This window comes from Proteiniclasticum sp. (assembly GCF_032054185.1).
GTDB lineage: Bacteria > Bacillota > Clostridia > Clostridiales > Clostridiaceae > Proteiniclasticum.
Window position 1 is genome coordinate 1 of sequence record NZ_DAMBTF010000016.1, and the last position, 56,085, is coordinate 56,085.

Annotated in this window: 55 protein-coding genes and 7 tRNA genes; 14 read left to right on the top strand and 48 right to left on the bottom strand. The window is 40.9% G+C overall.

Annotated elements, in window-relative coordinates:
- Positions 1 to 131: 131 nt before the first annotated feature.
- The 16 genes from RTX25_RS09725 to RTX25_RS09800 all read right to left on the bottom strand — a co-directional run bounded on the left by RTX25_RS09725 (position 132) and on the right by RTX25_RS09800 (position 16,105).
- A complete protein-coding gene (locus tag RTX25_RS09725; protein WP_312653155.1) occupies positions 132 to 1,121 on the bottom strand; it encodes a hypothetical protein in 990 nt (329 codons plus the stop codon).
- A gap of 106 nt (positions 1,122 to 1,227) precedes the next feature.
- Entirely contained in the window at positions 1,228 to 1,977 is a 750-nt protein-coding gene (locus RTX25_RS09730; RefSeq protein WP_312653157.1) for a hypothetical protein, read from the bottom strand.
- A 150-nt stretch (positions 1,978 to 2,127) separates the two neighbouring features.
- Positions 2,128 to 3,837, bottom strand: coding sequence for an FMN-binding protein (locus RTX25_RS09735; protein WP_312653159.1), 1,710 nt, complete (start codon positions 3,835 to 3,837; stop codon positions 2,128 to 2,130).
- A 61-nt stretch (positions 3,838 to 3,898) separates the two neighbouring features.
- On the bottom strand, positions 3,899 to 4,786 hold the full coding sequence (locus tag RTX25_RS09740; RefSeq protein WP_312653161.1) for a hypothetical protein: 888 nt from the start codon (positions 4,784 to 4,786) through the stop codon (positions 3,899 to 3,901).
- Positions 4,786 to 5,880: an ABC transporter permease subunit gene (locus RTX25_RS09745; RefSeq protein ID WP_312653163.1), complete on the bottom strand. Its 1,095-nt coding sequence runs from the start codon at positions 5,878 to 5,880 to the stop codon at positions 4,786 to 4,788. The genes RTX25_RS09740 and RTX25_RS09745 overlap by 1 nt, the downstream gene beginning before the upstream one ends.
- Positions 5,873 to 7,273 (bottom strand): sugar ABC transporter ATP-binding protein, encoded by a 1,401-nt coding sequence (locus RTX25_RS09750; protein ID WP_312653165.1) that lies wholly within the window; start codon positions 7,271 to 7,273, stop codon positions 5,873 to 5,875. The genes RTX25_RS09745 and RTX25_RS09750 overlap by 8 nt, the downstream gene beginning before the upstream one ends.
- Positions 7,270 to 7,410 carry an ATP-binding cassette domain-containing protein gene (locus RTX25_RS09755; RefSeq protein WP_312653167.1) on the bottom strand — a complete coding sequence of 47 codons (141 nt, stop codon included), beginning with the start codon at positions 7,408 to 7,410 and terminating at the stop codon, positions 7,270 to 7,272. Before RTX25_RS09755 ends, RTX25_RS09750 begins: the two co-directional genes overlap by 4 nt.
- On the bottom strand, positions 7,407 to 8,639 hold the full coding sequence (locus RTX25_RS09760; RefSeq protein WP_312653169.1) for a DUF3798 domain-containing protein: 1,233 nt from the start codon (positions 8,637 to 8,639) through the stop codon (positions 7,407 to 7,409). Before RTX25_RS09760 ends, RTX25_RS09755 begins: the two co-directional genes overlap by 4 nt.
- Before the next feature lie 266 nt (positions 8,640 to 8,905).
- Positions 8,906 to 9,862 (bottom strand): NAD(P)H-dependent glycerol-3-phosphate dehydrogenase, encoded by a 957-nt coding sequence (locus tag RTX25_RS09765; RefSeq protein ID WP_312653171.1) that lies wholly within the window; start codon positions 9,860 to 9,862, stop codon positions 8,906 to 8,908.
- Between the two features lie 171 nt (positions 9,863 to 10,033).
- Positions 10,034 to 12,067 (bottom strand): sulfatase-like hydrolase/transferase, encoded by a 2,034-nt coding sequence (locus RTX25_RS09770; RefSeq protein WP_312653173.1) that lies wholly within the window; start codon positions 12,065 to 12,067, stop codon positions 10,034 to 10,036.
- Positions 12,068 to 12,098: 31 nt separating this feature from the next.
- Positions 12,099 to 12,557 carry a 23S rRNA (pseudouridine(1915)-N(3))-methyltransferase RlmH gene (locus tag RTX25_RS09775; protein ID WP_312653175.1) on the bottom strand — a complete coding sequence of 153 codons (459 nt, stop codon included), beginning with the start codon at positions 12,555 to 12,557 and terminating at the stop codon, positions 12,099 to 12,101.
- A gap of 9 nt (positions 12,558 to 12,566) precedes the next feature.
- Positions 12,567 to 13,157: a hypothetical protein gene (locus RTX25_RS09780; RefSeq protein WP_312653177.1), complete on the bottom strand. Its 591-nt coding sequence runs from the start codon at positions 13,155 to 13,157 to the stop codon at positions 12,567 to 12,569.
- A 159-nt stretch (positions 13,158 to 13,316) separates the two neighbouring features.
- Positions 13,317 to 13,820, bottom strand: coding sequence for an SEC-C metal-binding domain-containing protein (locus RTX25_RS09785; protein WP_312653179.1), 504 nt, complete (start codon positions 13,818 to 13,820; stop codon positions 13,317 to 13,319).
- Positions 13,821 to 13,859: 39 nt separating this feature from the next.
- Positions 13,860 to 14,045, bottom strand: coding sequence for a CxxH/CxxC protein (locus RTX25_RS09790; protein WP_312653181.1), 186 nt, complete (start codon positions 14,043 to 14,045; stop codon positions 13,860 to 13,862).
- Positions 14,046 to 14,834 carry an MBL fold metallo-hydrolase gene (locus RTX25_RS09795; protein WP_312653183.1) on the bottom strand — a complete coding sequence of 263 codons (789 nt, stop codon included), beginning with the start codon at positions 14,832 to 14,834 and terminating at the stop codon, positions 14,046 to 14,048.
- An 11-nt stretch (positions 14,835 to 14,845) separates the two neighbouring features.
- Entirely contained in the window at positions 14,846 to 16,105 is a 1,260-nt protein-coding gene (locus RTX25_RS09800; RefSeq protein ID WP_312653185.1) for a UDP-N-acetylglucosamine 1-carboxyvinyltransferase, read from the bottom strand.
- 362 nt (positions 16,106 to 16,467) lie between these two features.
- Between RTX25_RS09800 and RTX25_RS09805 the strand changes: the two genes are divergently transcribed.
- The 3 genes from RTX25_RS09805 (at position 16,468) to RTX25_RS09815 (ending at position 19,114) form a co-directional block, all read left to right on the top strand.
- Positions 16,468 to 17,019, top strand: coding sequence for a hypothetical protein (locus RTX25_RS09805; RefSeq protein WP_312653187.1), 552 nt, complete (start codon positions 16,468 to 16,470; stop codon positions 17,017 to 17,019).
- 119 nt (positions 17,020 to 17,138) lie between these two features.
- On the top strand, positions 17,139 to 18,128 hold the full coding sequence (locus RTX25_RS09810; RefSeq protein WP_312653188.1) for a DnaD domain protein: 990 nt from the start codon (positions 17,139 to 17,141) through the stop codon (positions 18,126 to 18,128).
- A complete protein-coding gene (locus RTX25_RS09815) occupies positions 18,125 to 19,114 on the top strand; it encodes an ATP-binding protein (protein ID WP_312653190.1) in 990 nt (329 codons plus the stop codon). The genes RTX25_RS09810 and RTX25_RS09815 overlap by 4 nt, the downstream gene beginning before the upstream one ends.
- Positions 19,115 to 19,390: 276 nt before the next feature.
- Here the strand turns inward: RTX25_RS09815 and RTX25_RS09820 are convergent.
- From RTX25_RS09820 to RTX25_RS09855, 8 genes are all read right to left on the bottom strand, one after another.
- Positions 19,391 to 19,465 (bottom strand) — tRNA-Thr (locus tag RTX25_RS09820).
- 3 nt (positions 19,466 to 19,468) lie between these two features.
- A tRNA-Asp gene (locus RTX25_RS09825) sits at positions 19,469 to 19,545 on the bottom strand.
- Positions 19,546 to 19,550: 5 nt separating this feature from the next.
- Positions 19,551 to 19,626: transfer RNA gene (locus RTX25_RS09830), tRNA-Val, on the bottom strand.
- Between the two features lie 14 nt (positions 19,627 to 19,640).
- Positions 19,641 to 19,715, bottom strand: a tRNA-Glu gene (locus tag RTX25_RS09835).
- A 16-nt stretch (positions 19,716 to 19,731) separates the two neighbouring features.
- Positions 19,732 to 19,808, bottom strand: a tRNA-Asp gene (locus RTX25_RS09840).
- Positions 19,809 to 19,813: 5 nt separating this feature from the next.
- Positions 19,814 to 19,889: transfer RNA gene (locus RTX25_RS09845), tRNA-Val, on the bottom strand.
- A gap of 14 nt (positions 19,890 to 19,903) precedes the next feature.
- Positions 19,904 to 19,978, bottom strand: a tRNA-Glu gene (locus tag RTX25_RS09850).
- Positions 19,979 to 20,102: 124 nt separating this feature from the next.
- Entirely contained in the window at positions 20,103 to 20,480 is a 378-nt protein-coding gene (locus tag RTX25_RS09855) for a CoA-binding protein (RefSeq protein ID WP_312653192.1), read from the bottom strand.
- Between the two features lie 171 nt (positions 20,481 to 20,651).
- Between RTX25_RS09855 and RTX25_RS09860 the strand changes: the two genes are divergently transcribed.
- Positions 20,652 to 21,902: an NAD(P)/FAD-dependent oxidoreductase gene (locus RTX25_RS09860; protein WP_312653194.1), complete on the top strand. Its 1,251-nt coding sequence runs from the start codon at positions 20,652 to 20,654 to the stop codon at positions 21,900 to 21,902.
- Positions 21,903 to 21,952: 50 nt separating this feature from the next.
- On the opposite strand, the gene RTX25_RS09865 is transcribed toward RTX25_RS09860, so the two are convergent.
- Together RTX25_RS09865 and RTX25_RS09870 are read right to left on the bottom strand one after the other, a co-directional pair.
- Complete coding sequence (locus RTX25_RS09865; protein ID WP_312653196.1) at positions 21,953 to 22,750, bottom strand: alpha/beta hydrolase-fold protein; 798 nt, start codon at positions 22,748 to 22,750, stop codon at positions 21,953 to 21,955.
- 126 nt (positions 22,751 to 22,876) lie between these two features.
- Positions 22,877 to 24,163: an adenylosuccinate synthase gene (locus tag RTX25_RS09870; protein ID WP_312653198.1), complete on the bottom strand. Its 1,287-nt coding sequence runs from the start codon at positions 24,161 to 24,163 to the stop codon at positions 22,877 to 22,879.
- A 297-nt stretch (positions 24,164 to 24,460) separates the two neighbouring features.
- Between RTX25_RS09870 and pgsA the strand changes: the two genes are divergently transcribed.
- Positions 24,461 to 25,015 carry a CDP-diacylglycerol--glycerol-3-phosphate 3-phosphatidyltransferase gene (pgsA, locus tag RTX25_RS09875; RefSeq protein ID WP_312653200.1) on the top strand — a complete coding sequence of 185 codons (555 nt, stop codon included), beginning with the start codon at positions 24,461 to 24,463 and terminating at the stop codon, positions 25,013 to 25,015.
- Positions 25,016 to 25,095: 80 nt separating this feature from the next.
- Here pgsA and RTX25_RS09880 read toward each other — a convergent pair whose 3' ends face one another.
- From RTX25_RS09880 to RTX25_RS09930, 11 genes are all read right to left on the bottom strand, one after another.
- The gene (locus tag RTX25_RS09880; protein ID WP_312653202.1) at positions 25,096 to 25,530 is read right to left on the bottom strand and encodes an NUDIX domain-containing protein; all 435 of its coding nucleotides are present in this window, start codon (positions 25,528 to 25,530) and stop codon (positions 25,096 to 25,098) included.
- Positions 25,531 to 25,655: 125 nt separating this feature from the next.
- Positions 25,656 to 26,990, bottom strand: coding sequence for a replicative DNA helicase (locus RTX25_RS09885; RefSeq protein WP_312653204.1), 1,335 nt, complete (start codon positions 26,988 to 26,990; stop codon positions 25,656 to 25,658).
- 13 nt (positions 26,991 to 27,003) lie between these two features.
- Positions 27,004 to 28,884, bottom strand: a complete 1,881-nt coding sequence (gene lonC, locus RTX25_RS09890; RefSeq protein WP_397428541.1) for a Lon family ATP-dependent protease — start codon at positions 28,882 to 28,884, stop codon at positions 27,004 to 27,006.
- 12 nt (positions 28,885 to 28,896) lie between these two features.
- Complete coding sequence (rplI, locus tag RTX25_RS09895; protein ID WP_312653205.1) at positions 28,897 to 29,340, bottom strand: 50S ribosomal protein L9; 444 nt, start codon at positions 29,338 to 29,340, stop codon at positions 28,897 to 28,899.
- Positions 29,337 to 31,304 (bottom strand): DHH family phosphoesterase, encoded by a 1,968-nt coding sequence (locus tag RTX25_RS09900; protein WP_312653207.1) that lies wholly within the window; start codon positions 31,302 to 31,304, stop codon positions 29,337 to 29,339. The genes rplI and RTX25_RS09900 overlap by 4 nt, the downstream gene beginning before the upstream one ends.
- A gap of 23 nt (positions 31,305 to 31,327) precedes the next feature.
- Positions 31,328 to 32,335 carry a DUF2232 domain-containing protein gene (locus RTX25_RS09905; RefSeq protein ID WP_312653209.1) on the bottom strand — a complete coding sequence of 336 codons (1,008 nt, stop codon included), beginning with the start codon at positions 32,333 to 32,335 and terminating at the stop codon, positions 31,328 to 31,330.
- A 179-nt stretch (positions 32,336 to 32,514) separates the two neighbouring features.
- Positions 32,515 to 32,778 (bottom strand): 30S ribosomal protein S18, encoded by a 264-nt coding sequence (gene rpsR / locus RTX25_RS09910; protein WP_312653211.1) that lies wholly within the window; start codon positions 32,776 to 32,778, stop codon positions 32,515 to 32,517.
- A 23-nt stretch (positions 32,779 to 32,801) separates the two neighbouring features.
- Complete coding sequence (locus tag RTX25_RS09915; protein WP_312653213.1) at positions 32,802 to 33,227, bottom strand: single-stranded DNA-binding protein; 426 nt, start codon at positions 33,225 to 33,227, stop codon at positions 32,802 to 32,804.
- Positions 33,228 to 33,240: 13 nt separating this feature from the next.
- Positions 33,241 to 33,528, bottom strand: a complete 288-nt coding sequence (gene rpsF / locus RTX25_RS09920) for a 30S ribosomal protein S6 (RefSeq protein ID WP_312653215.1) — start codon at positions 33,526 to 33,528, stop codon at positions 33,241 to 33,243.
- Between the two features lie 93 nt (positions 33,529 to 33,621).
- Positions 33,622 to 33,810: a DUF951 domain-containing protein gene (locus RTX25_RS09925; protein ID WP_312653217.1), complete on the bottom strand. Its 189-nt coding sequence runs from the start codon at positions 33,808 to 33,810 to the stop codon at positions 33,622 to 33,624.
- The gene (locus RTX25_RS09930; RefSeq protein ID WP_312653219.1) at positions 33,807 to 34,064 is read right to left on the bottom strand and encodes a DUF3343 domain-containing protein; all 258 of its coding nucleotides are present in this window, start codon (positions 34,062 to 34,064) and stop codon (positions 33,807 to 33,809) included. Before RTX25_RS09930 ends, RTX25_RS09925 begins: the two co-directional genes overlap by 4 nt.
- Positions 34,065 to 34,244: 180 nt before the next feature.
- Here RTX25_RS09930 and RTX25_RS09935 point away from each other — a divergent pair, with 180 nt between their 5' ends.
- Positions 34,245 to 35,408, top strand: coding sequence for an aminotransferase class V-fold PLP-dependent enzyme (locus RTX25_RS09935; RefSeq protein ID WP_312653221.1), 1,164 nt, complete (start codon positions 34,245 to 34,247; stop codon positions 35,406 to 35,408).
- Positions 35,395 to 36,516 (top strand): sporulation integral membrane protein YtvI, encoded by a 1,122-nt coding sequence (gene ytvI / locus RTX25_RS09940; RefSeq protein ID WP_312653223.1) that lies wholly within the window; start codon positions 35,395 to 35,397, stop codon positions 36,514 to 36,516. The genes RTX25_RS09935 and ytvI overlap by 14 nt, the downstream gene beginning before the upstream one ends.
- Positions 36,517 to 36,569: 53 nt before the next feature.
- Here ytvI and RTX25_RS09945 read toward each other — a convergent pair whose 3' ends face one another.
- From RTX25_RS09945 to rpmH, 11 genes are all read right to left on the bottom strand, one after another.
- Complete coding sequence (locus RTX25_RS09945; RefSeq protein WP_312653225.1) at positions 36,570 to 37,082, bottom strand: DUF4446 family protein; 513 nt, start codon at positions 37,080 to 37,082, stop codon at positions 36,570 to 36,572.
- Between the two features lie 2 nt (positions 37,083 to 37,084).
- Positions 37,085 to 37,927, bottom strand: a complete 843-nt coding sequence (locus tag RTX25_RS09950) for a ParB/RepB/Spo0J family partition protein (RefSeq protein WP_312653227.1) — start codon at positions 37,925 to 37,927, stop codon at positions 37,085 to 37,087.
- Positions 37,920 to 38,702: a ParA family protein gene (locus RTX25_RS09955; protein WP_312653229.1), complete on the bottom strand. Its 783-nt coding sequence runs from the start codon at positions 38,700 to 38,702 to the stop codon at positions 37,920 to 37,922. The genes RTX25_RS09950 and RTX25_RS09955 overlap by 8 nt, the downstream gene beginning before the upstream one ends.
- Before the next feature lie 1,075 nt (positions 38,703 to 39,777).
- Positions 39,778 to 40,500, bottom strand: coding sequence for a 16S rRNA (guanine(527)-N(7))-methyltransferase RsmG (rsmG, locus tag RTX25_RS09960; RefSeq protein ID WP_312653231.1), 723 nt, complete (start codon positions 40,498 to 40,500; stop codon positions 39,778 to 39,780).
- Position 40,501: 1 nt separating this feature from the next.
- Positions 40,502 to 42,403 carry a tRNA uridine-5-carboxymethylaminomethyl(34) synthesis enzyme MnmG gene (gene mnmG, locus RTX25_RS09965; RefSeq protein ID WP_312653233.1) on the bottom strand — a complete coding sequence of 634 codons (1,902 nt, stop codon included), beginning with the start codon at positions 42,401 to 42,403 and terminating at the stop codon, positions 40,502 to 40,504.
- A gap of 12 nt (positions 42,404 to 42,415) precedes the next feature.
- Complete coding sequence (gene mnmE / locus RTX25_RS09970) at positions 42,416 to 43,786, bottom strand: tRNA uridine-5-carboxymethylaminomethyl(34) synthesis GTPase MnmE (RefSeq protein WP_312653234.1); 1,371 nt, start codon at positions 43,784 to 43,786, stop codon at positions 42,416 to 42,418.
- A 178-nt stretch (positions 43,787 to 43,964) separates the two neighbouring features.
- Positions 43,965 to 44,597: an RNA-binding cell elongation regulator Jag/EloR gene (gene jag / locus RTX25_RS09975; RefSeq protein WP_312653236.1), complete on the bottom strand. Its 633-nt coding sequence runs from the start codon at positions 44,595 to 44,597 to the stop codon at positions 43,965 to 43,967.
- A gap of 39 nt (positions 44,598 to 44,636) precedes the next feature.
- Positions 44,637 to 45,323 (bottom strand): YidC/Oxa1 family membrane protein insertase, encoded by a 687-nt coding sequence (locus RTX25_RS09980; RefSeq protein ID WP_312653237.1) that lies wholly within the window; start codon positions 45,321 to 45,323, stop codon positions 44,637 to 44,639.
- A gap of 18 nt (positions 45,324 to 45,341) precedes the next feature.
- A complete protein-coding gene (yidD, locus tag RTX25_RS09985; RefSeq protein ID WP_397428542.1) occupies positions 45,342 to 45,554 on the bottom strand; it encodes a membrane protein insertion efficiency factor YidD in 213 nt (70 codons plus the stop codon).
- Positions 45,526 to 45,903: a ribonuclease P protein component gene (gene rnpA, locus RTX25_RS09990; RefSeq protein WP_312653242.1), complete on the bottom strand. Its 378-nt coding sequence runs from the start codon at positions 45,901 to 45,903 to the stop codon at positions 45,526 to 45,528. The genes yidD and rnpA overlap by 29 nt, the downstream gene beginning before the upstream one ends.
- A gap of 50 nt (positions 45,904 to 45,953) precedes the next feature.
- Entirely contained in the window at positions 45,954 to 46,088 is a 135-nt protein-coding gene (gene rpmH / locus RTX25_RS09995) for a 50S ribosomal protein L34 (protein ID WP_031575587.1), read from the bottom strand.
- A gap of 557 nt (positions 46,089 to 46,645) precedes the next feature.
- Between rpmH and dnaA the strand changes: the two genes are divergently transcribed.
- The 7 genes from dnaA to gyrA all read left to right on the top strand — a co-directional run bounded on the left by dnaA (position 46,646) and on the right by gyrA (position 55,712).
- Positions 46,646 to 47,992 carry a chromosomal replication initiator protein DnaA gene (gene dnaA / locus RTX25_RS10000; protein ID WP_312653244.1) on the top strand — a complete coding sequence of 449 codons (1,347 nt, stop codon included), beginning with the start codon at positions 46,646 to 46,648 and terminating at the stop codon, positions 47,990 to 47,992.
- Positions 47,993 to 48,295: 303 nt separating this feature from the next.
- Positions 48,296 to 49,396, top strand: coding sequence for a DNA polymerase III subunit beta (dnaN, locus tag RTX25_RS10005; protein WP_312653246.1), 1,101 nt, complete (start codon positions 48,296 to 48,298; stop codon positions 49,394 to 49,396).
- Between the two features lie 9 nt (positions 49,397 to 49,405).
- On the top strand, positions 49,406 to 49,615 hold the full coding sequence (gene yaaA, locus RTX25_RS10010) for a S4 domain-containing protein YaaA (protein WP_312653248.1): 210 nt from the start codon (positions 49,406 to 49,408) through the stop codon (positions 49,613 to 49,615).
- An 89-nt stretch (positions 49,616 to 49,704) separates the two neighbouring features.
- Positions 49,705 to 50,799, top strand: coding sequence for a DNA replication/repair protein RecF (gene recF / locus RTX25_RS10015; RefSeq protein WP_312653250.1), 1,095 nt, complete (start codon positions 49,705 to 49,707; stop codon positions 50,797 to 50,799).
- Positions 50,800 to 51,060 (top strand): extracellular matrix regulator RemB, encoded by a 261-nt coding sequence (gene remB / locus RTX25_RS10020; protein ID WP_312653251.1) that lies wholly within the window; start codon positions 50,800 to 50,802, stop codon positions 51,058 to 51,060. It abuts the gene before it with no gap.
- Positions 51,061 to 51,076: 16 nt separating this feature from the next.
- Complete coding sequence (gyrB, locus tag RTX25_RS10025; protein WP_312653253.1) at positions 51,077 to 53,086, top strand: DNA topoisomerase (ATP-hydrolyzing) subunit B; 2,010 nt, start codon at positions 51,077 to 51,079, stop codon at positions 53,084 to 53,086.
- 13 nt (positions 53,087 to 53,099) lie between these two features.
- Entirely contained in the window at positions 53,100 to 55,712 is a 2,613-nt protein-coding gene (gyrA, locus tag RTX25_RS10030; RefSeq protein WP_312653255.1) for a DNA gyrase subunit A, read from the top strand.
- The last annotated feature ends 373 nt before the right edge of the window (positions 55,713 to 56,085 follow it).

Consider the following 56,085-nt stretch of genomic DNA (forward strand, 5'->3'; position numbering starts at 1 on the left):
AACACGGTTAGAGCTATTCTCTTTTTTCTTTAACCAACAATAATTTTACACTAAGGGAAAGAAAAGCCGGGAAAAGGATTCTACTCCTCTTCCCGGTTCATGAAATTTTCTATGCTCTGAACTTCAGTTTTCTATAGATACTGACCATAAGTTCTCTGAAGATCGGTAATTTCATTAAGATAATCGTAATACTCGGTGTCGGACAGATTATTTCCTTCGAGTTCGCTTAGCTTTCTGAAATACACCGGCGCCTTTTCCTTGTCCATCATAAAGTCACTGGCAATGAACGCAAGCTCAACAAGCTCCTTGTTCTCTCCATGCTTCTGAATCAGATTTTCAATAATGCTGAGTGCTGCACGGAATGCATTCAGCTGATAATATGCGTTGGCAAGTCCAAGACCCGCATCATAGGTTCTGTCGAGCTTCAACGCACCATTGTAGTAGATGACAGAATTTCTGAAGTCACCTTCATCATAGAAAGATTTCGCTTTTTCCATATAATGCTCATAGCTTTCGGATCCATCCTGCGGAAGTGCATCAGAAAGATTTTTCCTGATCTGGAATGGAACAAAATCGCCCTTGTAGTCTTCGATGAACTGCTCCACTCTTGGAATGAATTCTTTTCTTCCATATTCAGATTTTGCATACCAGATATTGGACTTTGATGCGCCTTTCTGAGGTGCCGACGATTTAGATCGCTTTATGGCAAAGCTTCGCTCTTCTTCAGGAAGAAGATAGCAGTCTTTCGCATCGGCCATGAAGTTGAAGTGAATATACTCTTCTTCATAGAGAGGCAGACTGACCATCTCTCTGTATACGGTGGCATTTCGGTACCAGCCGACAATTCTTGCTTCCTCATCATTAATGGCGGCACACCAGATGACTGTTACGCCCTGAAGTGATTTGGCTCCTTGAGCGACACTTCTGAAATGCTTGTCCAGTAGAATGCTCCCGCCTGTGCGGACATATCCGTAGCACCTGCCGTTGAAATCTCTGAAATTATCCTTTTCAAAAACATCAGAAGGATCCTTGATCAGGACACCGCCGTTCTTAGGTCTGTCCTTCTCAGTAAGTCCGTTATAATATTTCATCCAGCTGATATTGCAAAAAATATAATCCATCTTATCTCCTTATTTTTCCCTTTTCTCTTTATATGCTGTCATCTATTTTAACACAAAGGGTTCTCAACATGTATTGTCTTCGAAAAATATAGTTCCCCTCCTATATTTAATCGGTATTGAGGCCCTCAGGAACATCGATCTCCGGAACACTATTAAGAGATTTGATGTTCAGTATGAAGCTGTTGCTAAGGATTACGCCTGATACATCATGATCAAACATGACAGACAGAAACTCCAGCTCATCCCGTTCCTTATTAAATGCGATTCTGATCTCATAAGCTTTGATGTTCCAGCTCCTCACCTGCTCGGGATCAAGATTCAGTACACTGATGAGGATGCTTTTCATTTCCTCTATGGTGAAAAAATCGGTGGTATAGTACTCAGCAATTTCCTCATCCCTGCCTTTGTCCAGAATATAAACAAACTTCAGAAGATCGATAATGTTCACCTTTGTATTCATCTTTCCAAATACAGCGGGGTTGAACGCATCCTCCTGAAGGACTGGCATTCCTTTCTGCCAGGGAAGAAAAGACAGGTTGTATTTATGATATACCTCTTCTCCCTCTGTATAGATATCCACGATTTTCTGCCTGCCCAGCGCTGCCAGATTAAGACTGACTTCTGTATAGGATACTCTCGGATTTAAGGTAAGAAGTGTATCACCACTGATTCCAAGAGAACCTTCTCCCATACCCATATTGCTCTCGAAACTGAGATCCATTGAGGTCGCATTTCTAAGTGCCGAGTAGCTTTTTACTGCGAGGCTGTATCGATTATCCGTAAAATAGATAACAACCAGCGCTAAAACTGCAAGGATAAAGATACCACCCACAATCTGGAAGATTCGTTTAACCATGACTACACCCCTTTTTGGCATTGATCTTAAAATCAATGTATCATATGGAATCAGATGTTTTGTGAATATTGTCTTAATTTTCTTCCAGTTCACTCTGTGTATAAAAAAGAATACCCAGATGCCTTCAAAGCATCTGGGTAAGATCTGCGATTATTTTACCTTTAAGTTGATGACTTCCTTATTTTCGAATGAAGCTCTGATTGCAGCCACGATGTCTCCATGACTGTCGTTCAGACTCATGGTCGCTGATGTTGTCACATCTGCGAGCATTGCCTTGTCTTCATCACTGAGTGCGTCATACTTCGCCTTGTCTTCTGCATCTTCTGCGCCATCCTTTAAAGGACGTCCGTTTCTGTCCGATGTGTACTTTTCGAACCAGTCTTCTATTTCATCAACAGTCTTTCCGATGAAGAATTCTTCATAAGCATCCATCTGTTCCTGCCATGTGCTCATACCCATTTTGTAGTCTTCGCCTCTGGTACGCTTGGTTACCCAGGACTCGATTTCGCTGAAGAAGTTCTCTTCTGTATCTTCCGTCGTGCTGTCCACTTTTTCATCATGGTCTGAGTCAAAGTTGTATCCGCCCTGACCAGGGAATCCGCTGAAGTGAGGCATTCCATCACCATCATAGTTAGGTGTTGCAACTTCAAGCTGGTCAACATGTATTGCTACAATTTTGCCGTCTGCATCAAACATTGTATGAGCAAACACCTGATTGAAGCTGTATACCTGCACGTCTTTATCATCTTTTCCAGGTCCTACTCTTGGCATGAATGTTGCACCGAAACCTGCGGACTCAGCTTCAGTGATTTCTAGACCTTCTCTGTTTTCAAATGCATTACGGATCGCCTGTACGATGTTTCCATGAGAGTCATTCAGGCTCATGGTCGCTTCTGATGTGATGTCCGCAAGCATTGCCTTGTCTTCGTCACTGAGTGCATCATATTTTGCCTTGTCTTCTGCATCTTCTGCGCCATCCTTTAAAGGACGTCCGTTTCTGTCAGATGTGTATTTCTCGAACCAGTCTTCTATTTCATCAACAGTCTTGCCTACAAAGCTCTCTTCATAAGCGTTCATCTGTTCTGTCCAGGTGCTCATACCCATCTTATATGCGTCGCCTCTGCCACGCTTGGTTACCCAGGACTCGATTTCGCTGATGTAGTTTTCCTCTGTGTCTTCGGTAACGCTGTCCACTTTCTCGTCGTGATCTGAGTCAAAGTTGTATCCGCCCTGACCAGGGAATCCGCTGAGGTGTGGCATGCCGTCGCCATCATAGTTAGGTGTAGCCACTTCTACCTGATCTACATGAAGACGAAGTATTTTGCCGTCACCATCAAAAAGTGCACTTGCAAGAACTTCATTGAAGCTCCATACCTGTGTCTCTTTATCATCTGTACCAGGACCTTTTCTGCCCAGAGTCGAAACACCGAAACCAAATGCCACATCTGATCCTTCAACATTTCCAGGATCAGTATCTTTTACAATCGGCCAAGGATTGGCGTCTGGATCTGTCGCATTTTTGACTGCATAGATGATACCTTTACTCGTTACGGTAGCACCGGCAATAACATCTACATCGGCAGAGTTTGCTTCAACAATTTTAGCTGGAAGCTGATCAATTGCAAGTGATCCGATACCCTCTGTCTCATCTGGACCTTCAGCAACAACTTCAACGATCTTGTCGCCGTCCATGGTGACTTTTACTGTAACTTCTCCGCCATAGCCTTTTCCTGTACCTTCCAGTGTTTCACCGGCACCATTTCCAGGTGTTTCAGCAGGTGTCTCAGGCTTATCGGTTCCGCAGGCTGCAAGACCGATCACCATAGTAGCTGACAGTAAGAGTGATAGAATTTTTTTCATGTTTTCCCCTCCGTTAATTAATATCCCTTTTCCCATATTCATGAGATTGTTTGTTAATTCACTAACATAATACAATGAAAACGTTATGTTTGCAATAGATTCTGTTCAATTTTCGAGCGTTATCCGTGAGAATCTTACAGGATGAGCTGGACGTGCCGCAAGCCTGCAGCATTGCGACAAGTCCGATGATCACTCCATGAAGAAGTAGAAGACGATCGGTTGCCAGAAATTTTTCCACCCCGGGCAGAAAGGTAACTGCATAAAGCGCGGTCAGAACACCCATCAGTATGAAATCTTTCACCGGTGACACACCGGTCTTTTTGACAAAATTGAATATGATTTTGATCAGGAAAAGAGCCATTGCAAGGATGTACAGAATTTCCAGAAGCTTCAGCATGGATACGGTGTCCAATGAATACTTCAGATTCCCTGCAAGATCAATGGTATTCTTCACACCTATTCCTCCGGAGATGATGAGCCGCTCATTGCTGACCGGAATGATTCCCCCGATGATATAGAGAAAGAAGAGCTGGTAAAGTCCGTCTGCAAAGAAACCCAGAACCATACCCGCAATCATTTCAGCTCCCTTCATTTTGTTGAAGAGCCTGCCCACAAGGAAACCGAAGAAGATTGCCACAGGCGTCGCCATAGCGACGCTTAAAAGGAATCCCTGTATACCGGTAAATCCCCAGTATACAATCCAGAAAACAGCAATCTGCGCGGCGATGGCACCGATGGTGATACCGAAATTAAGTCCCATACCGGCAAGTACCGGGATAAGAAGAGCAAGCACCATAAACCCGTTACGGCCGATTCTTGTAAAGAGTTCACCTGCCACAAATGTCAGCGGATTGCCAGAGGCGGCAATGGCGCCAATGCAGAGAAGAACAAAAAGCAGAACAACTTTATTTTCACCCAGAAAATCAAGAATTTTATTTTTTATCGTCATTACTTCGCACCTCCCTTTGTTTTGGATAATGCGTAGAGGATAATCCCATTGGAAATGATGATTCTGATGACATCAGAAAGATTTCCCTCCGGAAGAACCTTGTTGGCTACAGGAAGCGCAACCGCCAGAATTCCCTGGAACAGGAATGCTCCGATGATGACATGGGAAATTTTTGCACGGCTTATACTCGCGCCTCCGATGAGCACTGCCGCAACAGAGTGGAAGCCCATCATAAGCGGTGCATTGTACAGCTGCAGGAATCCGTAGCTCTGTGCATAGATGATGATACCTACACCGGCAAGTGCTGTGGAAATGGCTGTTCCAAGTATACTCATCCGATTGACGTTGATACCGGAAGCCTTGGTGAACGCAGGATTGGCTCCTGCCGCGCTCATGGCCATACCGGCTTTGCTTCTCATGAAGAGCCAAACCATGAAGCAGGAAAACAGGAAGAATAAAATCAGTCCTGTAGGGATATATAGTCCATAATTGTCATTACCGGTCACAAAGTATGGCACACCATCTCTTATGCCGACTGTAAAATCGAGTATATTGTTGAAAACACCGCCGAAACTGCTCGCAAGACTGATGGTGTTTCTCATACCCTGTCCGCCAAGAGGCCAGATGAGTTCCCCGCTTTTGAACGGCAGGGAAAGCCATACCATATTCATGAAGGCGATGATGGAAAATCCCACGTAGGTGGAAACGGTCATTTCCGAACCTTTTACACGGTTTAGAAGAATACCGTATCCGATGCCCAGAAGGCTGCCAAGTGCCAGTGCTATGGACATAGCAAGGATGATGCTCTGCACCGGGTTTGTCAGTCCCATTTCAATGGTGAATGTCGCTCCCAGGAGTCCTGCAACGATTCCGAGTGAAATACCGAAATTCAGACCGATACCGGACTGAACAGCAGGGACCATAGCAAGAACGAGTATTCCGTACATTGCCCATCTTCTGATGGCATCCCCTAGAAGTGCTTGAACATTGAGTCCTAAAGGACCAGCAATGATCAGCATAAACAGAAAGAAACTGATGATGATGATTCTAGGAAGACCGATATTGTCATAGATTTTTGCCAGTCTGTCACGCATGCTTCACACCCTCCTTCTTTGCTCCGGCCATTGCAAGACCATATTCTGCATCCGGCGCATCCGGTTTAAGGATTACTGCCACCTTACCGTCAGATACGATGGCGATACGGTCACAAAGTGAACGCAGCTCCACAAGCTCCGAACTGATCATCATGATGGTGATTCCTTCTTCCCGGTTGAGTTTCATGAGATATTCGAGCACAAGCTTTTTGGCTCCGATATCAATTCCCCTTGTCGGTTCAGATACAATGAGAAGTTTCGGATTCATTGTCAGGGCTCTGGCAAGACATACCTTCTGCTGATTTCCTCCAGAAAGAGATCCTGCGGACTGCTTCGGACCGGTACATCTGATGTCAAGAAGCCTGATCATCTCTTCCGCATGGGCTCTCGCCTTCTTCTGATCAAAGAGCTTGATGGGACCTACTTTCTTCAGGAAGTTCTCTTTAACCTGCATGGCTGAAAAGACTATATTTTCTTCGATGAACTCCCCAAGAAGAAGTCCCACACCACGTCTGTCCTCAGAAACGCAGGCAATTCCATTTTCGAGTGCATTACCAAGTCTATTCAGATCAAGTGCCTGATCAAAAAAGGTGACGATGCCTTCTGTCTCATAGAGACCCATGATTCCATTGGGTATGCCTATTTTCCCCTGCCCGGCAAGTCCTCCGACTCCGAAAATTTCGCCTTTTCTGATGTCAAGGTCTATCCCTTTTACCAGTTCACCAGGCATGTATACATGAAAATCTCTTAGTGAAAGCGCAATATCATCATCGCTCAGCACCCTGTGATCCACATCCTCATCCACCAGCTTTTCCACTTTTCGACCGATCATAAGCTCTGCAATCTCGAAGACATTCGAATCTTTGACTTCACGCCTTGCGACAAACTCCCCATCTCTTAAGACCGTAAGACTGTCTGCAACAGCCATGACCTCATCCAGTCTGTGGGTGATGAAGATAATGGCTATTCCTTTGCTGGCGATGAGCTTCATGATTTCAAGAAGCCTCTCATCTTTACTCTCTGTAAGTACTGCTGTCGGTTCATCAAATACCAGAAGCTTGATTCCGGTTTTATCGATTTCACGTGCAATTTCCACAAACTGCATATAGCCTATGGGCAGTCCTGCTACGCGAACATATTCTTCAATATTCAGACCGATATCCGAAAGTGCTTTTTTCGCATCCTTCTTCATCATTTCCGTATCCAGAGTTTCCAGATTCCTGCCCAGTACACGACTCAAAAAGGTAGGATTTGTGATTTCTCTTCCTACCTTGATATTTTCTGTAACGGTGAAACCTGGAATCAGTATGAATTCCTGATGGACCATTCCGATTCCGTAATCCATGGCATGGTGTGGCGCATCAATGACAACACGCTCCCCATTGATTTTCACTTCCCCTTCGTATCCCCTGTCTGATGAATGACCGGCATTCCAAACAGAATATTCATGAGTGTAGATTTGCCTGCGCCATTTTCCCCCATCAGTGCATGAATTTCTCCGGGTTTTACCTGAAGACTTACATTCTTCAACACTCTATTTCCATAGTATTCTTTTGAAATATTATCCATATTGAGAAGATAATGCATTTCCAATTTTGTATCCCCCCTTCTAATGTCTGAAAGCATTTAAAATCAAAAAGAACCGCCGGCTTGCCGTTCAAGCCGGCGATTCCGTTTACGATCTTTCCAAGTACGGCTTCATCTACATTTCCGTCTGTTCTTCCTTCAAGGAATTCAATCGCGTAGTCAACACCTGCTTCAACCATCAGCATGTTGATTGGAACGCTCCATGTGGACATTCTTCCTTCCTGTCCAGCTTCTGTCAGTACTGTATCGATGGAATCGAGCATATACTGTACATCGCCTTCATGCCCTTTTACATCTACGTTAAGTGCTGCAGGATAGCCATGGTATGGGCTTGGACAGCACTGCTGTGGATAGATGGCACCCTGTTCAAGGACTGAACGGATAAGAGGTTCCTGCATTGAGCAGTTTGTGGAGAAGAATGCTGTATCTTTTCCATACTGGGCGATCTGACGTGGAACATCTTCAAGAATGAACTGCTGAGCACCGGAGACACCAGCATCACCTGTTGGGTCTGGAGCAGTAACGTCAACAAATTCTATTCCAAGCTTTTTGCATTCTTCGATCATCAGCTCACGACGGGCTGCGATAGTTGCATAGGACAGGTGACGGGCAAAGGAGTAATGAATGAAAGTCTTTGCGCCCATTTCGGCTGCTTTCTGAGGAATGGATTTACCCATTGAAATTTCATCAACAAGCATAACGATATCGGACTTGCTTGCAATTGTTGCTGGATCTTCTGCAGCAACACCGCTGATAAAGAGCATGTCAGGGCGAGTTTCACGTACCTTGTCAATTGCTGCAGCCGCTCCAGGAACAGCCTGAACAAATACGATTGCTTTTACATCAGGATCTGAAGAAAGCGCGACTACATTAGCAATAGTTGTTTCTGTCTCGGAAGAGAAGTTGTCAGGGTAAGTTGCAGTAACGATCATGTCACCATACTTCTTAATCATGTTCTGTGCAGCCTGATATTCTTCTTCACCCTGTGATACAGTACCGGTGATGATTCCGATCTTGTAGTCTGCATTTGCAGCAGGTTCTTCTGGTGTTTCAGCCGGAGTTTCTGCTGGTGTTTCTGCTGGAGGTGCAGCTGGAGTTTCTCCAGAACGGCAGCCTGCTAACGAGAAAACCATAAGCGATGTAATGAGTAACGACACAACTTTTTTCAACATATAACTATCCCCCTCTTATATTTAACCGCTCAATGTATATTTATGACTACAGAGCAGTTTGTTAGAATTTATTATGCTACTCGATTGTTTACGAATCAACAATTAATTTAACAATTGTTAAATAATTATTAATAATAGATGCTAATTTGTCAATAATTAGGGTGATAATTGATTAAATTCATTCTGTACAGTTTATAAAATGAAGGAAAATTTGCAATTGTATGAAAATATCCCCTTCTGCTTAACAATAAGCAGAAGGGGATTGATCAGAATTCTTCTTTAAGACTTCTTATAAACAGGGCATCCAGGGTACCTTTCGGATCTTTTCCCTCAAACAGCACGTCATAGACCGCTTTGCAGATGGGAAGATCCACGTTTTTACTTTCGGAAATCTTCATAATCGCAGCAACAGTATGGTAACCTTCAGCAAGATCACCGTATGACTCTCCTTTCACGAAGGTTTCACCAAACATTCTGTTATGACTGAAGCTCGAAAAAACCGTCGCTTCATAATCACCTAAATGGCAGAGCCCATAAGCCGACAGAACGTTTCCGCCTAAAGCTTCAATGAGTCTGGAAATTTCACGTGTCCCTCTGGACATGAGTGCGCCCTTTAACGAGGACAGACCAAGACCATCGAGCATACCTGCAGCAATCCCGATGATGTTCTTTGTTGCACCACCGATCTCGTTTCCGATCAGATCATTTCCGTAATAGAAACGGATAAGATCAGATGAGAAGGAATCGATCAGCATTTCCTTGACTTCCTCATTTTCTGAATCGATGACCATACAGTTGGGTATCCCTTTATAGAATTCCTGAACATGGCCTGGTCCAAGCCATACTGCAACCTGTGAAGTCTCGGGAATGCATTCCTGCATGACTTCTGTGAGTCTTTTTCCTGTAGAAATCTCCATACCTTTCATGCACAGAACAAATGTCCTGTTCTCCAGATCTGATGGCCTGATTTCCTGCATAAGCGCTCTCAGTCCCTGAGCGTTTACCGAAATGATGATCACCTCAGCATCAAAAGTATTTTCAAGCTCTGTTTCCAGTCTTATCGTTTCGGGGAGCGTAATCAGCCCATTGCTTCCAGTTTCCAGAAACCGGCTCATATTTTTTGAGGTCTTTCTTCCATATAATGATACATCATGACCTTTTCGGTTCAGATACCACGCAATAAAAGAACCCCATCTTCCGCACCCAATTACACTTATCTTCATCTTTTCTCTCCAATCTCTTAAATGAATTTTGCAATCTGGCAGACAACGGTGTGTCTATTTTCTATTCTAGGTTATCTCCTCACCTGCCGCAAAGGAATCAGTCAAGCTTCACTCTTTTTTAAGGACATTGAAAAAGACGTTTCATTCACCTGGAAACGTCCTTCATCAATATTATCTGTTCACTACGATTGAATAGTAGTCTGTATCAAGAATCATCGCCGAGTAGTAGAACTGACGCTCTATCTCATCGGAAATTTTCTTTCTGTAATCATCGATTTCTTCCTGAGTCATGGACACCCCTTCATTCAATGTGAATGTCTTGGTATTGGAATTGTATCTTCCCTTATCTGTGATGAAGCTTCTGTTGTTGAAGATCACCAGAGGATCGTTGTCTGAGAACATATCAACACCCATGAGCAGTCGTGAGTCAAACTCGATGTTCATAAGGTTTGAGATCGTTGGAATAATATCTAGACTGGAGACGGGTCTATCTATGGTCTCCGGTTCCATCCCCTTTGCATATAAGATGAAGCTTGATTTATAGAGCTCGAAGTTTGAATCAACCGGATGTCCTGCAAGATCTTCGATTTCATTCAATTCAAGTCCGTAAGGATAATGATCGGCACTTAAAGCAATAAGGGTCTTGTCCGCTACACCGGCTTCTTCAAGTTTCTCGAGTAAATGCTCAAGAGCACGGTCAAGCTCGATCTGAGTGGCCATATAGGCCTTACCGGCATCAAGATATGGAAGGTCCTTAACCAGATCCTTGTTCTTGTTGGCGATGAAATTTCCACCGAAGGAATATCTCATATGACCGGAAACTGTCATATAGTAGGCATGAAACGGTACGTCGTTCATGTACTCATCTGTAGTCTTTTCCATCATTTCGATATCAGACTCCGGCCAGGTCGCTCTGACATCCAGACCATTGCCAAGCCCCTTATAGTCGTAGCCGAGGTTAGGATGCGAGACGTCTCGATTGTAATAATCAAAAGTATGATTATGGTACGCCATTGTTTTATATCCGATATTTCTCAGCTGATTACCCATGGCAAACGGCATGGAGATGGCACCAGACTTGTACATGCTCCATACACCGCTTTTTGGAATGAGTCCGGTTGTCGCTACATATTCTCCGTCGGAAGTACTCACACCCCAGATCGGATTATAGAAATTCGTGAAATTGAATCCTTCCTGAGTCATCTTATATAATGTAGGCGTTACATTTTCGTCTACAGCATAATGAGAATATCCTTCTGCTGTGATGAGAATGAGATTATACCCTTCAAATTTGCCGGTATATTCGTTTTCCTTTGAAGGCTTTCTCGTACTGTAATAGATATGCATATTCTTCAGAATTTCATTTGTGGTTTCACCGATTATTTTTTCATAGTCGATGTCCATGACCTGATCTTCATATACTACAGGTTCTTCCACCGGAGTTTCCACTCCACCGGGTGTCTCTTGAGGTTCTTCTGGTGTTTCCGGCGCCTCAGCCACTGGGGGAGGTGGTGCAAGAGCCGGTTCAAATCCGGTAAGCGTTCTCTGCAGATCCAGTCTCATACTTGTGACAAGTCCGAGACGGTTTACAGAAGCTACCGGGTAATTGTTCTTATAGTAGACATCAAACGCAGAATTGACTTCCTTATCACCCATATTGATGCCCAGAAGCGTGATTCCAAAAAATACTGCGATCAGAATGCCCACGATTCCTCTTTCCAACCAGCTGAAGGAATATCTTGATCTTCCACCTTTTGCACTGAGCACAAGGAAGATGATCATAGGCAGGAAAAGAAGGAGCAGCCAGTGGAAGTTTTTGCCTATTGCAAACAGGATATCATTGATGAACTCAAGTACTTGGGCTCCATTTTTTGCTGAGTAAACCGTATAGAACGTTTTAAAGATCTTATAGTAGATCAGCTGAGAGGCAAAGAGCAGGGTGACCAGCCCCATGGAAGTGAAGACTACGATATTTCTCCATCCGCCGTTGAAAAAACTGGCAAAAAGATAGATGAGCAGTGCCGTAATTCCAGCAGATAGAACTGAGTAGAGCAGTCCATCATTAAAGAAGATCGATTCAGTATTAAACCTTAATATGATTTCCATGAATGTGATGGAAAAAAACAGGAAAATAAGCAGAATAAAACCTTCAAGCAGCGGATTCTTTTTTCGAGTGTTTCTTTTTGACATTCTTGTATTATCCATATGGTATCGTCTCCTATATCTTAGGTTTAACCTAAATCGATTTTGTAAGTTCCTCGAGCAGCATCACTCTGAAGAGCTGATGAGGGTAGGTCATGGGGCCGAAGGATACTCTTCTATGTGAAAGCTGGAGCACTTCGTCAGATATGCCAAGGCTTCCGCCTATGACAAACTGAATCTTTGATTCGTCAGCCCATTCATCGGTAAGCATTTTTTTCAGCGCTTCACTTGTGGTCTTTTTGCCGCTGATATCCATTGCGATGATTTTACCTTTTAAATCCAGATGTTTCAATATACCAGCACCTTCATTGTTCTTGATTCTATTGAGTTCTTTTTCCGATGCATTTTCTTTTGTCTTTTCATCCTTCACTTCGACCACTCTGATCCGGATTCTGTTTCCGATTTCCTTGAGAAATATCTCCTGAGCTCTTCTCAGATAGTCCTCCTTCAGTTTTCCGACAGTGATGATACTGATTTCCATATTGCTTTTCAATGGGTCACCTCACTTAAACACTTTATACGAATTCAGGATTTTCTCGTAATATTCAGTATTGTTCTCGATATTCTCACTGAAGCTCCACATGATCACCTGATAGAATTCGGTTTCGTCTTCAAGTACCATAAATTTATAAGTTACAGAAGTTCCGTCCACAAGTCCGGTAATCTGGAATGTTCTACCCTCCAGACCATTCACCTGAAGAGTTTTCACTTCAGATAGCTTCCCTTCATCAAGGCCTTCCATGGTCGACTCTGAAACCAGATCACCGTATTCGTCGAGATCGGTATCTCCCGGGAATACCTTTTTCTCATCTGTGAGGATCATGAGATAGGACTGATATTCTTCATTATATAATGAAAGCTCGGATTCATCATGAAGTGATTCATCAACCGTCCAGAGATCTGTTGCTGTAATGCTCATTTTCCCCGAATCGCTTTTAAAATCCTTTTGAGTCTCTGTCTCTGCGCTTTCTGATTCAGGCAACACATCATCTGGTACAGGTTCTTTGCTGCAGCCCACAGGAAAGCTCATGACCATGGCAAGCAGGCTCATGACCATCAGTTTCTTCCATTTATCGCTCTTATTCATAGTCATATCTCCCCCCTTTTTTCAACTAACCTAAATATTACTCTACATTAAACATCAAATGGTATCAAAAAAAAGAATTGACTGCTATTTATGAAAAACTTAAGAATTTAATAAAGACTCCATAACCATACAGTTACAGAGTCTTTCGTATCAGGTGAAAATCGATTAAGATGCCTTACCGTGGCATTTCTTGTATTTCTTCCCGCTTCCGCAAGGACATGGATCGTTTCTTCCGATCTTATTTTCATTTCTTACAGTTCTTGAATCTTTAAGCTCTTTTGCGATTTCTTCTCTCTTTTCTTCAGTAAGAATTTCTTCCCATGCCGGAATATTATAAAGATACTCAGCTTTGGCATCAAGCATATTGTAATAAAGTCTTTCCAGATTGATATCCAGTGTGATTTCATCCTCTGCACCGATATTTTCAAGGTCTAAAGGTGTGTTCAGAGAATCGTTGACTCCATCTGTGAATCCCATAACAAATTCATCTGTAGTATTCATTTCCTTAGCAAGATCACTGATCTTGTAGGTGAACTTCTCATTTGGCTGCGCAAGAATCTTTGTGTAGATTCCACCTTCAACCTTTGAATACTCTTCCCAGAAAGCCTTTTCTCCTTTAGTTTTTACATAGTCAACGACCATGTCGTTCCAACTTTTGTATAAATTCATGTTCTAATCTCCTTCGATTGTTCAAATTATGCTTTGTTATTATACCACGTCATTGCCTTTCTCTTCTACTTTCAAAGGCATAACCAGGCGATATAATGATTTTTCTCTGCAGTACTGACATTCATGGTTCTCATCATTCTCAATGATCGGGAAGGTTTCATGTTCCAATATAAAGTCATCAATGCCCATATCATAATCTTCATTGCAGCAGTATATGATTTCCATTTAAACCTCCGTGTAGCTTGAGGGTCTTATTCTGCTGGCAAGGGCTAGATCAACATCAAGGCCTTGGCCAATGGAAAGCTTCTCCTCAAGAAAAATATTCTCTACCGTCTTGAATGCCAGTTCTGGTATATTGTTCGTTCCTGAAAGATGTCCGAGAACGATCTTTTTGGATCCCTGTTTCAGAATTTCAAGAGCAGCTTTTCCCGCATCCACATTGGACAGATGCCCGACTTCGCTCAGGACTCTTCTTTTCAGATCGTAAGGATAAGGACCGAATTTGAGCATTTCGACATCATGATTGCTTTCGAGCAGAACAAGATCCGATTCCATGATGTTGTTTCTGATTTCTTCCGTAAATACACCGATATCCGTTGCAATACTGATTTTCTTTCCGCCATGAAAAATGGTATACCCTCTGCAGGCTACCGCATCATGGGGAACTCTGAAGGCTGTGATCTCCATATCTCTTATGGTAAAATCCTTCTCCACCAGTCTGATGTTGTGGGATTTGATGTTCCCTAGGCATCTTTCCATGGCTATCCAGGTTTTTTCATTGGCGAATATGGGAATATCAAATTTTCTGGACATAATTCCTGCGCCCTTCACGTGATCGCTGTGCTCATGGGTAATAAGGATCCCGTTCAGTTCTCGAGGATCTTCTCCAATGTTTTCCAGTGCACTGATGATGCTCTTTCCAGTCAAGCCCGCATCCACAAGAATTTTTGTCTTTTCCGAACCGACGAAAATACTGTTTCCGCTGGATCCGCTATATAATGAACAAAAAATCATGGTCTCACTTCCTAGCACTTTTCGACTTTAATATTTGCACCTAATTCTCTGAATTTTTCTTCGATTTTAGGATATCCTCTATAAATATGTTCGATGTCACTGATTTCGGTTTTTCCTTCAGCAATCAGTCCGGCGATGATCATTGCTGCACCTGCTCGGAGATCCGTTGCACGGACGTTGGCTCCGGATAGTTTCTCCACGCCTTCAATGATCGCGGTTCTTCCTTCAACAAGAACACATGCACCCATTTTCTTCAGTTCATCCATATGCTTGAATCTTGACTCCCAGATACTTTCATTGATGATGCTTCTACCCTTGGCAATGCTCATGAGCACGCTCATGGGCTGCTGAACATCAGTCGGAAACCCGGGATAAGGTGAAGTCTTGATGTTGCATGACTTAAGATTTTTAGGATCTGATGTAATCACCAGACTGTCATCGAATTCCTCAACAAGAACACCCATTTCTTCCAGCTTTGCTGAGATGGATTCCATATGTTTCGGAATGATATTCTTGATGGTCACCTTGCCGCCGCAGGCAGCTGTAGCGATCATATAGGTACCCGCTTCGATCTGATCAGGAATGACACTGTAGTTGCATCCTGTAAGTTCCGTGACGCCGTTGATTCTGATGACGTCTGTACCTGCACCTTTGATGTCTGCGCCCATGGTGTTCAGGAAGTTCGCTACATCAACCACATGGGGTTCTCTTGCTGAGTTTTCAAGGACAGTCTGTCCTTCGGCAAGAGTTGCTGCAAGCATAACATTAATCGTCGCTCCTACAGAAACCACGTCAAAAAAGATATTGGTTCCTATAAGTCTGTCCGCTTTGACAGTAATTGAACCGTGATCCATGGTCACCTTTGCACCTAGGGCTTCAAAGCCTTTAATATGCTGATCCATGGGTCTGACGCCGATAGGACATCCTCCAGGAAGCTCGACTTTTGCGCTTTTATATCGTCCAAGGAGTGCACCTACCAGATAGTATGACGCTCTCATCTTTCTTACATCTTCTGTATCTGCTATGACTCTAAGTTCTCCAGTACAGTCTACTGAATAAGTTGAACCGTTCTTGATGATTTTGCCGCCGATAGATTGAATGATTCTTTCCAGACAGTGAACATCGTCTATATCCGGAATATTTTCAATTTCGGATATTCCTGACGCTACCATGATTGCTGCGGGTAAAATAGCTACCGCCGCATTCTTTGCACCACTGATTTCAACTTCTCCATATAACTTAGCTCCACCGTTGATAATTAATTTTTCCATATATTCCACCTTTATTTTCGTACTTCATCTGGTTCTTATTCCTAAGGCACGGGCACCTTCTTTTTGGACCCCCCAAAGATTCTGGCATTCAAGCCTTATTACAGTCATCCCATGTTAAAATATCACAATACATTATAACATAAATCTTCCTCTTATTCTTACCTAAATTATGAACTTTGAACATCCTTGCATATCACCTGTAAACTACTGATCAAGAGGGGTTGCAGTCTCTGCTAATGGATTGGGTTCTCATCAGTTCACAAAATAGACCACATGAGATTACTTCGCTGCCCCTACAAAATCATCTGCACTCAGGTAAGTTATGATATAATGATAAAAAACAATTGCGGAGGCAGCAGTACATGAAATATTATCTTGTAGCACTTCTGGACAAGGATTCAGGTAAGACCATAGAGAACTCGACCAGAGGTCTGATCAAAAAAATCAAACCAAAGAAAAAGACATCCTTCTATGGTATAGTTCTTGAAACTATAGAGGATCCGGATTTAAACAAACTTGAGGAAATCATAAGAGATATCTCAAAACCAGTCAGACTCTTTAAAATCGATGTGCAAGGTAAGCTGTCCTTTGACGAAGACTACAAAACAATCGGACTAGATGTCATGAACTTCGGATACGTCAAACGGCTGTCCCGAAATTTCAATACCATGCTTGGATTACATGGTTTCAAGGTCCGCGATGAACAGGCTGTTGAATCAAAGGATACGGTTCAGCTGATTCTATACAATGGCGGTGTAACGAAGGATCTGGATCAGTTCCAGAATGTTCTCCGAAAGAAAACCGATAACCATTTTAAAGTGGACAGATTCCAGCTCTGGAAAAACTTCAACTTCAAAAAGGATTCTGTTGTGGCTACTATACCTCTTAAGGATCCCAATATCATATCTTTATAATATAAGGGGACCTTTAAGGTCCCTTATTTTTACTTAAATATTTGAAATTTTGCGTTCACATGAATTTTCATTGTGATTTTTGTTATAATTTTCTTATCACACAAACGGGGAGATATAAAATGAGCACCATTATGCTTAAACCATATAAATCGAATATCGTGACTTTGTCTGCAAACTTCGTAGATTACTTCATGCCAAAGGCAAGAGGTGAATACGTGAAAGTTTACATCACTCTGCTTAGGTATACGCAGATGGGTGAAGATGGAGTCACATCGAATTTTCTGGCTGATATTCTTGGCCTTCTCGAGACAGATGTCTTCAAGGCTCTGGAGTACTGGGATCAGGTGGGTCTCATCTCACTTCATACCATCGATGCTCATGGCAGCATGTCTATTGAAATCAAAGAAAGTCAGAGTCTTGTAAGCCCCCTGCTGACAAGAAGCGAGGAAAATCCTGTTCAGTCCGAGAAACCTACCAGCGAACCTGAGAAGAGAACCGAGAATATGGATCCTATGCTGCAGGAAATCTCCATGCTCATGGGTAGACCGCTTTCCTCTTCTGAAGCGGAGAAATTTCTCTACTTCAAGGAGCAGTATAAACTGGCAGAGGAAGTGATTATTCTTCTGGTTCAGCACTGTGTCCTAAAGGGAAAGCCCAATATGAAATATATTGAAACAGTAGCCATCAGCTGGGACAGTCAGGGTATTAAAACCGCAGAGCTTGCACAGCAGAACATCAAAAAACATGAAGAAAAGTGGATGAACTACAGAAAAGTGCTGACCTATATCGGCATGAGCGATAAGGATATCCCGAAACCTCAGGAAGACCTTCTGGAAAAATGGTTCTACACTTTCGGATTCACTACAGAAATGATTCTGAAAGCATGCGATATCAGTTTCAACACCTTGGGTAAAGTTGAAATGGGCTATATCAACGGAATCCTCAGATCATGGCTCAAGGATGACATCAAGACCCTTCAGGACATCGAGAAAAACGAGAAAAAACCGAGGAAATCAAGACCCACAAAGAAGAGTCAGGACAAGGATTTCACGGAACGCGAATACGACTATGATGATCTGGAGAGAAAACTATTGGGGTGGGATAAATGATAAAAGGATACCATGGACTCATCATGAAGAAATATGAGGAGCTACGGGAGAAGGAAAACCAGGCACTTCTCAGAAGAAAAGAAGAAGTGGAAAAGAGAGCACCGGAGCTTCCTGCCATAGATCGACAGGTAGCAAAGCTCAGCATCGACCTTGCCATGCTCAATTTCAAAAAGAATATCGATCATGAGAAGGAATTTCCCAAACTGAAAAATGAAATCACAGAGCTTAGAGGACGTAGACTGGAAATTCTAAGTTCGCTCGGTTATCCCCTCAACTATCTCGAGCATCATTACACCTGCGAAAAATGCCAGGATACGGGCTATATCCGTCAGGATAAGTGCAACTGCTACAAAAAGAATCTGATTGATGTTTATCATCGTACCTCTGACTTCAACGATCTGATAAGGGATTATACTTTCAGTAATTTCAAACTGGACCTGTATGACAGAGAAGAAGGACCATATCCACTTTCACCAAGAGAAAACATGGCCAATATACTGGAAACCTGCCTTGGATATATCAGGGACTTTCGTAATACCCAAAGCAATCTGCTCTTTTTCGGTAGCCCAGGAACAGGTAAGACCTTCCTCTCCAGCTGTATTGCAAAAGAGCTGCTTGATGCAGGTCACCTGGTGGTCTATAGAACAGCAGATGGTCTAATCCAGAACCTGAAGGAAGTCAAATTTCATGAAAATGTGGAACTTCTTGATCTCCTTCTGAACTGTGATCTTCTCATTATTGACGATCTCGGTACCGAACTCACTACTGAATTTTCAAAAGTTGAACTTTTCAACTTCCTTAATGCCAAGCTGCTCAGGAAAAAGAAAATGATCATCTCTACAAATCTGACTTTGGAAAACCTGAAAAACAAGTATGATGAGCGAATCTACTCAAGGCTTGTAGGTGATTTCAATATTTATAAATTCCTTGGAGAAGATCTTAGAATCAAAAAAAATCATGAAAGAACGAAAAAAGCCTCAGGTTAACCTGGGGCTTTAACTTTTATGAATATAATCATATTAAAGGCTTCAATCATAAACTGCATATTCATTCAATAGTGATATGGGCTAAATTAATCATAAGTTATAGGAATTTTATCCACAGCCGCGTAGCCGTTAAGCTACGAAATATAAGTATGATTGTGGATAACTCGGGTATAACCCCCAACTTTTCCACAGGTTGCTCACAATCTTGTGTTGAGTTAAAGACCAGAACCGTTTTTTACGCAATAAAAAAAACTCACTATAAAAGTGAGTTTCTACTGGAGCTGGTGAACGGAATCGAACCATCAACCTGCTGATTACAAATCAGCTGCTCTACCATTGAGCCACACCAGCAAGTGGCGACCCAGAAGGGACTCGAACCCTCGACCTCCGGCGTGACAGGCCGGCACTCTAACCAACTGAGCCACTGGGCCATATATGGTGGGAACAACAGGGATCGAACCTGTGACCCTCTGCTTGTAAGGCAGATGCTCTCCCAGCTGAGCTATGCTCCCATACATAAAAAAAATGGTGACCCCTAGGGGACTCGAACCCCTGATACCACCGTGAAAGGGTGGTGTCTTAACCGCTTGACCAAGGGGCCTTAAGTTAAATGGAAATGGCGACCCAGAAGGGACTCGAACCCTCGACCTCCGGCGTGACAGGCCGGCACTCTAACCAACTGAGCCACTGGGCCATATATGGTGGGAACAACAGGGATCGAACCTGTGACCCTCTGCTTGTAAGGCAGATGCTCTCCCAGCTGAGCTATGCTCCCATACATAAAAAAAATGGTGACCCCTAGGGGACTCGAACCCCTGATACCACCGTGAAAGGGTGGTGTCTTAACCGCTTGACCAAGGGGCCATATCGCCATTAATCTTTATTCATTTTTGTCAAAATTAACTTGGGCGTTAACCTGACAAAGACTATAATACCTAACATTTAACAGACTGTCAACATTTTTTTCCAAAAACATTTCAAGTTATTTTCAGTAACTGAGCTCCACCAATGTGCATCCTTCAACATATTCTATACCATGCTCTGCGCAAAACTCCCGGATCTCATGACTTCTCGCACCTGGTTGTGCCATGACCATCCTGATTCCATACTCCTGTGCTTCCTGTATGATTTCAAAACCTCTCTTCGGATTGACAACGAGATTCAGGACTTCAAATCTGTCCTCAAGACTTTTAAGCTCAGCAAAGGAATTGTAGACATCTTCCCTGGTATCTAAGGGATGCATGCCTATGACGTTATAGCCTCTTCTTTCAAGCTTCTTGAATATTCTGCCTGCATATTTCGTTTCATTATGAACGTCTCCTGCGATAATCCAGTTCTTATATTCCATCAGTTCACTTGCCTGCATAATAAACTCCTCCTTGTGCGTAAACATTTTCACCTTTCTATAATTATATCCTTTTAGCCTCAACATTTCCATACTTTATACGAATTAGCCCAGCATATCCCTCTGCAGAGAGGTCACTTTTCACGTATACTATAATGAGAAACAAGAGTAAATAAAATGAGGTAAACCTATATGAAGAAACACGATATCATCATTGCCGGCGGAGGCGCATCAGGCGTATTCCTGGCACTTCTTCTTGCCGATTACGGAAAAGATGTAATGATCATAGAGTCGAAAGACAGAATCCTTAAAAAGCTTCTCACAACGGGTAATGGTCGATGCAACCTGACCAATGAGAAAGTTATGGAAAACTACAGGGAAATGTACTCCTGTTCAGATGAGCAGTATGATTATTCTCCTCTTGAGGAATATGATCTCTATGACACACTAAGCTACTTCAGCAGTCTCGGACTGAACGTAACGACTTTGGATGACCATAAAATGTATCCTCTTTCCCTTCAGTCATCCTCCGTTGTGGATATTCTCCGGTTATCGCTAACAGAAAAAAACGTCACGGTGAAGCTTAACGAAAAAGTGAACGGTATCAGAAAGAAGGGGCGTAATTTCACCGTGACCACAAATCTGGATCAGTATGAATGTGAAAAACTTATAATCAGTACCGGTGGAATGGCCGCTCCAGGAACAGGTTCTGACGGTTCCATGTTTAAAATACTAAGAAGTCTTGGTCATAGGATCATCACCCCCATGCCTTCTCTTGTCCAGATGAAACTGGATCATCCTTCATTAAGGGCACTAAGTGGTGTAAAAGTGAACGGAAGCGGAACACTTCTCGTCAAAGGTAAAGAGGTCAGAAAAGAATACGGAGAGCTCCTTTTCACCGACTACGGAATTTCAGGTCCTCCTGTGCTTCAGCTTTCGAGGTTTCTTCATCCCCATCTTGAAGAAGGGAAAGAGCTTGCAATAAGTCTGGATTTATTTCCAGATAAGGATCAGTCAGAGGTTACCGATATGATTCTCAACCATGCCGCACTTTTCAGCTATAGAAGCGCAATCGATGCCTTCAAAAGTATTCTCCCAAGTAAACTGATCCCGATTCTCCTTAAGGAATCAGGAATTGATCGTCCATCAGGAATCCTTGGTGAAATCGATCATAGAAATCTCTTCAGACTATCTGAACTTCTAAAATCATGGTCCTTCAACATTACAGGAACACAAGGTTTCAATATGGCCCAGGGCACCTTTGGAGGTGTAGATATAAAAGAGGTCAAGAGAAGCCTCGAATCAAGAAAGGTTCCAGGGCTGTATCTCACTGGTGAGGTACTGGAGGTCCTGGGTGCCTGCGGGGGTTTCAACCTCCAATGGGCCTGGTCGACTGCCGGAACGGTAATGAAGGCCATTACAGGGCAGCTGGAGACCGAATGAGCCTCCACATGCAAGAAAGCTATGGTGATCAGCCATAGCTTTCTTTATTCCTATCCTAAAGACTCATCCAGCCAGAGAAGAAATTCCGGCATATAACCAGCCCATGCTCCCTCATTATGTGTCTTTCCTGCACCGATATTGACACAAATATCACTGATATTCGCACCTTTAAGAATCACCGCTTTCAGGAAATTGAGACTGTTATTTATGTATTTCTGAGATTCATCATAATCCGGTTTTCCATCTTCAAGCCGGTTCTCTTCCGTTCCGACCTGCAGGAAAAATCTGGTATTCTCATAGCTTCCAACATTCATGAGCATCTCAAGGAAAGGTTTTTCCGATACCCAGGAAGCCAACGAAAAGATTCCTGCTGTGGAGAAGATATCCTTATACTTTGTTACGATATAGGCCGTAATCAGAGCACCCATGGAGCTTCCGGCAATAAATCTTCCTTTTCTCTCCTTTGATATTCTGTATTTCGCTTCCATTTGCGGCAATAAGGTCTGCACAAAAAAATCTGCAAAAAGCTCCCCTTCACCTCGTGAGGAATACTCTTCATCTCTGAATGGCCATGGACCGTACTCGTCAAGCCTTGAATCTCCACCATTGTCGATCCCGATGATGACCATTGGGCTCATATTCTTTTCCTTGACCATCCTGTCCATAGCACCATGAACATTCCATACTGTTCCGGCAAAGGAATCCTTTTCCTCAAAAAGATTCTGACCATCAAACATGTACAGCACAGGATAGATTTTATCCGATTCTCTGTAATCATCAGGTAGTGCGATTCTTATTTTTCTCATCGTCAGATCCGGCATCATGATTTCAAGATTTTCTCTTTTCATCTTCATTCTCCTCTCTTTCTGTCTAGTCTATTATAGCAATTCCCGGATAAGATTGTCATAAGACAAAACCGGTCACAAAGCGGAGAGCCCCCTTTGTGACCGGTACAGTTTCATCAGATTGTAATTTTACAGATCGTTCTTCTGGAAAGTCTGATCTCTTCGTGGTCCAACTGAAATGATTGAGCATCTGATTTCTAATAGCTCTTCGATTCTTTCTATGTAGATTTTCGCATTTTCAGGCATTTCCTCGTAGCTCTTAGCGTCAGAAACGCTGTTGTCCCAGCCGTCGAACTCCTCATAGATCGGTTCACACTTTGCCAGATCAACAAGACTTGCAGGGACATAGTCGATCACCTTTCCATCAAGTCTATAGCCCACGCAAACTTTTATCTTCTCGAGGCCTGCCAGAGTGTCAATCTTGGTCAGAACGAGTGACGTCAGTCCTGAGACTCTTATAGATGTCTTCACGATAACAAGATCCAACCATCCGCATCTTCTGCTTCTTCCAGTTGTAGTACCATACTCATGTCCTTTTTCACGGATCCATTCGCCTGTTTCATCTTCAAGTTCAGTCGGGAATGGTCCTTTACCTACTCGAGTGGTATAGGCTTTAGTAACACCTATTGCCTTTTCAATGGAATTCGGTCCGATTCCAGAGCCTGACGCAACGCCACCGGCGGTGGTGTTGGATGAGGTTACAAACGGATATGTTCCATAATCGATGTCCAGAAGCATACCTTGCGCGCCTTCAAAAAGTATCTTCCTGTTCTTTCTGATTTCATTATAAAGAACAACTGAGGTATCTTTCACATAAGGTCTCAGACGTTCACCAAGAGCAAGATATTCTTCATATACGAGTTCCGGATCAATGGCTTCTCCGCCTAGGATTTTGACGATATACTGGTTCTTTTCCTGGAGGTTCTGAGTGATCTTTTCCTTCAGTGATTCAGGATGTAATAAATCACAAACGCGGATTCCTGATCTTTCCACTTTATCTGTATATGCCGGCCCGATTCCTTTTCCCGTAGTACCGATATCATTCTTGCCTCTGGCTTTTTCTTTAAGCTGATCCAGAACTTTATGATAAGGCATAATGACATTTGCTCGATCACTTACGATGAGATTTTCTTCATTTATGGACAATCCCATGTTTTTTAAGTATTCCAGTTCACTGAAGAATGCCAGCGGATCTAAAACAACACCATTTCCGATGATGTTCAGTTTCTTTCCGTTGATGATCCCTGATGGAATAAGATGAAGCTTGTACTGCTTATCTCCTACTTCCACCGTATGTCCTGCATTATTTCCACCCTGGAATCTCACAACGACTTCTGCTGTTTCAGCCAGATAGTCGGTAATCTTTCCCTTACCTTCGTCTCCCCACTGAGCACCTAATATCACTAAAGTTGACATATTCATTCCTCCATTTCAAATTACCAGTACCATCTTACCAGAAACGGACAATGACATCAATTTTTTATTTATCATCTGAACTAAGGTGAACGGTTTTGTAAATACGAACTTTAGCATCTGTATTTATGTGGAATGTACAGGTTTTTTCAATACATATGTTCGATCAGATACTGCTCAATCCTGATATTTCGCGAGTTTTCAGGACAAATACAGACTATTTCGATATAATATACTTAACTAAAAAAAAGGAATTGAGAAGACTGATCATAGGTTTCTTGATTGATGAGGTGAGATGGTATGAATAAAAAAATAAAAACAAGCAATATGAATCTGCCTAATATCATTACCTTATTCAGAATCTTTCTGATTCCGATTTTCATTTATGTCTACTTCAGAAATCCGAAAGAAAATCTGCTATACTCAGTAATCATCTTCTTTACTGCAGGATTCTCAGATTTCCTAGACGGATATCTGGCAAGAAAAAATAACCTGGTCACTCCATTCGGCACGGTTATGGATCCTCTTGCAGATAAGCTTATGCTCCTGACGGTACTGATATCCTATGCAATAACAGGAATCATTCCCTATACGATTCTCATTCTTGTGGGCATCAAGGAAGTGGCAATGATTCTCGGAGGAATCATCGTATATAAATGGGGAATCATAAATCCGGCAAACAAGCTTGGAAAATTTGTCACCTTTTCCTTCTATATAGGCATTTACACTCTGCTCTTCAACAAACCATTAGGCATAACTTTTCTCTTCTTCTCGGCAGCACTCGGGTTTGTGGCAGGTTTCACCTACGTCAGAACGACACTAAGAAAACGCAAAGAAGAATATCACGAGTCATAAAAGCGGAATGAAATAGAAGAGAGAACAGAAGGATATCTGATATCCCCTGTTCTCTCTTCTATTTATATATACGAATTAAATCAGTCGTCGTTAGCCTGAAGATAGGTATCGATGAACTGTTTAGCTGCACGGATGACCTCCTTGCTTTCGTTGAATGTGATTCTCTCCAGTGCCTGATCATATGGCAGATATTCAAATTCCATAATTTCTTCTTCCTGAATTATGACCTTCCCCATGGAGAATCCCAGATAATAGGTTACTGTCTTATCTACACCTGGCTTAGGTGAATACTTTGTCTTTTCTTTGAACCCCTCAATAATCCTAACCATCAGTCCTGTCTCTTCAAGCACTTCCCTGATGGCAGTCTCTCTGTCGGATTCGCCTTCTTCTTTGTGACCTTTCGGAAAATCCCAGTGCTCCCCATTCTTATGTCTGATGAGCAGGAATTCTCTATTCTCATTGATGACAACAGCTCCATACGACTTTTCCTTGATCTGGTTATGATATCTCCCCAAAACTTACCTCCGAATGACATCCAATATGAGCATTGATTAATTTATCTGGTATCTTTATTATACATTCTATAATAAAAAAGAAAAAGGTCTGATATCATCAGACCTTAGGAAAATCTTATTTATGATCAATAATCCTGATGAACCATATCCAGTCGTGCAAACTTAGAGAACTGTCCAAGCCATGCCATCTTGATGGTCCCCACAGGACCGTTTCTCTGTTTGGCTATAATACATTCTGCAATATTCTTATCTTCTGTATCCTGATTGTAGTACTCATCACGATACAGGAACATAACAAGGTCGGCATCCTGTTCTATGGAGCCTGATTCTCTTAAATCGGAAAGCATGGGCCTATGGTCGGCTCTCTGTTCAGGCGCTCTTGAGAGCTGAGACAGTGCAATTACAGGACAGGACATTTCCTTAGCCAGTGCTTTGATGGAACGCGAGATTTCGGATACTTCCTGCTGTCTGCTCTCTCCTTTTCCGCTCATAAGCTGAAGGTAGTCGATCATGATGAGATCAATGCCGTGTTCAAGTTTCAGTCTTCTGCACTTGGATCTCATCTCAGTGACAGAAATACCTGCGGTGTCGTCGATATAGATCTTTGCCTGAGAAAGCGGTCCGGATGCTCTTGCAATATTCTCCCAGTCCTTGTCGTCCAGATCACCGTTTCTCAGCTTTGTCAGCTCAACATTCGCTTCAGAACATAAGAACTTATAAGCAAGCTGATCCATAGACATTTCAAGAGAAAATATGGCAACAGATTTGCCTTCTCTAAGTGCTGCATACTCTGCAAGGTTCAACGCGAAAGTCGTCTTACCCATTGAAGGTCTCGCAGCAATAAGCACCATATCGCCTTTCTGAAATCCGGACGTCATACGGTCCAGTTCAGGAAAGGGTGTTGATACACCAGTTGTTGTACCCTTGTTGTTGAAGATTCTTTCGATTTCGACAAAACCTCTTTCAAGGATAGTGCTTATGGGTTCAAAGCCGCCGGTGTTTCTTTTTTCGGCAATGTTGAAGATTCTTTTCTCCGCATCTTCTACGACGACATCCACTTCATCCTGCTTGGTATAGCTGTCGTCCATGATTTCAGTGGAGGCTCTGATGAGCCTTCTCAGCATGGCTTTATCTGAAACAATTTTATTGTAGGAGGAGAGATTCAAAGTTGTCGGAACAGAGGACGCAAGTTCTGTCAGATATGAGATTCCGCCCACATAGTCCAGCTTATCGATGGATTTGAGATGGTCGGCAAGAGTGACGAGATCTATAGGCACATCCCGTGTAAACAGGTCTAAAATAGCCTGGAAGATGATCCTGTGTCCATCTCTGTGGAAATCATCCGCATGGAGCTGTTCCAGCACAGTGGCAATAGCGTTCTTATCCAGTATCATGGAACCAATGACAGACTGCTCTGCTTCTTGGTTATTGGGCATTATTCTCAGCGGTCTATTCTCCATGAATCAGCTCTCCTTACTTCAGTAATATTTCTAACAGATCTTCAATGTTCTTAACAGGCGTAACCTTGATGTCTTCCAGCCCTGAAGGGATATCGTGTCTGTTGTCATAAGGCATGACAACATGCTTTATTCCTTTTCTTCTTGCTCCGTAAACCTTCTCGAATATTCCGCCTACAGGTTTGATTTTTCCTCTAATGGAAATTTCACCTGTCACGGCAGTATCCTGTCTGATCGGCTTATTGAGCAGTGCGGATATGATGCATACCGTGATGGCAGCTCCCGCTGACGGTCCATCTATTTTGGCTCCTCCGATGACATTGACATGCACATCGTAATCACTCATGTTCTTTCCGGTAATCTTTCTGATGACTGAAGCGGCATTGAAGACCGAGTCTTTTGCCATGCTGCCTGCTGTATCATTGAATCTGACTACACCCTTGCCTGTTTCTTTCGCTTCATAGACCATGGTCTCAATTTCCAGAGTGGATCCTACGAATCCTGAAACCGCCAGACCATAAATATGTCCTACTTCCCATTCGTTATCATTGGTATTGATTTCATAGGGTGTGATACGGGAAATGTTGATGACTTCCTCCACATCTTTCAAAAGGACCAGCGCCCTTTCTCCATCTACGATTCTGTCTTCATAGAGGATTGCTCCATAGGCGTCTGCAAGGAGATTTATGGCCTTTCTGCCTTCAATGGTGTAATTGGATATAAGCTCCGCTACACCATCCTCAAGGTCGATCTGAAGCTTTCTGGCCGCATCCACAACGATTCTCTGTATATCCTTTGATGTTAGCGGTTCAAAAAAGACCTCTGTACATCTTGATCTTAATGCGGGGTTGATGTCTCCAGGTTCTCTGGTTGTTGCGCCTATGAGGACAAAGTCTGCAGGGGCACCGTTATTAAAGAGATATTTGACATACTGTGGAGTATTGTCATCATCCGGATCATAATATGCGGATGAGAATTCCACCCTTTTGTCTTCAAGAACCTTGAGGAGCTTATTCTGAAGGATATCATCCAGCTCTCCTATTTCATCTATGAACAGGACGCCTCCATGCGCTTCAGTTACAAGGCCCAGTTTCGGTTCAGGAATACCACCTTCAGCAAGATCTCTTTTGCTTCCCTGATAGATCGGATCATGAACAGAACCCAGCAGGGGATTTGTGATTTCTCTTGGATCCCATCTCAGTGTGGTACCATCCACTTCCACAAACTTTGCACTTTCCTCGTAAGGCGTAGCACTCAGTTTCTTGGCTTCATTTAAGGCGATTCTTGCTGCCGTCGTCTTACCGACACCTGGAGGTCCGTATAGGATAATGTGCTGAGGGTATGGTGAGGAAATCTTGGAGAGCAGAGATTTGATCGCTCTTTCCTGACCGATGATTTCACTGAATTTTTCAGGTCGTAATAACGTCTGCAGATTTTTAGTCAGATGCTTTTCATCAAGAGCCTGAAGTTCTTCAAATTTCTTTCTGGTTTTGGCATTTTCAGGACCCTTTTTTTTACGAAGGACATTCAGTCTCATCTCATCAATGTACTTATCCTGTTTTTCCATAAGTTCTTTTTCTACTTCTTCTTCGACTTTACGCTGGATATAGTTTCTTGCGATGATTTCCGAAATCCATTTATTGGTATCTTCTATCATCTCCACAATACTGTCCTCATCAGGCATGGTAAGCTTCGACAGACCGTCGGACGCGATAAGATTGACCGCATATGCCTTCTGTAAGGTATCTCCATCGATGTGCTTTTTCAGTTTGTATTTGCTGATTCTTGTCTTGACTGCTCCCTTATCCAGAACATTCTCCAGAATATCGAGCTGAACATTGATCTCAGCGAGGATATCATTATCCTCATAAAAAGTTCTATTTAATGAATTACTCAAATTTACGCTCCTTTAGTCTTCCTGAACAGTTACCTTAAGCTTTGTACTGATTTCCGGATAAATCTTGACTTCCACATCATAGCTTCCTACAAGCTTGATGGTGTTCATCAGGACTTTCTTTTTGTCAAACTCAGTGTTGAAAGTCTTGTTGATGAGTTCAGTTACATCTTTATTTGTGATTGCACCAAAAAGCCTGCCGTTTTCACCGACTTTGGTTTTGACGATCAGTTCTTTGTTTCTCATTGTATCTGCAAGTTTCTGAGCAGCTTCAGTTTCTTCAAGCTTTACTCTTCTTTCATTTTCTTTCTTGAGATTAACAATATGAAGGTTTTCATCTGTTGCCACCTGAGCGAGCTTTCTTGGGAACAGGTAATTTCTGGCATATCCATCGGATGCTTCCAGCACATCTCCCTTTTTACCCATATTCTTAACGTCTTTAAGCAGTATTATCTTCATAAACTATTCTCCTCTTTTCTATGTTTATTGATTGCCTCCATAAGCAGCTCCTCAGCAGTGTCCATATCCGTATCTGCAAGCTTTGCACCTGCCATGGTCATATGTCCGCCACCGCCAAGTTCTTCCAGTATCATCTGAACGTTGAGCTCTTTTAGTGACCTTCCATTGATTATTATATCATTATCCTGCGCAGTTAAAACAAAAGCACCGTTAATGTCCTTAAAATTAGCAAGTTCATCTGCAGCCTGTGCTGACAGCAGAACGTCTTCGATTTCATAAACCTTTGCCAATGCAATCTTATCAACAATCTCTGCCTGTCTGATGATTTCGGCTTTCTGATTATAGCTGTCCAGATCAGAGGCGAACATCTCTCTTACTTCTACAGTTCTTGCTCCCTGTCTCTTCAGAAATGATGCCGCTTCAAAGGTTCTTACACCTGTTTTAAAGGTGAAGCTCTTCGTATCCACACGAATACCCGCAAACAGCGCTTCGGCTTCAATGATTTTCATATCCGGTTTCTCAAATGTATATTGTATGAGTTCGGTGACGAGTTCAGAAGTCGAAGAAGCGTAGGTTTCAATATAAGAAAGCACAGCTCCTGTAATCTGTTCCGGAGTTCTTCTATGATGATCTATGATCACTACCTTCTCAAACTTTTCTACAACCGTGTGATCCAGAACATAATTATTCGCATGGACATCCACGATGATCAGTGTATCCTGAGGCTTTATTTTTGTCAGAGCCTTCTGAATACTTATGATGTCTTCTCTGTACTCTTCAATTTCAATGATTTTATTGTAGATGGGCATGATATTCAGGTAGGGTTCTTCATTTATGATCATCGCCTTCTTGCCAAGACCCTTAGCGATGACTTTTATCCCGACAGCTGCACCGAAGCAGTCCATATCAGGGTTTTTATGACCCATAATATAGATCTTATTGCTCTCTTCTATAATGTCTTTCAGCGCATGTGCAACAACTCTTGAACGCACCCTTGATTTTTTCTCGATTTCTTTGGAAGAACCGCCATAGAAGGAAAGATTGTCCGGCGATTTGATGACCACCTGATCACCGCCACGACCAAGAGCCAGTTCCTTTGCAGCTTTAGAGAGATTCTGATTCTCCTCAGGTGATGCTCCTCCTCTGCCCACACCAATGCTTAGGGTAGGCTCGATGGAATTGCCCTGGTCGATATTCTTGATGGCATCAATTACGGGAAATTTCTTTCTCATCTGTTCATTGATATGATACTCCGAAATGACCATCATGAATTTATTGGTCTCATACTTTCTGACCATCGCCTTCATCTCATGTCCGTAGGAATAGATGAAATTCTCGATTTCAGCCAGAAGAAACGGTTTGCGTTCTGTATCTATACTGCTCATAAGATCGCTGTAATTATCGATTTCAATGGACACAACAGTAGAGAGCTTTGTTTCAGCTTCTCTGAGAATAGATACATCATTGAAAATGAGTACCCTCAGTTTTTCATGAAACTCATTTTCTTTATGCTCTACTGGAATGACCATAACATGGTACTCTTTATCTTTTATGTTTACTTCGACAAATCCGCTTTCCGTGAGCATAAGAATTTCTTCTCTATTTTTCTGCGTGATGTCGGCTAGCTGGAAATTGTGATTTTTCACCTGAAACAGTTCAAGTGATTCTTTGTTGTACCATATAATTTCTCCACCTTCTCTCAGGAGAATGATGGGGATGTTTGTCTGCTCCAGAGTCTGAACCGTGGACTTCGACATTTTCGAAATCATATTCACAACAAATTTTTCCCATTTCTTCTTTTTATATGTATTTCGGGAGTTCAGATAGAACAGAATGATAATGAACACAATAAAGAGACCTGAAGCAACAATCCATTCTCCCGTAAGGTACAATGCAATAATTGCAGCGGTAATAATCAGGCTGTATAGAAAATCAATTTTTCTGAACTCGTAGTATTTTTTCATACCTGTTCCTCATTTCAATGAGATTATTGCTTAGTGTTTTTTGTTTTGCTTTTCAGTATGGTATAAAGACCATTTTCGCTCAGTTTTCTGAAATCAAAGGCACTGTCTATTATACCTACTATGGCAATAACAGAAACAAGGCTTGAAGACAGGATGAAAAACAGAATAAGAATTCTGAAAACCGCAGGATACTTCATCTTATGTTCCATGTAATAACTGAGCAGAGATATTCCGCCGACAGTTCCGGATATGGTGAACAGGTTATTCCCCATGAGCATAATGCCTTCACCAATTTCCACCCCAAGATAGACTAGCCCTATTCCGCCCATAGTGAGGAGAAGTGTACCCATCACGACAAACATATTTGTCTTGATTTCGCTTAGTTTAGGAAAAGGCTTTATAATAATTCTCATTCGTTTAAATACCAGATTTGAGATTTTATAAATGAATGTTGCTGCAGCCAAGGAATAAAGAGCGAGCATGGAAGGAATCATGTTTACCATAGTTTTTACATCCATCGCTTTCAGAGCTTCTATTGATGCGTTCCCATTGGACTCCAGTCCCAGACCTTCGGATGTCTTTATCAGTTCATCAGCATAGGCCTTCATCTGATCCACAATTACACCGATATATTCCATGATGCTCAGATTACTGATCAGTTTGATGTCTACCACTACCATAATGATAAACCCAGCGGCAACAGCTACTGTAAGCACGATAAAATTGATCAGCGGGCTGATATTTTTCTCGATCATGAAAACCAGGCCTGCACCCATAGAATAGTTCAGTAAAGTCATTGTGATGCCGTATATCGGATTGATCAGTATCGACGTAAGAATCAGTGTAACGACAAAAGCGATAAGTGCATTCAGTCTTCCACCTTTATGGTAGATCAGAGCCACTATCATCGGGGCAACTGCCAGTGAAATGGTACTGAAGAAAGGCAGTGTTCCAAGCAGCGAAAATATCACCATTAATGCCACGAGTATTGAACTTGTGACCAGTTTTTTTGTGTTATCGAAATTTTTCATTTTACTCTCCATTTATTCAGTCGCACTAGGACTTTTTGAAATTACATTATACTCTAAATTCTATCATATATGCTTACAATAATGAATGTAGTTGTTTAATTACACCCATGACTTTAAGCACATATTTCTCTTTATAAATAGACAAAAAACCGCGATCCCGAGGACCACGGTTTCAATCATTAATCTTGTGTAAATGGAAGTAGCGCTATGTTTCTTGATCTCTTGATTGCATCTGTAAGAGTTCTCTGATGCTTAGCACAGGTTCCTGAAATTCTTCTTGGTAAAATCTTACCTCTTTCAGTAATATACTTTCTAAGCTTGGAAACATCTTTGTAATCTATATGATCAACTTTATCAACACAGAAAGAACAAACTTTTCTCTTCGCTCTTCTTCCTCTAGGATTATTTTTCTTAAAATCCCTTGATGAGTTTTCTCTGCTCATGGTTTTCCCTCCTTACCTTTAGTTTAGAATGGAATATCTCCGTCATCAATCGGGGTCATATCCTCGAATGATGCACCATACCCCTGGTTATCGTTGTTATCTGGGAATCCGCCTTCATTGGACTGGTTTTTGTTACCCCACTCCAGGAATTTGATTTCTTCAGCAACAACTTCAGTAACATATCTTCTGCCACCGTCTTTAGCTTCGTAAGATCTGGTCTGAATTCTTCCAGAAACGCCCATTAATTTACCCTTGCTCATATACTGAGCAGTGGATTCAGCAGATTTGCCCCAGATTACAACTGGTATGAAGTCTGCTTCTCTCTGGTTGTCTTTGGAGAAACGTCTGTCAACAGCCAATGTTATTGTTGTAACTGCAGTACCTGATCCTGGAGTGTATTTCAGTTCCGGATCTTTAGTCAATCTACCAATTAAAACTACTTTATTCATTGCTGCACCATCCTTACTTGTCTAGTTTAACGATGATATGTCTGATTACACCGTCAGTAATTCTGAATATTCTGTCTAACTCTTTAGGTAATTCAGGCTCTGCCTGGAAATTAATCAGTACGTAGATACCTTCATTAACTTTTTCTATTTCGTAAGCAAGTCTTCTCTTACCCCATAGATCAACGTTATCAATGATACCACCTTCTGTTTCAATTACACCTTTGAACTTAGTTACAGCAGCTGTTACTGCCTCCTCGTCAAATGATGGATGTAATATGAAAATAGTTTCATAGTTTCTCATCATGTCACCTCCTCCCCCCGGACTAAGGCCACGATTTTCATGGCGGGGATTACATCAGTAAATTTTATCACTTCTGATTACATTATGCAAATATTATTTTTCGTCAATCACTTTTTTTGCATCTTTTTCAAATTTATTTCTGGGCAGCATGACAATTCTGTTGCAGCCCTTGCATTTAATCTTGATATCTGCGCCTAATCTCGTTACTTCCCATAAATAGCTTCCACACGGATGCTGTTTCTTCATCTGAACAATCGTACCAAGGTCATATTCTTTAATCAATTAACATCATACTCCTTGATTTTGATGATACTCATCTTTGAAAGTTTGTAAAGAGCTTTGTAGTTCATTTCCTTTTCAATAAGCTTACTTACGACATCAAGCTCATCTTTTGTGAATCTCAGGCTGATTCCACAGCTGCCAAGGATCTGTGGTGGAGTTGGATATACTGCATGCTCTATCTTTTTCTGTTTCAGCTCTTCTTCTCCTTTAAGGGCATCAGTGGTATTCTTAAAAACCAGTAAATAAAAATCCATTTTAATCCTCCATCACATATAATTATTAGATTGTATCATATTATACACTAATCCTATTTTACTATTCCAATTAAAGCAATTTTGAATATGATAGAAAAAGCACTTTTTTTTCATATTATACTCACCTTTAGCCCTTGAATGCCTTATAATTATCTATAAGTAGAAATGGGAGATAATAAAATGATTTATTTAGACAATGCATCAACAACATTCATTAAGCCCCAAAGTGTTTACGATGCCATGTATAATACAATGAAAAATGGAATAGGGAATCCGGGAAGAGGAGCAAATGCAGTTTCAATGTCTGCTGGCAGAATAATTGAAGACTGCAGAATAGAACTCCTTAAGCTTTTTGGTGCCCTGAAAGCAGAAAATGTCATCTTGAAGTCATCAGTGACTGAAGCGCTTAATACTCTGATTATCGGCTTATTAAAACCTGGAGATCATATAATTTCGTCAGTGATGGAGCATAATTCCGTACTTCGTCCATTGGAGAAACTCCGCAAGGAAGGGCTAATCACTTATGATCTCCTGCCTTGTGACGCCCAAGGAAGAGTGGCCATCGAAAAGATTCCTGAACTGGAAAAGAAAAACACAAAAGCGGTGATCATGAGTCATGTATCCAATCTTACGGGCACGATCCAGCCAATTGGAGAAATCAGACACCTTCTTAATAACAAGAATATCTTCATTCTCGCAGATGCCGCACAAAGTGCAGGTTATATTAATGTAACTTTAGATGAGATGAATCTGGATGCAATAGCATTCACTGGTCATAAAGGTCTGATGGGCCCCCAAGGGACCGGTGGATTTATCATTAATGATCGAATTAATGAGCAGTTAAGTCCAGTTTTTACAGGTGGAACCGGTTCTGATTCATTGAGTCTCGAACAGCCTTTATTTTTACCCGATAAATTTGAAGCAGGTACGCACAACCTTCCTGGTATAGCGGGACTTTTAGAAGGGGTAAGGTATATAAATAGCATATCAATAGATGTTATATATTCTGAATCCCTTAAAAAAATGAGTCACTTTATCCAGAATCTGGATGGCATACGTTCTGTCAGCATCATGGGGTACCATTCTGCTGAAAACAGAATACCTAATTTTTCTCTTCTTATTACCGGGTCTGATTATTCTGAAGCCGCTTTTATACTAGAGCAGAAATTCGACATCATCACCCGCTCAGGTTATCATTGCGCCCCACTAGCGCATAAATCTCTAGGCACAGGAAACACTGGAAGTCTGAGAGCAAGTTTCGGGTATTTTACCACTGAGAAAGAGATAGACCAATTAATTACCGGACTTAAATATTTAGATGAGGTGAATCATGGAAGATTATAAACAATCATACATCAGAAAATATGATAAAATGCTGATCTATTTCGTAGTCTATACCATTTCCTTTTTTCTCTTTATTAAAACCTTACCCTATACCATACCATTTGTTCTCGCATTTATTGTGGCCGCCATTGTTAGCCCACTGGTAAAGAAACTGATTATCTGGACTAAAAGCAGAGTAAATCAGAACCTCATTATACTGGTGACGCTCCTGACATTCTACGGGACCATAGGCACCCTCATAACAGCTATCACCATACGACTAGTGAATCAGATGATCGAACTGATCGTGAATACTGTTACCTACTTCAACAACAATTACGATGTTATTGTAAAATGGTTTCAGAATCAGTATGACTGGCTCGCTTCAAACATTCAGAGCCTTGATCCGGGAATCGTTGAATCCGGAAGTGAAATGTTGAGTTCAACTTTAAACTCACTTAAAGATGTCGTCATTTCCATCGGAAGAGTAGTTGGAACATTTGCAATCAATACTGTTTCAGGATTACCGAATCTGTTACTCGTCATTATATTTACAGTTGTAGTTTCCTTCTTCTTCACGAAGAAGTTTCTTACAAATCCAGGTTTCCTGTATAATTACCTGCCAACTTCAGACAGACAGGAAGATAGACTTAGAGATATCATCACAGCAGGAAAAAATATGGTTCTGAAATATGGATTGTCCTATCTGCTTATTATTATGATTACGGGTGTCATTTCAACACTAGGCTATTTAATACTTGGTGTCCCTTATGCTCTGATACTAGGTATCATTACAGCATTTCTGGATCTGATGCCGGTACTTGGTGTTTCAGCCGCTTACGTTCCCCTTGCCATATACTTTTTCACTCAGGGAAACATTACAATCCCTATTGGACTTGGTGTCCTGTGGATCATCGTAGCAGTTGGCAGAAATATTTGGGAACCGAAGATACTATCAAGCAGTTTGAATATCAATCCAGTCATAACCATAATGGCGATTTTCATCGGACTTAAGATGGCCGGTGTTCTGGGCATGTTCTTTCTCATATTTATGGTAGTGGGCTTTAAGGTACTTCAGACAGTTGGTGTACTTGATACATTCCATAACGAGTCCGACAGACAACCTTAGATAAAAAAATCGATAGCCATTCATGAATCATCATGAATGGCTATCGATTTTTTTTACTTCTTTTCCAGTCCAAGTGCTTTGTTCATCGCAAATGTTTCTTCATCAGAAAGAGCATACTTAGATGTACCTTTACTGATTGGTTTAGCATATGATGTACTCATATTTCTCCCGAATATACTTGTAATGACAACACCATCATTTTTATTATCCAGCATTGCAACACTGTAGCTCAAATCACTTCCGATGTCCTCAAATGCTTTATATCTGACCACTCCAACTTTCTGGATACAATGATTAATCTGATTACTTAGTAGTTTGAGTTCCTCAATGGCAAGCTTTGTATCGACATAGCTTGTATCAATTTTGCGCTGATAAGACCTGATCATTTCTTCCAGACTACTTTTATCTGCATTTTTCATCAGCAGATTGTATCTCTTTTTCATCCTTTTGTTAGATATGAGAAGAGTGATTGAAAAAATGGTTATTACTATAAATAAAATTACGAGAATAAGAATGATAATAGGTAGATTGTAATTGATGTAATTCGATAAAGAATTGTAGTCCATTTCTACTCCTGTTCTTCCAGTTTAAGATAATCCAGTATTCTATTGAGATCATCCATGCTGTAATATTCGATTTCTATTCTTCCTTTGTTTTTCGCTTTCGGTTTCAATAATACTTTAGTCCCTATGCTTTTTGCAAGTCTTTTTTCAATATCTTTATAATAAGGATCAAGTTTCACTTTTCTTGGTACTGCTTTCACACGATAGTAATTTGCAACAAGCTGTTCTGTTTCTCGGACACTCAGATTTTCATCTACTACCTTCTGAGCAGTCAGGTACTGATCGTCCTTACCCTCAAGACCTAGTATCGCTCTTCCATGACCTTCAGACAAGATTTCTTCAATGAGAAAGTCCTGAACACGATCATCCAGATTAATCAGTCTCATTGTGTTGCTGATACTCGTTCTTGATTTACCAATTTTTCTTGCCAGTTCTTCTTGAGTAAGTTCAAAGTCGTTGATAAGTCTCTTGTATGCATTTGCTTCTTCAATGGGGTTAAGATCCTGTCTCTGTATATTTTCAATAAGAGAAATCTCAAGCACTGCAGATTCTGCAATATCCATCACGATTACAGGTACTTCTTTAAGATTAGCCCTCTTGGCCGCTCTCCATCTCCTCTCACCAGCTATGATGATGTAGTCATCATTATCTTTCTGAACGATGATCGGCTGAATCATTCCATGTTCTTTGATGGATTCTGCAAGCATAGCGATTTTCTCTTCATCAAAGTACTTTCGTGGCTGCTTTTTGTTCGCTTTAATTTTATTGATACTTAAAAGATTTATACTCTCTTCATCTTCGGGAATCAGCTTATCAAGTCCTTTTCCTAATCCGAATTTCTTAACCATTAACTACCTCCTGGGATTGTTTTCTTAAAAACTCATCTGCAAGATCAGAGTATGCTTCAGACCCCTTTGCCTTTGGATCGTAAAGTGCTATTGGAAGCCCAAAACTTGGGGCTTCTGCCAATCGAATGTTTCTAGGAATGGAATTCTCATAGACAAGTTCTCCGAAATAACTTTTAAGTTCTTCAGCAACCTGTATCTGCAGGTTTCGACGAGAGTCAAACATTGTTAGAACAACACCCTCAACCTCTAAGTTCTTGTTTAATCCTTTTTTGACTTTCTGGATAGTTTTTACCAGCTGACTGATACCTTCTAGTGCATAATACTCACATTGCATAGGAATCAGAACAGTATCCGAAGCTGTCAGAGCATTGATCGTCAGAAGTCCCAGAGATGGTGGACAGTCGATTATCACATAATCAAAGTTCTCCTCTAACGCAGCTAATTTAGTTTTTAATATGGATTCTCTATGCTCCATATAACTTAGTTCAAGATCTGCGCCTGCTAAATTCATATTGGAAGGGATTATTTTCAGATTTTCTATATTCTCCACATTGTGAATGACATCCGCGATTGAAATATCGCTTAGAAGCAGTTCATATGTGGTATTCTCAAGTTCTTCCTTTTCAATTCCAAGCCCACTAGAAGTATTTCCCTGCGGATCAATATCTATCACCAGTACTTTGTATCCTCTTAATGCTATAAATGCTGCAAGATTTATATTGGTTGTAGTTTTACCTACACCACCTTTTTGATTGAAGATGCTTACAATTTTCATAAATCGCTCCTCGTTATTCATCAATTCAATAATACGCTTATTTTTGATTATACCCTTTATAAGACTCTTTTCATAGTTATTATGAGATGTTTCACGTGAAACATTCATGACATAGAATAATCTCTATCGGTTTAATATCTATTTTTTTTGATTGATTAAATGCTGAAATGCCTGGTATCTGTTATATTCACCATAATGTTTCACGTGAAACATACATTTTGATCATCATTAATTTAAGCGAGATGCTTACAGATTGGTGATACTTCTAAAAATAAAATTTGCACCAGTTGTATGTAAATTGAGATGCATCTTAACTTTTCACTCAATATAGAACTAATCTAAACAAAGCAACTTAAGTATGGTCCCGATTATGAATTATGATGCAGCAAAATGTTTGCTCTGAATCGTCACCGTTTTTTATTTTGATAAATATATTAAATAATATTTATCATTGATAGATCAAGATTTGACATGGGAAGTAGTCTCATATAGGTGGTATTTCACCCAATCTGGATGAATTCTACTGAATCGTAATATTACAGCTATCCGTTTATCATGATGGGAAGTTTATATAAAGCAAAGTTCTGAGTATTCCCAAGATGTGTCATGCAATTGCAAGAAAAATTGTCTGACACAAAACTATTACGGATCAGGAAATTATCTGGGAGCTCGGCAAAACTACAGAAAATAGAATCTTCTCCGACTCCCCGATCATCACTTACAGTTTCAATGTGGTAATTATTTTTTGTGAGCTCTACCTGTGTAAATGTAAATAGTTAAGAATATTAGAAGCCTTGTACCTCAGACAGGGAAAATTCTGACGTAATACTAAGATTGTATTGATGGTTAAAATTTATCCCGTTGTGACCTTTACCCGCCAATCCATACTGCATTAGAAGTGGTACTGAAGCTGTGTTCATTCCCAATAATAAGTTCACTTTTTGAATATAATAATCCTACAACTTACTACAAAGCACTTAAATGACTTAGTAAACAAAAAATGTTTCACGTGAAACATAGAAGTTAATCCATGATTGTTTCACGTGAAACATTATCAAATTTTGTTGGTATAAGCTCATCTGGAAGTGATCAATGACTTCTTTATTGCTGAAGATGATCGTGGATACATTTGTGGTGTACTTTTAACTTTCTGAATAACAACCAGATTGTGCTTCAGATCTGTTCCCTCAATATGAACCTCGATTATTTCATGAATCTTTCCACCCAGCACCCGTATAGCATACCGGGCATCTTCAATTTCTTCTTCAACAGCAGGACCTTTTAAAGCTATAAAATATCCGCCTACTTTTACATAGGGGAGACAGAGTTCAGTGAGTAGAGTTAGATTTGCAACTGCTCTAGATACTGCCACATCAAAAGTATCGCGTAGTGACTGTATTCTACTTCCATCTTCAGCTCTGCTGTGAATAAATTCTACATCTGAGATTCCAAGTTCCTGTGTTACTGCCTTTAAGAAGTTCAGTCTCTTGTTAAGAGAATCCAGAAGTGTAAGTTTTACATCCTTCTGTATAATCTTTATGGGCAGACCAGGAAATCCTGCTCCTGTACCAACATCTATGACTGTTTTCGCTTTTTTAAGCTCTGAAAATTTGAAAGCCTGTATTGAATCTATGAAGTGCTTGCTGATAATATCCTCATCATCAGTTATTGCTGTAAGATTTATTTTTTCATTCCATTCTTTTAAAAGATCCTTATACTTCATGAACTGTTCGTACTGACTTCTGTCAAAGGAGAGCCCTAAGGCTTCCGTACTCTGATTCATAACATCAAAATACATTCTATGCCCCCTTATTTTTACGTTTAGTTTCTAAGAATATCTGAATTACTGTAATATCTGCAGGATTAACTCCAGATATTCTTGATGCCTGTCCCAGATTTATGGGCTTCAGCTTGTTCAATTTCTGGGCTGCTTCAATTCTGAGCCCTTTAATACTGAAGTAGTCTTCAATCTCATCAAGCTTTCTTTTCTCATATTTCGAGAACTGAGCAACATCTTCAAACTGCTGCTTAATATAGCCTTCATATTTGCTCATAATGTTGACCTGCTCTTGTATGTCTATTCTTAACTGTGGTCTATCAGTATCGAGCTCAGCAACTTTAAAGTAATCCAGTTCTGGTCTTTTGATTAGTTCATATAATGAAGTAGGTTTTTTCAGCTCAGTAGAACCTTTGCTTTCAAGAAGTTCATTAACTTCACGTTTTCCGGTAATCTGAAGTTTCTTCAATCGCTCCAGTTCACTTTCTATCATTTTCTTTCTGGAAACGTATTTCTCATACCGCTCATCTGACACAAGACCGACCCGGCGTCCAATATCCGTCAGTCTCAGATCTGCATTATCCTGTCTCAGAAGCAGTCTGTATTCCGCACGACTGGTCATCATTCTGTACGGTTCATTTGTTCCCTTAGTGACAAGATCATCTATCAAAACACCTATATAGCCCTGTGAACGGTCGATGATCATAGGCTCTTCACCTTTGACTTTGAGTGCTGCATTGATACCAGCAACAATCCCTTGAGCTGCTGCTTCTTCATAGCCTGAGGTTCCATTAATCTGTCCAGCCCCATACAGTCCTCGGATCATTTTGAATTCAAGGGTAGGGAACAGCTGGAGCGGATCGATCATTTCATACTCTATGGCATAACCCGTTCTAGTAATTTCGATGTCTCTGAAAGCCGGTATCGTTCTAAGCATCTCTATCTGAACTTCTTCGGGCAGGGATGATGACATCCCCTGAACATACATCTCATTAGTCTCTTTTCCTTCAGGTTCAATAAATATCTGATGTCTTGATTTATCGGGAAATCTGTAGATCTTATCTTCTATGGAAGGGCAGTATCTGGCTCCCACACCTTCAATGCTGCCATTGAACATAGGGGAACTATCTCTGTTTCGATCGATTACTTTGTGTGTTTGTTCATTGGTATAAGTCAGATAACAGCTGATCTGTTCCCGGTCGACAGGTGCATCTAAAAATGTATCGTTAACAAAAGAGAATGGAATGATTTTTTCATCACCTTTCTGTTCTTCCATAAGTGAAAAATCTATACTTCTCTTATGTACTCTCACTGGAGTCCCTGTTTTAAATCTATGCATTTCAAATCCCATCTTCTGAAGGTTTTCAGGAAGAATTTTTGCACTGGCTAAACCGTTAGGACCACTTTCATAATTTGCTTCCCCTATGATGACTTTACTCGCCAGATATGTACCGGTACAGAGTATAACAGCCTTCCCCATATAGTTTCCGCCATTGCGAGTAGCGACACCTTTTATTTCACCGCTCTCTGTCAGGATGTCAGTTACTTCGATCTGCTTGAGAAAAAGATTATCGGTATTTTCGATGACTTTTCTCATCTCTTTCTGATATTCGACTTTATCTGCCTGAGCTCTTAGCGAGTGTACTGCCGGTCCTTTGGATGTATTAAGCATTCTCGACTGAATAAGGGTTTTATCGATATTTACGCCCATTTCTCCGCCAAGCGCATCAAGTTCTCTTACCAGATGGCCCTTCGAAGTTCCTCCGATATTCGGATTACAAGGCATGAAAGCCAGGCTTTCGATATTCATGGTACACATCAGTGTCTTAAGTCCCAGTCTGGCAGATGCTAAGGCTGCTTCACAGCCTGCATGGCCTGCACCGACAACGATAACGTCATAGTTACCTGCATTATATGTAATCAATTATTTTCACCTCTATTTCCCTATGCAGAAGTCGCTGAATATCTTATCCACCAGATCTTCTGAAAGAGTATCTCCTGTAATTTCACCAAAATAATTCCATGCCGCATTAATATCTATTGCAGCTAGATCAAGGGATATTCCCTGGTCTATGGCCGTTTTGGCCGCGGTCATCTTTTCATGTGCACGCATTAGCGCTTCCTTATGTCTTCTATTCGTCACCATGACATCAGTTATTTCGATATTGCCATGGAAGAAAAGCTCCTTGATTTTATCTTTCAGTTCGTTAATACCGTAACCATTAAGTGCTGACACACCAATGGTTGCCCCTAAATCGATGCCATCAGGATTAATTTGCTCCTCAAGGTCTATTTTGTTTATTAGTGTTATGCTTTTTCTATTACCTATATATTTAACTATATCTTTATCTTCTTGATCAAGCGGTCTAGAATGATCAAGCACGAATACAATGAGATCTGCCTCATCAATCTTACTTTTTGACCTGTCTACCCCTATCTTTTCTACGATATCATCTGTTTCGCGTATACCGGCTGTGTCCGTGATTTTAATCGGTATTCCGTCTATGTTAAGGTATTCCTCAATAATGTCTCTCGTAGTCCCTGGGACATCAGTGACAATCGCTCTATTTTCCTTTAGCAGCGCATTGAGAAGTGAGCTCTTACCAACGTTAGGTTTACCGATTATAGCTATGCTTAATCCTTCACGCAGTATTTTTCCTTCCTCGGATGTTTTCAAAAGATCGCTGACCTTCAATAAAAGATGTGTGAGCTTTTCACTGACTTCGTTTCCGGTAGTAAACTCAAGGTCTTCTTCAGGAAAATCTACCGTGACTTCGATGAATGCCAGCAGGTTAAGTATCTGATTCCTGATATCTGTTATTTCTCCGGATAGTTTCCCACCGCTCTGGCTTACAGCAGATTTCATTGAGAGTTCCGTTTTTGCCTGTATGATGTCGATGACAGCTTCAGCCTGTGAAAGGTCTATACGTCCATTCAGAAATGCACGCTTTGTGAACTCACCTGGCTCGGCAGGTCTTGCTCCCGCCTGAAATACCGTATTCAATACGGATTCGGTAGCTATTCTACCACCGTGACAGTTGATTTCCACAACATCCTCAGCAGTAAAACTACGGGGTCCCTGGAAATAACTGACCAGTACCTCATCTATAATCTCTCCTGAGTCAATGTCCACCACATGTCCGTAATTCATCGTCCAGGGTTTGGCTTTCAGAAAATCCGAATTATTCTTCTGTTTAAAGATCTTTGCTGCAATTTCCTTGGCATTTCCACCAGACAGTTTAATTATCGAAACACCACTTTCTCCTAATGATGTGGAAATCGCGGCTATGGTTTCATATTCTCTCATCTTTCCTCCTGCTTGCCTAAACTTTATAAGGCAATTATTATCTTTTGTATTCTATAGTTAATTTCCATAGAATTCAAGAGGTATCGGTAAATTCTATAGATTCTCCAAGATTTTAACTTAATCCTCAAATCCTGTGTTTTTTTGTACAAAAAAGCCTGAGATGTTCTCAGGCTTTTTATTACTTATCAAGTTCTATAACAACTCTTCTGTATGGTTCATCGCCGACGCTATGCGTTACGATACCTTCAATTTTCTGCAGTTTGGAATGAATGATCCTTCTTTCATACGGATTCATAGGTTCCAGCTTCATTGGACGTCTGTACTTCTTCACTTTATAAGCGGTCTTTTCAGCAAGTCTTTCCAATGTCTCTTCTCTTTTCAGACGATATCCTTCTGTATCAAGGACGACTCTTACATACTCGCCCTCACGTCTCTTGTTCACCACAAGACTTGTGAGATACTGTAATGAATCAAGTGTTTCACCTCGATAGCCGATAACAAGACCCATCTTTGGCCCTGATATATCAACTTTCATCATATTGTCTTCAAGAACAGCATCAAGCTCAGCTGTTATCCCCATATTTTCAAAGATTCCTTTAAGGAAGCTGACTGCATCTTCTCTTAAGTCTCTTTCAACAGGTATCATCTCCACCTGAATGATTGCAGGTTTTGTGCCGATCAGTCCAAGCAGTCCCTTAGCACCTTCATCAATTACTTCATAAGTAATCTTATCTTGTGTTACATTCAGCTCTCTTAATGCGTTTGACAGAGCTTCGTCAACATTCTTACCTGAAAATTGCATACTATTCATTTCAATACCACCTTATTTGGCAACAATACCAACAAACTACTATTTTATGACATTCTCACTTTTTTTCTTATCCATGTTGTTAAGGATCAGTCCCTGTATCACTCTGAATGCATTACCAGTTACCCAGTAAAGACCTAAAGCGGAGTTCGAGGTGTATGTGATCCATCCGAATAATGCTGCCATCATATACTGCATTTTGTTTGCAGAGGCTGCTGCAGGATTATCCTGACCTTTCGTTTTAAGCGTTGTGATATAAGTAGAAAGTAACATGGTTCCTACGGATAGGATGGAAAGAATTATATTGTGGTTAGCAGCCAGATCAGGAATTAAAGGTGTGAATCTCATTCCAGTCAGTTTACCATCAGCCACGAGTTGTCTGAACACACCAAACATTGCGATGAAAATCGGATATGTAATCAGTAAGGGGAGACATCCGCCGAACATGTTTACATTGTTTTCCTTATATAGCTTCATCTGCATTTCCTGCAGCTTCTGCGGATCATTCTTGTACTTAGCTTGAATCTTAGCAACTTCTGGCTGAAGTGCCTGCTGCTTTCTCATGGTTTTCATCTGTTTCAGATTAATAGGCAGCATCAGAATATTGAACAGGATTGTAAACAGAACGATTGTAAGTCCCCACTGATTTCCCGGTTTTGTTACAAACAGTTCCACTACAGTTTTTAGCTGTTCAAATATCCAAATAAACAACTGATTTAATTGAGCCAATCCTTTTACCTCCAAGTTTTATTCAACCGGATCATACAGACTTCCTTTATAAAACGGATGGCATCTAAAAATTCTTTTTATAGCCATGTAGCCTCCCTTAAGTGCACCATGTTTTTCTATGGCATTAATGGCATAGACAGAACATGTAGGCGTGAACCTGCAGCTTGGAGGCTTATTGGGTGAAATATACTTTCTGTAGAATCTAATTGATTTTAACAGTATTTTTTTCATCATTTACTAAACCCGCCTTTTTGAAGACGTGAATCAGTGCTTTTTCGGTTTCGGAATAACTCTTGTCATGACTTGATACCCTGGCAATTATTACAAAATCATAACCCTTTAAATAAGCATCCTTATTTAAACGATAAGCTTCATTTATAAGTCTTTTTACCCGACTCCTGACTACGCTCTTTCCGACTTTCTTGCTGACTGAGATACCGATCCTATTGAAGGGGACCCCGTCAAGTTGATTTTTTCTGTTCTTGTAAACATACAAAACCAAAAGATTGTTGGCAAAAGATTTACCTCTCCTGTAAATGACCTGAAATTCAGAGTTTTTTCTAACTTTTTCATGTTTCATGGAGATAATCCTTTCCGACAATTACAGAAAAAGGCCACAATTAAGCGACCTTATGCTGACAATCTTTTTCTTCCCTTAGCTCTTCTTCTCTTAAGAACGTTTCTACCATTTTTAGTAGCCATTCTCTTTCTGAAGCCGTGTTCTTTCTTACCCTGCTTCTTCTTAGGCTGAAATGTCATCCACATGTTGACACCCCCTTCGTATCAATTATTTCATATTGGTCTCAATGCTCAAAAAATGCGCACTTGTCCCGATACTTCGATTTTACTACACTATTATACTCATGGTATCCCTGAGTGTCAAGAAATCTAGAAATAAGTTATTTTATCCTATTTAGCCCTAACAATTGTGGATAACTTATTGAACTAGCTGGTTTCAATATGATATTATAGGAGAGACCTGTTGATAATTAATCAGAAAAACGCTAATTATCCACAACTGTGGATAATTCTGTGTATAACCTGTTCTTATAATGTACAGAACCACTTCTCACTATCTCTTAATCATTGAATCACAATGGGTCTGAGTTTCATAACAATGTGAGTATCCAGTTTCGTAAACGTGTATAACCTTCCGTTATTGTATGTTAATCACATTATAAACAGCTTAATCTTTGATTTTATCAACATAGAACCTGTTTTTTATTTTCAGACTCAAATACTGTTGATTACCTGTTAATTACCTGTTGATTCAGGAATTTTTCTTTTATACTCAAAAAATTTTTTTTAGGAGGACGTAGTTCATGGATACCCAACTCAATGAAACATGGGAAAAAGTACTCAGAATACTTAAGGTAGAAATCATGTCCGAAGTAAGCTATAACACTTGGATACTTGGTTTAAAGCCTTTAGGTGTTCGTAATGGGGTATTTATGATTAGTGTTCCTAATGAACTTACATTAGATATTATTAATCAGAGATATAAGCTGCTTTTTAAAGAATCGATCAAACACGTATTAAATCAGGAGATCGATGTAGAATGCATTGTGGGAGGACTGGAAGAAAAAGCGGATTCCGAAGTGAAGGAAAGCAAAGTTCCAGCTAAACCTGCTCAGGATTCCTTCGGATCGCTCAATTCAAAATATACCTTCGACTCATTTGTCATCGGTAATTCAAACCGGTTTGCCCATGCGGCATCAGTGGCAGTCGCAGAATCACCTGCAAATGCCTATAATCCGCTCTTTCTCTATGGGGGAGTCGGACTGGGAAAAACCCATCTGATGCATGCCATCGGACATCATATTCAGGCAAACAATCCCAGTGCAAAAGTGGTTTATGTATCTTCAGAGAAATTCACCAATGAACTGATCAATTCCATAAGATACGATAAGAATCTTGATTTCAGAAACAAATACAGAAATGTGGATGTCCTTCTGGTGGATGACATCCAGTTCATCGCAGGAAAGGAAAGTACACAGGAAGAATTTTTCCATACTTTCAATGAGCTGTATGAAGCAAGAAAACAGATCATCATTTCCAGTGACAGACCGCCAAATGAGATTCCTACATTAGAAGACCGATTAAGAACCCGATTCGCCTGGGGTCTTCAGGCAGACATTCAAGCTCCTGACTTTGAAACGAGAATCGCTATCCTTAAGAAGAAAGCGGAAATCGAAAAGTATGTAGTTTCATCAGATGTCATGGTCTATATCGCAACGAAGATCAAATCCAACATCAGAGAGCTTGAAGGTGCACTCATCAGAGTGATGGCCTATTCTTCACTGACAAACAACAAGAACATTACGGTGGACCTTGCAGCTGAAGCCTTGAAAGATATCATCTCTTCCAGCCAGAGCAAAACCATCACAATCGATCTTATTCAGGATGTGGTAGCCAATTATTATAATCTCTCCATCCAGGAACTGAAGTCTCAGAGAAGGACAAGAAATGTCTCCTATCCAAGGCAGATTGCAATGTATCTCTCACGTAAGCTTACAGATATGAGTTTACCTAAGATCGGTGATGAATTCGGCGGCAGAGATCATACTACGGTAATTCATGCCTATGAAAAGATATCCGGGGCTTTAAAAACAGATGATACGCTGGCAAATGCAATCAAAATCATTACGAAGAAGATCAATAATCAGTAATCAACAAAGAGTTAGAATGCCTGTTGATTCACTTGTGGATTAAATCATTGGATAAATCTCCTGTGGATAGTTGTGGATAACTCGTAAATTTCGTTCAGATTCATCCACAGAGTTGAAAATCCTGTTCTTCGATATGTATCAATGGTTTTAGCACTTATCCACAGAATACCGGGCCCTACTACTACTAATACTAAATAATCTATTATATTAATTACTATTAGCGGGGGATTAGGTTATTCACTGTTTATCAAAACATCCCCAATGTAACAATGTTTTATTAAATGAATTCGGGAGGATTAAATCATGCATTTCAGATGTCAAAAAAGAGATTTGGTTGAAGGAATATCAACTGTACAAAAAGCCATACTTGGAAAATCCCCAATGGCTGTCTTAGAAGGTATATATATCGAAACAGGTAGCCAGGAAGTCATCATGCGAGGTTCTGACATTGATCTGAGTATTGAGACTCTGGTTCCATCTACCATCATGGAAGAAGGAAGAATCGTTATCGATTCAAAACTGTTCGGAGATATCATCAGAAAACTTCCAGATGCAATAATCGAACTTGCAACAATGGAAAACAACACCATCCTGATCTCCTGCGAGAACTCTGAATTCAACCTTCTGTATTTGAATGCCGAAGAATTTCCCATGCTGCCTGAAATCGGTAACCGCGAAAAGATCGCCATCAATGAAGATGTATTCAAGAACCTCATCAGAAGCACATCCTTTGCTGTAGCCCAGGATGAATCCAGACCGATTCTTATGGGTGTACTTTTTGAAGTGAAGAACAAGATTCTGAATATGGTGGCTCTGGACGGATTCAGACTTGCCATGAAGAGTGAATATCTTGAATCCAATGAAGATGTGTCAGTTGTTATTCCGGGGAAGACACTCAACGAAGTTTCGAAAATCCTCAGCGATAAAGATGAAATGCTTTATATCAGCTTTAATGATAACCATATCCTTTTTGAAATTCAAAACACAAAAATCGTTTCAAGACTGCTTTCCGGTAATTTCATCAAGTATGAATCGATTATTCCAACAGACTATAAGCTGCAGTTTAAAGTGAAAAGAGCACTTCTTGCCCAGAGTATCGAAAGAGCATCTCTTATGGCCAAGGATGGATCATCCAGGCTGATCAAGCTGCATATCGAAAACGACAGGGCTACCATCACTTCAAACTCACAGTTCGGTAAAGTGAAGGAAGAGGTACCGGTTTCCATGGATGGAGATTCCATAGAAATCGCATTCAATGCAAATTATCTTTTGGATACGCTTAAAGTCATGGATGAAGAAGAGATTGTTCTGGAAATGACATCAGGTGTAAGCCCTGCCATAATCAGAAACAGCATTACAGATAACTGCAAATATATGGTGTTACCAGTTAGACTAGCGAGATAAGGGGGAAAAATGGAAATTAAAATTAAAACCGAGTACATCAAGCTGGATTCATTTTTAAAATGGGCTGGAGTTGTTTCATTGGGATCAGAAGCAAAAGCGTATATTTTAGAAGGGCTTGTCAAAGTTAATGATGAAGTGGAACTGAGACGGGGTAAGAAAATTTATCCAGGAGATAAAGTCGAATTCAATGGAGAAGTTTTTACAGCGGTAGCAGAATAACATTCGATTAAAAAGCTATATGTATTGAGCCTTATACCACATAGAAGGTTAAACTTCTATGTGGTATAATGTCTTGTAGGAGATTTTTAATGAAAATACGTAACATCAGTCTGATAAATTATAGAAACTACAATCACCTGAATATTGAATTAGGCAAGGATGTCAATGTGTTTCAGGGAGAAAACGCTCAAGGAAAGACCAATATACTTGAGTCGATCTATTACTGCGCCTTCGGAAGGTCTCATCGCACCAGCAAGGTGAAGGATCTGATTATGTGGGATAAAAAAAATGCGCAGATCAGAGTTTATATTGAAAAAGATCGTCTGGATAAGACAATTGATATGAATCTGCTGTCTGATGGTAGGAAATCCATCTCGGTGAACAAGGTAAAACTGACAAAGATCGGAGATTTACTAGGTGTTCTGAATGTCGTGATGTTTTCGCCGGAAGATCTTAAAATCGTGAAGGAATCACCAGGGATAAGAAGACGCTTCCTGGATATGGAAATCAGCCAGCTTGATAAGCAGTATTACAATGCTCTTGTTAACTATAACAAGGTACTGGCGGAAAGAAATGCCTTACTGAAATCCAGAAGGATAGACAAGAATATACTGGATATCTATGACATCAAATTGAGTGAACAGGCCAGTTATATCGCAAGGCAAAGAATAAATTATATCGGTATGCTCAATTCATACGGAAAAGCGATCCATCAGGAGATCACAACACAGAAAGAAGAAATCAGATATGTATATAAAAGTTCTTTTTCTCTGGAGGGAAATCTTAAAGACAATCTGAAAAATGAGCTCACCAGAAAAAGAGAGATTGATATAGATAGAGGTACCACATCTGCAGGAATACATCGTGATGATTTATTGATATTCATCAATGATGTAGATGCCAAAGATTTTGGTTCTCAGGGTCAGCAAAGAACTGCTGTCCTCACGATGAAGTTCTCATCTCTTGAAATCATCAAAAAAGTCAAGGGTGAATATCCCATTCTGCTTCTTGATGACGTGCTCTCAGAACTGGATTTATCCAGAAAGAAATTTATTCTAAAGTCCATAGAGAATATACAGACTGTAATAACCTGTACAGGAGTCGAGAATATCGAAGAGTATCTTACAGGCAGTTACAGGCTGTTTAATGTTCAGAATGGATCTATAGTGGATGGAGGAGATTAAATGTTTTTACACCTGGGCGAAAATGTAGTAGTCCCATTGAAAGATGTTATAGGAATATTTGATGTGGAGTCATCCATGTATAGTTCGGATACCAGCCAGTTTCTTCGTTTAGCTGAAGAAGATGGTTTTGTGACACGAATTACAGATGAGAAACCAAAATCGATCATTATTGCAGAGATAGAGAAAAAATCGATAATCTATTTATCGCCCATTTCCTCAAAGACTCTGTCAAAAAGAACGAAACTAAGATTTGAGGACTAGAAGGGAGGCCAATAAAATGGTAGAAAACAATACGGATAACACAAAGGATCCTGTAATAGAGGAAACCGTGCCTGAAATATTCGACAGGAACAAGGAAAATAAGAAGATCAGAGTGGATGAAAGTTACGAGGACAGCAATATCCAGGTCCTGGAAGGACTGGAAGCGGTCAGAAAGAGACCGGGAATGTATATCGGATCCACATCGGCAAGAGGGCTGCACCATCTTGTCTATGAAATAGTAGATAACAGCATAGATGAGGCTGTTGCAGGATACTGCTCTCATATTGAGGTGTATATCCACAAAGACAATTCCATCACTGTTGTGGATGACGGACGAGGTATGCCGATCGGAATGAACGAGAAACTCGGTAAGTCTACAGTCGAAGTCATCATGACTGTTCTCCATGCTGGAGGTAAATTCGGCGGCGGAGGATACAAGGTCTCAGGAGGTCTTCACGGAGTTGGTGCTTCAGTAGTCAATGCTCTCTCTGAAACCTGCAGTGTGGAAATCAGAAGAAACAATAAAGTCTACAGACAGGAATTTGCCTATGGTAATCCTGTAGGTGGCCTCGTTGAAGCAGGTGTTTCCGAACACACAGGAACGAAAACCACTTTTAAACCGGATGCCACAATCTTCGACGAAGTCGAGTATGATTTCGAAATCCTCTCAGAAAGATTAAGAGAACTGGCTTTCCTGAACAAGGGTCTGAGAATCTCAATCAAAGATGAAAGAGAAGATGAAAACGGCGAAGAAAAAGAAGAATCTTTCTACTATGAAGGTGGAATCAAGTCTTTTGTCGAGTATCTGAACAGAAATAAGGAAGTACTGCATAAAGAAGTCATGTACATTGATGAAATGAAGGATGACTATATCGTTGAGGTCGGCCTTCAGTTCAATGACAGCTACAGCGAAAATCTTTTTTCCTATGCCAATAATATCGATACCATTGAGGGAGGAACTCATCTTGATGGATTCAAGAGAGCCCTGACAAGGGTTGTCAACGATTATGGAAAAAGATTCGGGCATATCAAGGAAAGCGACAAGAACCTTTCCGGAGATGACATCAGAGAAGGACTGACAGCAGTCATTTCAGTAAAACTGACCGATCCTCAGTTTGAAGGACAGACAAAGACCAAGCTCGGTAATGCCGAAGTCAGAAGCATCGTTGACGGAATCGTCGGAAGCGCACTGTCGACTCTACTGGAAGAAAACCCTGCCATGGGTAAGATCATCATCGACAAGGCTCTGATGGCTGCAAGAGCAAGAGAGGCTGCAAGAAAGGCCAGAGAACTGACTCGTAAGAGTGTTCTTGAAAGAACGACCCTTCCAGGTAAACTGTCTGACTGCGCTTCTAAGGATCCTCTGGAATCAGAAATCTACATCGTAGAGGGAGATTCCGCGGGTGGTTCCGCCAAGCAGGGAAGAAACAGACAGTTCCAGGCGATTCTCCCTCTTAGAGGTAAAATCATGAATGTCGAGAAGGCAAGACTGGACAAGATGCTGGGATCTGACACCATAAGATCCATGATCACCGCATTCGGAGCTGGAATCGGTAAAGATTTCGACACCACAAAGCTGCGTTATTCGCGTATCATCATCATGACAGATGCCGATGTCGATGGAGCTCATATCAGAACGCTTCTTCTCACCTTCTTCTACAGATACATGAAGGAGCTTATCGAAGGAGGGCATGTGTATATTGCACAGCCACCGCTATATAAGGTTTCAAAGGGCAAGAATCATGAATATGCCTATTCAGATAAAGAAATGGAAGAAATTGTTGAACGTTTAGGTGGTAAGGACAGCACCATTCAGCTTCAGAGATATAAGGGTCTAGGAGAAATGAATGCTGAACAGCTGTGGGAAACGACAATGGATCCTGAAAACAGAATCCTGCTTAGAGCTGATATTGAAGATGCCAAAGCTGCAGATGAGATTTTCACGATTCTTATGGGCGATAAAGTCGAGCCCAGAAGAGCATTTATCGAGAAAAATGCTAAGTATGTAGACAATCTAGACATATAGGAGGCTCGAATAATTGAACAATAATGAAGGTAAAGTTTTACCAATAGATTTAAGAAAAGAAATGAAAACCAGTTATATCAATTACGCCATGAGTGTAATTGTCGGGCGTGCACTCCCGGATGTCAGAGACGGTCTGAAACCTGTACATCGAAGAATTCTTTTTTCCATGCATGAACTGGGTATCTACAATGAAAAAGGATACAGAAAATGTGCGAGAATCGTCGGTGACGTACTGGGTAAGTACCATCCACATGGAGATTCTTCCGTATACGATGCGCTGGTCAGATTAGCTCAGGATTTCTCCACAAGGTATCTTCTGGTTGAAGGTCACGGTAACTTCGGTTCAGTAGATGGAGATGGTGCGGCGGCTATGAGATATACAGAGGCAAGACTTGCTAAAATCTCAGGTGAAATGCTGAGAGACATCAACAAAGATACTGTAGATTTCACACCGAATTTCGACGGAGAAGAGAAGGAACCGACTGTACTTCCATCCAGATTCCCGAATCTTCTGGTCAATGGATCTTCAGGTATCGCTGTAGGTATGGCCACAAACATTCCGCCTCATAACCTGAAAGAAATCATAAACGGTGCAGTCTATCTCATGGAGAATGAAGATGCGTCCGTCCTTGAACTGATGCAGTTTATTAAAGGACCCGATTTCCCGACAGGTGGTACCATCATGGGAGTATCGGGTATAAGAGAAGCCTTCGAAACCGGTCGTGGTAAAATCATCGTCCGTGCAAAAAGCAGAATTGAAGAAGTAGGAGGCAGACAGAGAATCATCATTGATGAACTGCCTTACATGGTAAACAAAGCAAAACTTATAGAGAATATTGCTGAACATGTCAGAGACAAGAAGCTGATCGGAATTTCCGACCTTCGAGATGAATCTGATAGAGACGGTATGAGAATTGTCATCGAACTTAAACGTGATGCCAACGCTCATGTCATTCTTAACTACTTATATAAGAGAACAAAAGTGCAGGATACTTTTGGTGTGATCATGCTGGCTCTTGTCGACAATGCACCTAAAGTTCTAAACCTTAAAGAAATTCTTGTCCACTATATCAATTTCCAGAAAGAAGTGCTCACAAGAAGAAGTATCTTTGAAATGAATAAAGCGAAGGACAGAGCTCATATCCTAGAAGGATTGAGAATTGCCCTTGATAATATTGATGAAGTCATTAAAGTTCTTAGAAATTCCAAGACAACGGATATTGCGAAGGAAGAGCTCATCACAAGATTTGGTCTATCCGATAAGCAGGCAGTCGCCATCCTTGATATGAGACTGAGAAGACTGACCGGTCTTGAAAGAGATAAGATCGAAGATGAGTATAATGCACTGATGGAACTGATTTCCTATCTTGAAAGCATCATCAGCGACGAAACGAAACTTCTTTCAGTAATCAGGGACGAGCTCATTGAAATCAGAGACAAGTACGGAGATGAAAGAAGAACCGAAATCGAGAAGAGTGAATATGAAGTGGACTACGAAGACCTCATTAATGAAGAAGACGTCGTAATCACGCTTACTGAAGACGGATATATCAAGAGAATCTCTGCTACAACCTATTCCGCTCAGAAGAGAGGAGGAAGAGGTGTACAGGCGATGACGACTAAGGAAGATGACGTGGTAAATAGAGTCTTCGTCACCTCAACCCATAAAAATCTTCTGTTCTTTACCTCCAAGGGTAAGGTTTATAAACTGAAGGCTTATGAGATCCCTGAATCAGGAAGAACTTCAAAGGGAATCAATCTGGTCAATCTGGTACCGCTGGATCAGGATGAAAATATCCAGGCAGTCATTTCCATAAGCGATATGGAGAAGGATGGCTATCTCGTATTTGCAACTACCCATGGTATCATCAAGAAGACGACACTTCATGATTTCACCAATATCAGAAAGAACGGACTGATTGCGCTAAATCTTAAAGAGGGAGATTCTCTACTTAATGTCAAGTTTACCCGAGGAGATGCAGATCTCATGCTGGTGACAAAGGATGGATATGCAATCAAGTTCAATGAGCAGGACATCAGACCTATGGGAAGAACAGCTACCGGTGTTAAGGGAATATCCTTAAGAAGCGGTGATATCTGCGTTTCCTTCGACATAGCTGTTCAGGGTGAAGATATCCTTGTCGTATCGGAAAACGGTCTAGGTAAGAGAACACCTACCGAACAGTATAAGATACAGAACAGAGGCGGTAAGGGACTTATTGCCTACAGAGTAAACAGCAAGACTGGTTCAGTTATCGGTGCAAGATCATGCAGCGATGATGATGAACTGCTTCTTGTCAACTCAGATGGCGTTGCCATCAGAATCAATGTCCATGAAATCTCAGTGACTTCAAGAAACGCCATGGGTGTAAAACTCATGAAGACATCAAGTGACTCCAAGGTGGTTTCACTGGCTAAAATCATAGCGGCCAGAGTGGATGTTGGACCGGAAGTCGAAGAGATCGACAGCGATCAGCTTATCGAAAAGGAATTGAGTGATGTAATTGATACGGACTTCAATGATGATCTTGAGCTTGATCTGGAAGAAACAGAATTTGATGATGAAGAATTTGTAGATTCAGAAGATGAAGAAGTTCTTGATGAAAATGAAGAAGAATTAGAGTAATACAGATGAAGAGGAGAATCCATAGGGATTCTCCTCTTTTTTTGCAACAAAAATCAGGCAATTGGATATGTTTACGAATGATAAAGGGAATTTATAGGATATAGTTCGATAAAAAGGGGGTTTAGCAGGGTGATATCATCTTAAATCATACCCATGCTCCGGAAACAACACCGTGTGTATCACAATGAGTTATGATGAGAATAAAGAAGAAAATTAAAGATTTAGAGAGATATTTGACTGAGAATGAATTGTGTATATACACCGACAATTCCTGGCGTGATATTATAGACAAGTCGCTTGAGACAAGTGATGAGAAAGAAAACAAGTTCTTTGAAAATTAAACAGAATATAGGTAAAAAACAAAGTGAACTTC

What these genes read in the sequence shown, in the direction of transcription:
- RTX25_RS09905 (WP_312653209.1), bottom strand. Translation starts at nt 32,335, where the DNA reads ATGAAAAATTTCGATAACACAAAAAAACTGGTCACAAGTTCAATACTC.
- rsmG (WP_312653231.1), bottom strand. Translation starts at nt 40,500, where the DNA reads ATGTATTTTGATGTTATGAATCAGAGTACGGAAGCCTTAGGGCTCTCC.
- RTX25_RS09805 (WP_312653187.1), top strand. Translation starts at nt 16,468, where the DNA reads ATGAAATATTATCTTGTAGCACTTCTGGACAAGGATTCAGGTAAGACC.
- RTX25_RS09765 (WP_312653171.1), bottom strand. Translation starts at nt 9,862, where the DNA reads ATGAAGATAAGTGTAATTGGGTGCGGAAGATGGGGTTCTTTTATTGCG.
- dnaN (WP_312653246.1), top strand. Translation starts at nt 48,296, where the DNA reads ATGCATTTCAGATGTCAAAAAAGAGATTTGGTTGAAGGAATATCAACT.
- rpmH (WP_031575587.1), bottom strand. Translation starts at nt 46,088, where the DNA reads ATGTGGATGACATTTCAGCCTAAGAAGAAGCAGGGTAAGAAAGAACAC.
- RTX25_RS09790 (WP_312653181.1), bottom strand. Translation starts at nt 14,045, where the DNA reads ATGGAAATCATATACTGCTGCAATGAAGATTATGATATGGGCATTGAT.
- RTX25_RS09860 (WP_312653194.1), top strand. Translation starts at nt 20,652, where the DNA reads ATGAAGAAACACGATATCATCATTGCCGGCGGAGGCGCATCAGGCGTA.
- dnaA (WP_312653244.1), top strand. Translation starts at nt 46,646, where the DNA reads ATGGATACCCAACTCAATGAAACATGGGAAAAAGTACTCAGAATACTT.
- RTX25_RS09955 (WP_312653229.1), bottom strand. Translation starts at nt 38,702, where the DNA reads ATGAAAATTGTAAGCATCTTCAATCAAAAAGGTGGTGTAGGTAAAACT.
- RTX25_RS09815 (WP_312653190.1), top strand. Translation starts at nt 18,125, where the DNA reads ATGATAAAAGGATACCATGGACTCATCATGAAGAAATATGAGGAGCTA.
- yaaA (WP_312653248.1), top strand. Translation starts at nt 49,406, where the DNA reads ATGGAAATTAAAATTAAAACCGAGTACATCAAGCTGGATTCATTTTTA.
- RTX25_RS09915 (WP_312653213.1), bottom strand. Translation starts at nt 33,227, where the DNA reads ATGAATAAAGTAGTTTTAATTGGTAGATTGACTAAAGATCCGGAACTG.
- RTX25_RS09930 (WP_312653219.1), bottom strand. Translation starts at nt 34,064, where the DNA reads ATGGATTTTTATTTACTGGTTTTTAAGAATACCACTGATGCCCTTAAA.
- recF (WP_312653250.1), top strand. Translation starts at nt 49,705, where the DNA reads ATGAAAATACGTAACATCAGTCTGATAAATTATAGAAACTACAATCAC.
- RTX25_RS09935 (WP_312653221.1), top strand. Translation starts at nt 34,245, where the DNA reads ATGATTTATTTAGACAATGCATCAACAACATTCATTAAGCCCCAAAGT.
- RTX25_RS09735 (WP_312653159.1), bottom strand. Translation starts at nt 3,837, where the DNA reads ATGAAAAAAATTCTATCACTCTTACTGTCAGCTACTATGGTGATCGGT.
- pgsA (WP_312653200.1), top strand. Translation starts at nt 24,461, where the DNA reads ATGAATAAAAAAATAAAAACAAGCAATATGAATCTGCCTAATATCATT.
- RTX25_RS09885 (WP_312653204.1), bottom strand. Translation starts at nt 26,990, where the DNA reads ATGGAGAATAGACCGCTGAGAATAATGCCCAATAACCAAGAAGCAGAG.
- RTX25_RS09900 (WP_312653207.1), bottom strand. Translation starts at nt 31,304, where the DNA reads ATGAAAAAATACTACGAGTTCAGAAAAATTGATTTTCTATACAGCCTG.
- RTX25_RS09800 (WP_312653185.1), bottom strand. Translation starts at nt 16,105, where the DNA reads ATGGAAAAATTAATTATCAACGGTGGAGCTAAGTTATATGGAGAAGTT.
- RTX25_RS09770 (WP_312653173.1), bottom strand. Translation starts at nt 12,067, where the DNA reads ATGGATAATACAAGAATGTCAAAAAGAAACACTCGAAAAAAGAATCCG.
- gyrB (WP_312653253.1), top strand. Translation starts at nt 51,077, where the DNA reads ATGGTAGAAAACAATACGGATAACACAAAGGATCCTGTAATAGAGGAA.
- remB (WP_312653251.1), top strand. Translation starts at nt 50,800, where the DNA reads ATGTTTTTACACCTGGGCGAAAATGTAGTAGTCCCATTGAAAGATGTT.
- RTX25_RS09870 (WP_312653198.1), bottom strand. Translation starts at nt 24,163, where the DNA reads ATGTCAACTTTAGTGATATTAGGTGCTCAGTGGGGAGACGAAGGTAAG.
- RTX25_RS09730 (WP_312653157.1), bottom strand. Translation starts at nt 1,977, where the DNA reads ATGGTTAAACGAATCTTCCAGATTGTGGGTGGTATCTTTATCCTTGCA.
- RTX25_RS09795 (WP_312653183.1), bottom strand. Translation starts at nt 14,834, where the DNA reads ATGATTTTTTGTTCATTATATAGCGGATCCAGCGGAAACAGTATTTTC.
- RTX25_RS09745 (WP_312653163.1), bottom strand. Translation starts at nt 5,880, where the DNA reads ATGCGTGACAGACTGGCAAAAATCTATGACAATATCGGTCTTCCTAGA.
- RTX25_RS09810 (WP_312653188.1), top strand. Translation starts at nt 17,139, where the DNA reads ATGAGCACCATTATGCTTAAACCATATAAATCGAATATCGTGACTTTG.
- RTX25_RS09740 (WP_312653161.1), bottom strand. Translation starts at nt 4,786, where the DNA reads ATGACGATAAAAAATAAAATTCTTGATTTTCTGGGTGAAAATAAAGTT.
- RTX25_RS09780 (WP_312653177.1), bottom strand. Translation starts at nt 13,157, where the DNA reads ATGACTATGAATAAGAGCGATAAATGGAAGAAACTGATGGTCATGAGC.
- RTX25_RS09855 (WP_312653192.1), bottom strand. Translation starts at nt 20,480, where the DNA reads ATGCAGGCAAGTGAACTGATGGAATATAAGAACTGGATTATCGCAGGA.
- yidD (WP_397428542.1), bottom strand. Translation starts at nt 45,554, where the DNA reads ATGAAAAAAATACTGTTAAAATCAATTAGATTCTACAGAAAGTATATT.
- RTX25_RS09865 (WP_312653196.1), bottom strand. Translation starts at nt 22,750, where the DNA reads ATGAAAAGAGAAAATCTTGAAATCATGATGCCGGATCTGACGATGAGA.
- rpsR (WP_312653211.1), bottom strand. Translation starts at nt 32,778, where the DNA reads ATGAGCAGAGAAAACTCATCAAGGGATTTTAAGAAAAATAATCCTAGA.
- mnmE (WP_312653234.1), bottom strand. Translation starts at nt 43,786, where the DNA reads ATGAGAGAATATGAAACCATAGCCGCGATTTCCACATCATTAGGAGAA.
- RTX25_RS09760 (WP_312653169.1), bottom strand. Translation starts at nt 8,639, where the DNA reads ATGTTGAAAAAAGTTGTGTCGTTACTCATTACATCGCTTATGGTTTTC.
- RTX25_RS09950 (WP_312653227.1), bottom strand. Translation starts at nt 37,927, where the DNA reads ATGGTTAAGAAATTCGGATTAGGAAAAGGACTTGATAAGCTGATTCCC.
- rpsF (WP_312653215.1), bottom strand. Translation starts at nt 33,528, where the DNA reads ATGAGAAACTATGAAACTATTTTCATATTACATCCATCATTTGACGAG.
- ytvI (WP_312653223.1), top strand. Translation starts at nt 35,395, where the DNA reads ATGGAAGATTATAAACAATCATACATCAGAAAATATGATAAAATGCTG.
- RTX25_RS09945 (WP_312653225.1), bottom strand. Translation starts at nt 37,082, where the DNA reads ATGGACTACAATTCTTTATCGAATTACATCAATTACAATCTACCTATT.
- rplI (WP_312653205.1), bottom strand. Translation starts at nt 29,340, where the DNA reads ATGAAGATAATACTGCTTAAAGACGTTAAGAATATGGGTAAAAAGGGA.
- RTX25_RS09785 (WP_312653179.1), bottom strand. Translation starts at nt 13,820, where the DNA reads ATGAATTTATACAAAAGTTGGAACGACATGGTCGTTGACTATGTAAAA.
- RTX25_RS09725 (WP_312653155.1), bottom strand. Translation starts at nt 1,121, where the DNA reads ATGGATTATATTTTTTGCAATATCAGCTGGATGAAATATTATAACGGA.
- jag (WP_312653236.1), bottom strand. Translation starts at nt 44,597, where the DNA reads ATGAATAGTATGCAATTTTCAGGTAAGAATGTTGACGAAGCTCTGTCA.
- rnpA (WP_312653242.1), bottom strand. Translation starts at nt 45,903, where the DNA reads ATGAAACATGAAAAAGTTAGAAAAAACTCTGAATTTCAGGTCATTTAC.